Annotated in this window: 39 protein-coding genes and 1 pseudogene (1 of these 40 only partly in view); 15 read left to right on the top strand and 25 right to left on the bottom strand. The window is 65.9% G+C overall.

The window, feature by feature from the left end:
- Positions 1-240: 240 nt before the first annotated feature.
- Entirely contained in the window at positions 241-444 is a 204-nt protein-coding gene (locus WC585_RS15025) for a hypothetical protein (RefSeq protein ID WP_154725303.1), read from the bottom strand.
- A gap of 387 nt (positions 445-831) precedes the next feature.
- Here WC585_RS15025 and WC585_RS15020 point away from each other — a divergent pair, with 387 nt between their 5' ends.
- The 5 genes from WC585_RS15020 to WC585_RS15000 are packed head-to-tail and all read left to right on the top strand — an operon-like array spanning position 832 to position 6,498.
- Complete coding sequence (locus WC585_RS15020) at positions 832-1,362, top strand: TetR/AcrR family transcriptional regulator (protein ID WP_196066300.1); 531 nt, start codon at positions 832-834, stop codon at positions 1,360-1,362.
- A complete protein-coding gene (locus WC585_RS15015; RefSeq protein ID WP_373258737.1) occupies positions 1,359-3,038 on the top strand; it encodes an MFS transporter in 1,680 nt (559 codons plus the stop codon). Before WC585_RS15020 ends, WC585_RS15015 begins: the two co-directional genes overlap by 4 nt.
- 17 nt (positions 3,039-3,055) lie before the next feature.
- Positions 3,056-4,168, top strand: coding sequence for an HlyD family secretion protein (locus WC585_RS15010; RefSeq protein ID WP_373258736.1), 1,113 nt, complete (start codon positions 3,056-3,058; stop codon positions 4,166-4,168).
- Positions 4,168-5,568, top strand: a complete 1,401-nt coding sequence (locus tag WC585_RS15005; RefSeq protein WP_373258735.1) for an efflux transporter outer membrane subunit — start codon at positions 4,168-4,170, stop codon at positions 5,566-5,568. Before WC585_RS15010 ends, WC585_RS15005 begins: the two co-directional genes overlap by 1 nt.
- A gap of 57 nt (positions 5,569-5,625) precedes the next feature.
- A complete protein-coding gene (locus WC585_RS15000) occupies positions 5,626-6,498 on the top strand; it encodes an acyl-CoA thioesterase II (RefSeq protein WP_154725307.1) in 873 nt (290 codons plus the stop codon).
- Between the two features lie 309 nt (positions 6,499-6,807).
- Here the strand turns inward: WC585_RS15000 and WC585_RS14995 are convergent.
- Positions 6,808-7,174 (bottom strand): annotated as a pseudogene (locus WC585_RS14995) (biotin transporter BioY).
- Here WC585_RS14995 and WC585_RS14990 point away from each other — a divergent pair.
- Positions 7,143-7,298, top strand: coding sequence for a hypothetical protein (locus tag WC585_RS14990; protein ID WP_373258743.1), 156 nt, complete (start codon positions 7,143-7,145; stop codon positions 7,296-7,298). The pseudogene WC585_RS14995 and the gene WC585_RS14990 overlap by 32 nt on opposite strands.
- Before the next feature lie 54 nt (positions 7,299-7,352).
- On the opposite strand, the gene WC585_RS14985 is transcribed toward WC585_RS14990, so the two are convergent.
- On the bottom strand, positions 7,353-8,093 hold the full coding sequence (locus tag WC585_RS14985) for an SDR family NAD(P)-dependent oxidoreductase (protein WP_373258733.1): 741 nt from the start codon (positions 8,091-8,093) through the stop codon (positions 7,353-7,355).
- A gap of 408 nt (positions 8,094-8,501) precedes the next feature.
- Between WC585_RS14985 and WC585_RS14980 the strand changes: the two genes are divergently transcribed.
- Positions 8,502-9,293 carry an SDR family oxidoreductase gene (locus WC585_RS14980; RefSeq protein WP_373258731.1) on the top strand — a complete coding sequence of 264 codons (792 nt, stop codon included), beginning with the start codon at positions 8,502-8,504 and terminating at the stop codon, positions 9,291-9,293.
- Positions 9,294-9,364: 71 nt separating this feature from the next.
- On the opposite strand, the gene WC585_RS14975 is transcribed toward WC585_RS14980, so the two are convergent.
- Positions 9,365-9,757 (bottom strand): winged helix-turn-helix transcriptional regulator, encoded by a 393-nt coding sequence (locus WC585_RS14975; RefSeq protein WP_373258730.1) that lies wholly within the window; start codon positions 9,755-9,757, stop codon positions 9,365-9,367.
- Between the two features lie 318 nt (positions 9,758-10,075).
- On the opposite strand from WC585_RS14975, the gene WC585_RS14970 reads away from it, so the two are divergent.
- Both WC585_RS14970 and WC585_RS14965 read left to right on the top strand, forming a co-directional pair.
- Positions 10,076-10,369 (top strand): 4-oxalocrotonate tautomerase family protein, encoded by a 294-nt coding sequence (locus tag WC585_RS14970; RefSeq protein ID WP_373258729.1) that lies wholly within the window; start codon positions 10,076-10,078, stop codon positions 10,367-10,369.
- A 301-nt stretch (positions 10,370-10,670) separates the two neighbouring features.
- Positions 10,671-11,126: a PaaI family thioesterase gene (locus WC585_RS14965; protein ID WP_373258728.1), complete on the top strand. Its 456-nt coding sequence runs from the start codon at positions 10,671-10,673 to the stop codon at positions 11,124-11,126.
- Between the two features lie 64 nt (positions 11,127-11,190).
- Here WC585_RS14965 and WC585_RS14960 read toward each other — a convergent pair whose 3' ends face one another.
- The 11 genes from WC585_RS14960 to WC585_RS14910 all read right to left on the bottom strand — a co-directional run bounded on the left by WC585_RS14960 (position 11,191) and on the right by WC585_RS14910 (position 20,776).
- Entirely contained in the window at positions 11,191-12,828 is a 1,638-nt protein-coding gene (locus WC585_RS14960; RefSeq protein WP_373258726.1) for a long-chain-fatty-acid--CoA ligase, read from the bottom strand.
- Positions 12,829-12,936: 108 nt separating this feature from the next.
- Positions 12,937-13,611, bottom strand: a complete 675-nt coding sequence (locus tag WC585_RS14955) for a nitroreductase (RefSeq protein ID WP_373258724.1) — start codon at positions 13,609-13,611, stop codon at positions 12,937-12,939.
- A 37-nt stretch (positions 13,612-13,648) separates the two neighbouring features.
- On the bottom strand, positions 13,649-14,035 hold the full coding sequence (locus WC585_RS14950; protein ID WP_154725316.1) for an acyl-CoA thioesterase: 387 nt from the start codon (positions 14,033-14,035) through the stop codon (positions 13,649-13,651).
- Positions 14,036-14,143: 108 nt separating this feature from the next.
- Positions 14,144-15,943, bottom strand: a complete 1,800-nt coding sequence (locus WC585_RS14945) for an acyl-CoA dehydrogenase C-terminal domain-containing protein (RefSeq protein ID WP_373258722.1) — start codon at positions 15,941-15,943, stop codon at positions 14,144-14,146.
- A 120-nt stretch (positions 15,944-16,063) separates the two neighbouring features.
- On the bottom strand, positions 16,064-16,849 hold the full coding sequence (locus WC585_RS14940; protein WP_373258720.1) for a crotonase/enoyl-CoA hydratase family protein: 786 nt from the start codon (positions 16,847-16,849) through the stop codon (positions 16,064-16,066).
- On the bottom strand, positions 16,836-17,276 hold the full coding sequence (locus WC585_RS14935; protein WP_196066302.1) for a VOC family protein: 441 nt from the start codon (positions 17,274-17,276) through the stop codon (positions 16,836-16,838). The genes WC585_RS14940 and WC585_RS14935 overlap by 14 nt, the downstream gene beginning before the upstream one ends.
- Entirely contained in the window at positions 17,276-17,719 is a 444-nt protein-coding gene (locus WC585_RS14930; RefSeq protein ID WP_373258719.1) for a hypothetical protein, read from the bottom strand. Before WC585_RS14930 ends, WC585_RS14935 begins: the two co-directional genes overlap by 1 nt.
- A gap of 12 nt (positions 17,720-17,731) precedes the next feature.
- On the bottom strand, positions 17,732-18,214 hold the full coding sequence (locus WC585_RS14925) for a hypothetical protein (RefSeq protein ID WP_373258718.1): 483 nt from the start codon (positions 18,212-18,214) through the stop codon (positions 17,732-17,734).
- Between the two features lie 51 nt (positions 18,215-18,265).
- Positions 18,266-18,751, bottom strand: a complete 486-nt coding sequence (locus tag WC585_RS14920; protein WP_154725322.1) for a helix-turn-helix domain-containing protein — start codon at positions 18,749-18,751, stop codon at positions 18,266-18,268.
- Between the two features lie 50 nt (positions 18,752-18,801).
- Positions 18,802-19,659: a crotonase/enoyl-CoA hydratase family protein gene (locus WC585_RS14915; RefSeq protein WP_154725323.1), complete on the bottom strand. Its 858-nt coding sequence runs from the start codon at positions 19,657-19,659 to the stop codon at positions 18,802-18,804.
- A gap of 4 nt (positions 19,660-19,663) precedes the next feature.
- On the bottom strand, positions 19,664-20,776 hold the full coding sequence (locus tag WC585_RS14910; protein WP_154725324.1) for a CaiB/BaiF CoA-transferase family protein: 1,113 nt from the start codon (positions 20,774-20,776) through the stop codon (positions 19,664-19,666).
- A 35-nt stretch (positions 20,777-20,811) separates the two neighbouring features.
- Between WC585_RS14910 and WC585_RS14905 the strand changes: the two genes are divergently transcribed.
- Positions 20,812-21,651, top strand: a complete 840-nt coding sequence (locus tag WC585_RS14905; RefSeq protein ID WP_373258716.1) for a hypothetical protein — start codon at positions 20,812-20,814, stop codon at positions 21,649-21,651.
- A gap of 34 nt (positions 21,652-21,685) precedes the next feature.
- Here the strand turns inward: WC585_RS14905 and WC585_RS14900 are convergent, their stop codons facing one another.
- The 5 genes from WC585_RS14900 to WC585_RS14880 form a co-directional block, all read right to left on the bottom strand.
- Entirely contained in the window at positions 21,686-23,050 is a 1,365-nt protein-coding gene (locus tag WC585_RS14900; protein ID WP_373258715.1) for a spinster family MFS transporter, read from the bottom strand.
- A gap of 63 nt (positions 23,051-23,113) precedes the next feature.
- Positions 23,114-24,253, bottom strand: a complete 1,140-nt coding sequence (locus WC585_RS14895; protein WP_154725326.1) for an acyl-CoA dehydrogenase family protein — start codon at positions 24,251-24,253, stop codon at positions 23,114-23,116.
- Positions 24,254-24,255: 2 nt separating this feature from the next.
- Positions 24,256-25,443, bottom strand: coding sequence for an acyl-CoA dehydrogenase family protein (locus WC585_RS14890; protein WP_373258714.1), 1,188 nt, complete (start codon positions 25,441-25,443; stop codon positions 24,256-24,258).
- Positions 25,440-27,197 carry a class I adenylate-forming enzyme family protein gene (locus WC585_RS14885; protein WP_373258712.1) on the bottom strand — a complete coding sequence of 586 codons (1,758 nt, stop codon included), beginning with the start codon at positions 27,195-27,197 and terminating at the stop codon, positions 25,440-25,442. Before WC585_RS14885 ends, WC585_RS14890 begins: the two co-directional genes overlap by 4 nt.
- A gap of 211 nt (positions 27,198-27,408) precedes the next feature.
- Entirely contained in the window at positions 27,409-28,656 is a 1,248-nt protein-coding gene (locus WC585_RS14880; RefSeq protein ID WP_373258711.1) for a TetR/AcrR family transcriptional regulator, read from the bottom strand.
- Positions 28,657-28,874: 218 nt separating this feature from the next.
- Between WC585_RS14880 and WC585_RS14875 the strand changes: the two genes are divergently transcribed.
- Both WC585_RS14875 and WC585_RS14870 read left to right on the top strand, forming a co-directional pair.
- Complete coding sequence (locus tag WC585_RS14875) at positions 28,875-30,146, top strand: acyl-CoA dehydrogenase family protein (RefSeq protein ID WP_373258709.1); 1,272 nt, start codon at positions 28,875-28,877, stop codon at positions 30,144-30,146.
- Positions 30,143-31,168 (top strand): phosphotransferase family protein, encoded by a 1,026-nt coding sequence (locus WC585_RS14870; RefSeq protein ID WP_230307503.1) that lies wholly within the window; start codon positions 30,143-30,145, stop codon positions 31,166-31,168. Before WC585_RS14875 ends, WC585_RS14870 begins: the two co-directional genes overlap by 4 nt.
- 203 nt (positions 31,169-31,371) lie before the next feature.
- Here the strand turns inward: WC585_RS14870 and WC585_RS14865 are convergent, their stop codons facing one another.
- The 4 genes from WC585_RS14865 to WC585_RS14850 form a co-directional block, all read right to left on the bottom strand.
- Positions 31,372-33,855: a TonB-dependent receptor gene (locus tag WC585_RS14865; protein WP_154725331.1), complete on the bottom strand. Its 2,484-nt coding sequence runs from the start codon at positions 33,853-33,855 to the stop codon at positions 31,372-31,374.
- 298 nt (positions 33,856-34,153) lie between these two features.
- Positions 34,154-34,954: an SDR family NAD(P)-dependent oxidoreductase gene (locus tag WC585_RS14860; RefSeq protein WP_154725332.1), complete on the bottom strand. Its 801-nt coding sequence runs from the start codon at positions 34,952-34,954 to the stop codon at positions 34,154-34,156.
- A gap of 48 nt (positions 34,955-35,002) precedes the next feature.
- On the bottom strand, positions 35,003-36,175 hold the full coding sequence (locus tag WC585_RS14855) for an acetyl-CoA C-acyltransferase (protein WP_154725333.1): 1,173 nt from the start codon (positions 36,173-36,175) through the stop codon (positions 35,003-35,005).
- A gap of 26 nt (positions 36,176-36,201) precedes the next feature.
- Positions 36,202-36,657 (bottom strand): MaoC family dehydratase, encoded by a 456-nt coding sequence (locus WC585_RS14850; RefSeq protein ID WP_154725334.1) that lies wholly within the window; start codon positions 36,655-36,657, stop codon positions 36,202-36,204.
- Positions 36,658-36,925: 268 nt separating this feature from the next.
- Between WC585_RS14850 and WC585_RS14845 the strand changes: the two genes are divergently transcribed.
- Genes WC585_RS14845 through WC585_RS14835 form a run of 3 tightly spaced genes read left to right on the top strand, consistent with a single transcriptional unit; the run spans position 36,926 to position 41,182 of the window.
- On the top strand, positions 36,926-38,962 hold the full coding sequence (locus WC585_RS14845; protein WP_373258707.1) for a 3-hydroxyacyl-CoA dehydrogenase NAD-binding domain-containing protein: 2,037 nt from the start codon (positions 36,926-36,928) through the stop codon (positions 38,960-38,962).
- A gap of 55 nt (positions 38,963-39,017) precedes the next feature.
- Complete coding sequence (locus WC585_RS14840; protein WP_154725336.1) at positions 39,018-40,151, top strand: zinc-binding dehydrogenase; 1,134 nt, start codon at positions 39,018-39,020, stop codon at positions 40,149-40,151.
- 35 nt (positions 40,152-40,186) lie between these two features.
- Entirely contained in the window at positions 40,187-41,182 is a 996-nt protein-coding gene (locus tag WC585_RS14835; protein ID WP_154725337.1) for an NADPH:quinone oxidoreductase family protein, read from the top strand.
- Positions 41,183-41,301: 119 nt separating this feature from the next.
- On the opposite strand, the gene WC585_RS14830 is transcribed toward WC585_RS14835, so the two are convergent.
- Positions 41,302-41,450, bottom strand: the end of a protein-coding gene (locus tag WC585_RS14830) for a tyrosine-protein phosphatase (RefSeq protein WP_154725338.1). It continues 208 nt past the right edge of the window; the window shows 149 of its 357 coding nt (coding positions 209-357); the start codon falls outside the window, past its right edge; it ends in the stop codon at positions 41,302-41,304.

The following is a 41,450-nucleotide window of genomic DNA, read 5'->3' as shown; positions in this document are numbered from 1 at the left end:
CTTGGCAGCCAATTTTGGGCTGGAGGGATTGGGTCTCATCTGCGTTCCTTACGTCACTGCGACGAGACCCAATCCCTCCATTATCCGCAACCCCAGATCTGTGCCAAAGGCGCTGACGCCGAACAGTGTCAATGCGAGACCTTCCTAGATATGATCCATCAATCTCGTAACATGAGCGCATATAATGATGGATGCCACCAGTCCCCAGTGTCCGCACGGGCCGACGAGTGTGAACGGAAATCAGGCGTTCGTCCTTCCAGTTCCATCTGGGGCGAGGGCGTAGCGCAGGTCGATGAGGACCGGATCAGGATCACGGGTTTCGCGCCCGCACGCCAACTGCTGCGTTGGGAAGGCCTCCGTCAGGCCGGTTTCAAGGCCGCGTTGCTTGAGCGGATCCGCAGCCGCGCGCGTATAGCGGTCCTTTTCCAGGAAGGCGAGATCCATCAGGCCCAACGCATCGCCACCGCCCGCTTCTTCGCACCCCGTGTGGTCGACACTCGATACCGCGCTCTGATGACCACGCTGAGTCTACGAGTTTCGCAACTCCGTCCCGGTCCGCGCGGCTTCAACTTCCAGCGGTTCGGCTTCGTTCCGGACGGCGCCCCACCAGTCGCTCGGACCAGTTCGGCGACAGGGCCTCGAAGAGGCAGTGCCAGACGCCCCGCCAACTCCAGCTGGTTGAACCGAATTAGACCGTTATGAACGGATCCGTACTCGGGCGTACAATCCACTCTGACTTCCACAGATCGTGACCCCACCCCCAATTGCAAAAACGGACGAAATAGTCCATTTGGTGCCCTAATGGGACAACAACGGGCGCAGAGAAGCGACGTGACGCGTCACCGTGAGCAACTGCTCGCGGCGGCCGGGCGGGTGTTCAGCGAGCACGGCGTCCATGTTTCATTGGATCTCGTCGTGCAGGAGGCGGGCCTCGGCAAGGGCTCTCTTTATCGACACTTTCCCGACCGGGCGGCCCTCATCATCGCTCTCTTCCAGCAAGAGACCGAAGCCATGTTCCGGCACGGAGAAACACTCCCGCCCGAGGCCGCCTTGCTGGGAATGCTGCGCTATCTGGTCGATGTCGCGGGTCGAGCGCCCGCTTTGGCCGATGGCTGGCGCATTGTCCCGATGGACCATCCCGACTATGCCGCAGGGCGAGCGCGCCTGATCAAGCGCCTCGGGGCCCCCCTTGAGGCCGCCCAGAAAGCGCGGCTGATCCGCCCGGACATCACCACCTCCGACATCAGCCTGATCATCCGGCTGATCACCATTCCCATGACGGGGCCGGACGGCGAGGCGCGGGGCGAGCGTGTGCTCGACTTATTGCTGTACGGCGCCCTCCTCTCCGGAGCGGCGGCATGAGCAAATCCCGATACGGCGAACTGCTGGAGCCGGTGCCAGACTGGGGTCCAGCCGAGGCGCCGATCTTGCCAGGCTCCCCCTCCACGCCGGATTTCCCGCCCCGAACCCGCATCGCCTACGGCCTGGTCGGGCTGCTGCTGGGGGTGACCGGCGCGCTTGGCAGCTCCCTGATGTCGGTGAACCTGCTCTTCGTCCAAGGCGCGCTTGGCCTCACTCCGACCGAAGCGGCGTGGATCGGCGCCGCCTATGTGATGGGCGGCGTCTCCATGAACCTGCTGCTGATCAAGTACCGGCAACAGTTCGGCCTCGATAGTTTCCTGGCGGTTTTCCTCGGCCTTTTCGCCTTCGCTGCGGTCGCCCAGGCCTTCATCGGCGACCCGCACGGCGTTTTCGCCGTGCGTCTGCTCAGCGGCGTGGCCGGGGCGGCCATGACCACCTTCAGCGTCTTCTATCTGTTGCAGGCGTTCGACGCCAAACGGCGCCTGGTCAGCTTGGTGATCGGCATCGGCCTGCCGCAGCTGGGTTTTCCACTGGCGCGCGTTCTATCGCCCGGCCTGCTGGACATTGGCGACTGGACCCAGCTCTACTGGCTGGAGGCGGGGCTAGCGCTGGCGTGCGTGGCCTGCGTCGTCAGCCTGCCGCTGCCCAGAGGCGTGCGTACTCGCGTGTTCGAGCGCGGCGACCTGCTCAGCTTCAGCCTACTGACGCTCGGCTTCGGCCTACTGACGGCCGTGATCGCGCAGGGGCGCCTGCAATGGTGGCTGGAAGCCCCGTGGATCGGCTGGGCGCTGGCGGCCTCAATCGGCCTTCTAGTGGTTGCGGCGGTGATCGAGCATCAGCGCGAGCACCCGCTGGTGGATACGCGCTGGGTGCTCACCCCCGCCTTTCTGCGCTTCAGCGTGTCGGTGCTGCTGGTGCGCGTGTTGCTGGCGGAACAGACCTTCGGCGTTCCGGGACTGTTGCAGGTGACGGGCGTGGGGCCGGACCAGCTTCGGATGCTGCACCTGGTCATCCTCGCCGCCGCCGTCGCCGGCATCGTGGTCGGCGCGCTGCTCATCGCCCTGTCGCCGAAATTCATCCTGCTGCTGGAGCTGGCGGCGCCCGCCCTGATCGCAGTGGCGGCCCTCATGGACGCGGGTTCCAGCCTCCTGTCGAACCCCCAGTCCTTCTATGTCAGCCAGGCTATCATCGGCTTTGCGGGGCCGATGTTCATGGCCGCAGCCTTCATGCTGGGTTTCCTGATGCTGTTCCAGCGTGGGACAGGTGCCCTGATAACTTTCGTGGTCGCCTTTAGCGTCACGCAGATGCTGGGCGGCCTTTTGGGACCGGCCCTGCTCGGCACTTTCCAGACCCTGCGCGCCAGCCACCACGGCGCCTATCTGGCCGAACAGATCGCGGTTTCCGATCCCCAGACCGCCGCCACGGTGCACGCGCTCAGCCTGGCGCAGTCCGCCGCCATCGTCGATCCGGCCCTGCAACAGGCGGCGGGCGTCACCAATGTGGCCCAGCAGGCCGCGCAGCAGGCCAACATCCTGGCGTTCAATGACGTCTTCCTCGCGATCGGGGTCGTCGCCCTGATCCACCTCATCGTCTCCATCCCCGCCGTCCTGGCCATCGGCGCCAAGCTGAAGACCGCCGCCATCCCCGGCGCGACGCCGGCCGAAGCCGCCGAATGATCGCTGAAAGACAGCCCATGACCCAAGCCGCTCCTTCCGAAACTGGCCCCGAAACCGCAGGAAAGGCGCGCCGTAAGCCCAGCCGGGCGACGCTGATCTCGCTCGCCGTCGGCTTGGTCGCCATCCTGGCGGTGCTTTACGCCTGGCGCCTGCCGCCCTTCGTCTCCGGCCTGGAGCAGACCGAGAACGCCTATGTGCGCGGCGAGGTGACGGTGATCGCGCCCCAGGTCGGCGGCTATGTGACCGAGGTGCTGGTTCGCGACTTCCAGATGGTGGAGGAAGGTCAGCCGCTGTTCCGTATCGACGACCGCATCTATCGCCAGCGGGTGGAGCAGGCACGGGCGGCGCTTGCCGCGCGCGAGGCCGAACTGTCCAACAGCGCCCAGGCTTCGGCGGGGCGTCGGGCCGCCGAAGCCGCGCGCGGCGCCGAGGTCGGCGCGGCCCTGGCCCAGCTTGAGCGAGCGCGCGCCGACCTGGCGCGGATAGCGCCCTTGGCGACGACGGGCGACCTCTCCCAGCGCGAACATGACGCCGCCACCGCCGCTGCGCGCCAGGCTGAGGCGGCCGTGCGCCAAGCCGAGGCCGGACGAGAGGCCGCCCGTCAGGACGTCCGCGCGGTGACCGTGTCGCGCGACAGCCTCGAAGCCGCCGTGGAGGGCGCCCGCGCAGCGCTGCGCCTGGCCGAGATCGACCTCGCCAACACCGCGGTCACCGCGCCGCGGCGCGGTCAACTGGGTCAGGTGGGCGCGCGCCAGGGGCAACTGGTCACGGCCGGAACACAACTGGTCTCCCTCGTCCCACCCGAACGCTGGGTGATCGCAAACTTCAAGGAACGCCAGACGGTGCGGATGCAGCCCGGCCAGCCGGTGCGCGTCACGGTCGACGGGCTGGACGACCGCCGCTTCACCGGGACGGTGCGACATATCTCGCCCGCCGCCGGATCCGAGTTCGCCCTCCTCCCGGCACAGAACGCCACGGGCAATTTCACCAAGGTGGCGCAGCGGATCCCCATCCAGATCGTGCTCGATCCGGGGCAGGATGGGCTGGACCGGCTACGTCCGGGAATGTCGGTGGTAGCGCGGGTTGATACGGACGCGGCGGCCGACCCGTCCGGGCCGGAGGCGCGGTGATGCGCCGTCATCGCTTTCGCGCAGGCCTTCCGGCTGCGGTCGGGCTTGGCCTGACTCTGGCCGCCTGCGCCACGGCCCCGGTGCCGTCGCTTCCAGGCGCGGCCGTCGAGGCGCCCGCGACCTGGCGGGCCGGGATTCCCGAATCGGGCGCGACCGTCGAGGCCGGCTGGTGGAGCGCCTTCGGCGACCCGCGCCTGACCGCCCTGGTCGAACAGGCGCTGGCGACCAACGCTGACCTCGCCATCGCCGAGGCGCGGGTCCGCGAGGCCGGAGCCTCGGCCGCAGGCGCGCGCGCCGCCCTGACGCCGTCGGTAGACATCGGCGCTGGCGTACAGGACCAGCGCCGCCTCACCGACCTTGGGATCGTCACCGAGACCCTGGCCGCCCAGCCTGAGGTCCGCATCGGCTATGAGGTCGATCTTTGGGGGCGGCTGAGGAACGGGGACGCGGCGGCGCGCGCCGGCCTGCAGGCCAGCCGCCATGGCCGCGATGCGGCGGCCCTGTCGGTCGCGGCGGCGACGGCGCGGGCCTATATGACCCTGCTGTCTCTGGACGCTCAGTTGGAATCCGTTAGGGATATACTGGAGAACCGAAGCGACGCTCTGGCGCTGATGCAACGGCGGGTAGATGCGGGCTACGCATCGCAACTGGACCTCGCCCGCGCCCGCGCCGAGCATAGCAATGTCGCCCAGAGGATCCCGGCGCTGGAACTGGCGGTCAGCCGGCAGGAGAACGCTTTGCGCTTGCTAACCGGCGGCCTGCCCGGCCCGGTCGAGCGGTCTCGCCTGCAAGACCTGCGCCTCCCCGTCATCGCGCCAGGCCTGCCGTCGAGCCTGCTGGCGCGGCGCCCGGACATCGCCCAAGCGGAGAGCCAACTCGTCGCCGCCGACGCCGCCTTCGCCTCGGCCCGCGCGGCGCTTCTGCCGCAGGTTCGCCTGACGGCGGCTGCGGGCGGGCTGTTCGTCGAACGCCTTGACCCGATCTCGCTCTGGACCCTTGGCAGCAGCGTGCTGGCGCCTCTGTTCGACGGCGGCCGCCGCGAGGCGCAGGCCGACGCCGCCGACGCCCGCCGCGAACAGGCCGCCTGGGCCTATCGCCGCGCAGTCCTAGGCGCATTTTCGGAAGCCGAGAGCGCCCTGGACGCCTTGGTCCGTCTCGGCGCCCAGCGAGCCCGGCTGAGCGATCAGAGAGATGCCGCCGCCGAGGCCGCCGTACGTGCCGGACGCCTCTATGATGCGGGGTATGTCTCGCACCTGGATCAGTTCGACGCGCAGCGCCACAGCCTCGAAGCAGACCTTGCGCTGATTCAGGTCAAGGAGGCGCGGCTCAACGCCGCTATTGCGGTTTACCAAGCGCTGGGAGGCGGCTGGACGCCCGACGCCGACCAAGGCTCGGCATAGCCTGACAGCGCCAGCGTCACGGATGACGTCTCCCCGCGCCATCTTTAGGAAAATGGAATGAAGAACGAAAGCCACGCCCACCTCCAAGACTTGCTAAACCTGATTCAGATCAAGCCAGTCGGCGAGGATCGGTTCGTCGGACGAAGCAAAAACATCGGCACCAACGCTGTCTTCGGAGGGCAGGTCTTGGGACAGGCGTTGATGGCGGCAAGGCTGACGGTCTCCGAGGATCGGGTGGCGCACTCGCTGCACGCCTATTTCCTGCAACCCGGCGCGCATCAACCGATCGACTACGCCGTTGATCGTCATCGGGACGGCGGTAGCTTTTCTGCTCGCAGTGTTGTCGCTCGGCAGGATGGCAACCCGATCTTCAAGATGACGACGTCGTTCCAGAAACCTGAAACAGGACTGGACCGGCACGATCCGATGCCTGCCATACCCGGCCCCGAGCGGCTCCTCGAGGAAGCCGAACTCTTCGAGGCCGTGCGCGCACGTCTGCCAGAGCAGTTCCGCGACAAGTCACCGGTTCTCAACGGCCTAGACTACCGTCCCGTCATTCCGTTCGACTGGCTGGATCCCAAACCGCGTGAAGCACGCTCCTCGATCTGGATGCGCGCCTCTAGCGCCCTTCCGGACGACCGATTCATTCACCAAGCGCTCTTGGCCTACGCCTCCGACCATGGACCACTGCTGACCGCAACGTTGCCGCACGGGCTCAGCTATGTTCGCGGTCAAGTTAGGCTGGCGAGCATTGACCATTCGATGTGGTTCCATCGCGACTTTCGCATGGACGACTGGCTTCTCTATCATATCGACTCACCCAATGTGCATGGTAGCCGCGCGTTCTGCCGGGGTGCGATTTACACCCGCGCAGGCCTGCTCGTCGCGACAACCATGCAGGAAGGGTTGATGAGAACATGCGAAACGTAACACCAGGCGCGCACGGAGGCCTCCAGCTCTGAGCATGTCTTCGCGATTTGGGACCCAGGCCATCGAGAATAGGCAGCGCCCGCGGGCTTGGCGCAGCCATGGCCCCCGCTCGAGCACTCGACATCTTGAACGACGGACGTAGCCTGGGCGACGGCGAGTTCCGGAACGGATAGGTAGAGGGAGGTCGTGCAGCGGAGCGCCTTCTGCCAACGCTTCTTCCCAACCGGAAACTGGTGCTGGATCAGGGCGTTCGGCGAAAGAGGCTTCAGGAACCGGACGCCCCGACGCGGGTCCTACGACCGATAGAGATCATCTGCGAACCAACCGCGGCCGCGGTGATCTTGAGCAGATCGCCAGCACGAACGGCGCGACGCCGACGGTGAGCAGTTGCTCACGGCGAACATAGGCGGCGAGAACTGCGAGGCCACAGGCATAGATGACGGCGGTCTCAGCCAGCATGGCGGTGGTGCGTCCCAGAACAGCCTTGTTCGACGCCATAACGCCGATCAGCCACGAGGCGGCCAAGCAGCCCAGCAAATCCCACCGTCGGGCCGATCAGATAAGCCAACCCGACGCTGCGTTCAGGTGCCCCCCCCGCAAAGAGAGGCAGACCCGAAAGGCCCGTTATCATGTAGGCGCCGAATATGGCCGTTGCGACCTGCGGCCCCAGCCCCATCGCAAAGGCCGTGACCGCCAAGGTCTGCAAGGTGAGGGGCCCCGGCCAGAACGGGACCGGCGTCTTTGCGGCCCGCGTCATTACGGCCACGCCGCCAACCGAGATGCCATTCGCTCCTGAATAGGTCGACAGCGACGAGAAACATTGCGCCCCTTGAACGCACGACAAGCGCGAGACCCTATGGCGCGGTGTAGCCGCCGTCGACCATCAGCGAGGACCCGGTGATGAAGGACGCCTCATCGCTGGCGAGGAAAAGCACAGCGTTGGCCACCTCTTCCGCTCGGCCGAGGCGGCCCATCGGATGCAGTTTCGCCAACGCCTCCTTCATCTCAGGCGGCGCCTTGGCCAGCAGAGGCGTGTCGATGTAGCCCGGACAGACCGCGTTTACGCGAATCCCCCTGGGCGCCAAGTCGATGGAGAGCGTCTGGGTCAGTAGCTTCACGCCGCCCTTGGCCGCCGCATAGGCCGTCACGCCGGACTTGCCGACATGGCTGTGAATTGAGCCGCAGTTGACGATGACCCCGCCGCCCTGAGCGACCATCCGTTCCGCCGCGTACTTATTGCAAAGGAAGACACCCGTGAGGTTGATGTCGATGGTCCGCCGCCAACTGTCCTCGTCCAGCTGATCGATGGGCGCATCGGCGGCGATGCCAGCATTGGCGAATAGGATATCGATGCGGCTGAACGCCTCCACCGTGCGCGCCATCAGGGTCTTGACCTGCGCGCTGTCGCCCACATCGGTCCGGACAAACAGAGCACTGCCGCCCGCTGCGCCCAGCTCATCTGCCAGAGCGGCGCCGTGCTCCGAATAATCGGCGATGACGACGCGCGCGCCCTCAGCCGAGAACCGCCGCGCCGTGGCCTCGCCAATGCCGCTGGCTCCACCGGTTATGATGACGACCTTGTCCTGAAAATGCACAGTGTGAACTCCTTTGATGCGCGAATGCGACATTATTATCGGTGTTCACTTATGCTACGCGCGGCTGGATTCAATGGCGATCACCTCGCGAACTCTCCCCTGAACTGTGCGCCGGGGCGAGCAGCGATTCGACAAGGGACCGACCGCCACCAATCGCGCACATATGCGAAGGATTTCAGCAATAAGCCTCACGGAGTTGCACGACCGAGTTGCAGATTGCGGAAATGATGTGGGCGGGGTTGCTTTCCCAAGCGGCAGGCAACGCAGATTAGGCCTGATCGCAGAAAATCGACCTCCGCCCCTGGTCGGAGAGTTTCTGACCGCCGCCAAAATTCATCGATCCCATGCGAGCGATCACTGAGATCGACGCCCGCTGCAGCCCGTCTCGCCATGTGAAGGAACCAAACTTTGGACACGAGCAGACTATTCTCACTGGAGGGTCGTACAGCCCTCATCACCGGCGGCTCGCGGGGAATCGGCAAAATGATCGCCGCCGGTTTCGTCGCCCAGGGCGCGCGGGTCTATATTTCGGCGCGCAGGGCGCCGGCCTGCTTCGAAACGGCCGAGGCGCTGGGGCCGAACTGCATCGCCCTGCCGGGCGACGTCTCGACTGTCGAGGGCTGTGAGGCGCTGGCCGCCGCCTATCTGGAGCGCGAGCCGTCCCTGGACATCCTGATCAACAACGCCGGCGCGGCCTGGGGCGCGCCATTTGGCGAGTTCCCGGAAAGTGGCTGGGACAAGGTGATGGCCCTGAACGTCAAGTCGCCCTTCTTCCTGACGCAAACCCTGCACGGCGCGCTAAAGGCGGCGGCCTCTGCTGACCACCCCGCCAAGGTCATCAACATCGGCTCGATCGACGGACTGCGCCTGAATCCCTGGGAGACCTACAGCTACCAGGCGTCCAAGGCAGCGATCCATCAACTGACCAAACGAATGGCGGCGCGCCTGATCGAAGACCACATCAATGTCACCGCCATAGCGCCGGGCGCCTTCCCTTCGGAAATGAACCGCGCCGCGCGCGACCATCCCGACGCGGTCGGCAAGGCCATTCCCTCTGGTCGCATCGGCACGGCCGAGGACATGGCGGGCGCCGCCATCTTCCTGGCCAGCCGGGCCGGAGACTATGTGGCTGGCGACATTCTCGTGGTGGATGGAGGCGTTGTAAACGCTGCTCTTGGAGCCAGCATCGACGCGGAGTGAAATTTGGTGCGGAACATGCACCACCCAATGGCGCATGTTCCGCGCTGAATCCCCCTCTCTCAGCTATCGTCCTAGTCTATCATCCTAGTCTTTTCCTTCCCCCAAGGGGACTGAAACCTCAAATCCTCAATGGATAAGGTTCGACCGTCGGCCGCCAGCACGGCTGGGGGGCGGATACTCGTCCCGTCCCGCATGTCGAGAATGTCGAGTGCTCCATCGCCCTTAAAGACCCATCGATTTCCCCATTGTATGAGGAAAACCATCAGCGGCAACAACGACTTCCTCTTGTCGCTTAGCGCGTAAACATGCCGCTTTGCTCCGGGCCGTGCGCGGACGCGTATGAGAATGCCGTGCTTAACCAAGTGATTAAGCCGCTCGGTCAGGATGTTCCTGGCGATCCCCAAGCTCTCGTGGAGTTGCGTGAAAGTGCAGACAGCATTGAAGGCGTCGCGGACGATGAGCAACGTCCACCAATCGCCGATCTGCTCAAGAGATTAAGCGATCGCACAATCCATTTCGGAAAATCGGGTTCGAGCCATAACTTCGCCTATCAAAATTAGTTGCGTAACGCTACTAAAGGCGCTGGCCAAAACCATTTATCTTACGAAACTGACGTTGGAAGGCCAGCGTCTCCTTACGCAAGAGAAGGATGCCGATGCCGATGATCAACGTCACAGCCCCTGAAGGCGCTCTCGATCAAGCGTCCCGAGACACTCTTCTGAAGCGTGCGACGGAGACCCTGCTGAAGTGGGAGGGAGCGCCGCTCGACAACGCTTTGATCCGTGCTTCAGCGTGGAGCTATTATCGAGGTTCCCGCGCAGAACTTCTATGTCGGCGGCGAGGTCGCCCAGGCGCCGAAGTTCAGGATCGAAATCACGACGCCTGAGGGCGTTCTTGATGACGAGAAGCGCGCAGGCTTGGTGGCTGATATCGGCAAGATTGTTGATGAGGTGTTCGGGAAGGCCGGGGCGGGTTACAATCACTGGGTCCTGCTCAGCGAAATCAAGGATGGTGGCTGGGGTGTGGCGGGCGGCATCACCCGTCTGGCCGATCTGCGAGCGGCGGCGCAGGGTTAGCCCAAAATCAGTTCAGGCGAGGCCATCGTCTCCGAACCCGCCGTGCCCCCCGTCTGCGTAAGCCGGAGGATAGGACGCAGCGGTCTACCGCCAGGGTGTGCGATGACATGTTGTCATTTGGGGTCCTGCATGGCGCCCGCTGGATGGGCCGAGCCCTGCTGACGAAACGAAGCCTGCGAGCGCAGGCGCCGCTGGGCAGTTGACTTCTCCTTTCGCGGGGATGACGAGTTCCCAACATCAAGCGGATTAAGCGGGAATCGCCAGCGCCCCCGCTACCGCACAGGATTTAAGAGATTAGCCCATGACCAACCCTCAACACGCCCCGACCTTGGACACTGTCAGCGGGATGGAGTTTCTGCGCGCCGGTTTCGAGGGGAGGCTTCCCTTGTCGTCCATCTTCGAAACGATGGGAATGTCGATCCTCGAACTCGCCGATGGCCATGTCGTGTTCGGCGCCCGCGCCGACGAGCGCCACCTCAACCCCATGGGCGGCGTACATGGCGGTTTCGCTGCGACGGTTCTGGATTCGGTGACGGGATATGCCGTCCATACAAGGCTGGAGGCGGCGGTTCGCTATGCGACGATCGATCTGGCCGTAAAGATGCTGCGGCCAGTTCCCCAGGATGTGAAGCTCATCGCAGAGGCCCGCGTGACCCACATGTCCCGCTCCCTCGGTGTCGCCGAAGGAACCTTGCGGGATCCGGATGGCAAGCTCTTGGCGAGCGGCTCTGCGACCTGTTTGATCCGCAGACCATGACGTCGGGCTATACAGGCCGCAGCGGGCATTCGCCGGCGGCCTGTGTGAGCCAAGGCGCTATGCGTCAAACGATGGCGGCCGCAGACGGGACGACGTAGTCCTTCATCCGTTCGCGCAGCAGTTTCTTGTCGATCTTGCCGGTGGCCCCCAGCGGGATATCATCCACGAAGACGACGTCGTCGGGCATCCACCATTTGGCGATCTTGCCGTGCAGGAACTCGAGATGCTCCTGCTTGTCCTCGCCTTCGCCCGGCTTGAGCTTGACGATCAGCACCGGCCGCTCGTCCCACTTGGGATGGGCCGCGCCGATCACGGCGGCCAGATCGACCTTGGGGTGACTCACGGCGATGTTCTCGATCTCGATCGAGCTGATCCACTCGCCCCCGGACTTGATCACATCCTTGGCCCGGTCGGTGATCTGCATGAAGCCGTGCGCGTCGAAGGTGGCCACGTCGCCGGTGTCGAAAAAGCCCTCGCCATCCAGGATTTCGCCGCCCTCCTCCTTGAAATAGGCCCCCGCGACCGTCCCCCCCCGGACCATCAGCCGGCCGAAGGTCTTGCCGTCGTGGGGCAGTTCCCGTCCGGCGTCGTCCTTGAGTTTCATTTCCAAGCCCATCAGCGGCAGGCCCTGCTTGATCCGCCACTTCATGCCCTCGTCATAGGGCAGTTTTTCAAGTTCGGGGGTCAGGCGCGCCAGAGCGCCGACCGGAGACGTTTCGGTCATACCCCAGCCCTGCACCACCTCGATGCCGAACTCGTAAAAGCCGCGGATCAGGCTTTCGGGCACGGCCGAGCCGCCAATCAGCACGCTATGCAGAGTGGACAACCGCTTTCCACTCTCGTGCAGATAGGCCAGCAAGCCCTGGAAGACGGTCGGCACGGCGGACGAGAAGGTGACGCCCTCACCCTCGATCAACTCATAGATGGATTCACCGTCCATCTTGGCGCCCGGCATGACCAGCTTGGCTCCCGAGGCCGGCCCCGAAAAGGCCAGTCCCCAGGCGTTAGCGTGGAACATCGGCACGATCGGCAGGATGGTTTCCTTTGGCGAAGCCGCCATGACGGTGGCCTGCATGGTCATCAGGGTGTGCAGATAGTTGGACCGGTGCGAGTAGAGCACCCCCTTGGGATTGCCGGTCGTACCCGAGGTGTAGCAAAGGCCGCAAGCGGTGTTCTCGTCGAACCCACCCCACGCCGCACCCTCCGAGGCCTGGGCAAGGATCGTCTCATAGCATTCGACACGCGGCAGCCTAGCGGCGGGCATCGACCGTTCGTCCGTCATGATCACCACCCGCTCGACCGTTGGGCAGTGAGGCAGAATGGCTTCCAAAAGCGGGGTAAAAGTCAGGTCGGTGAAGACGATCCGATCTTCGGCGTGATTGATAATGTAGATGAGTTGCTCGGGGAACAGGCGGGGGTTCAGTGTGTGGCACACTGCGCCAATGCCCATGATCCCGTACCAGGTCTCCATGTGATTACCCGTGTTCCAGGCCAAGGTAGCAATGCGGTCGCCCGGCTGGATGCCCCATTCCGTGAGGATGCAGGATATCCGCTTGGCGCGATTTCGGATCTCTGCATAGGTGGTGCGAACGATCGCCCCTTCGACCGCCCGCGTGACCACCTCGCGCTGACCGTGCCAGCGGGCCGCATGGTCGATGATCTTATCAACGGTCAGTGGCCAGTTCTGCATCAAACCAAGCATCCTTATTCCTCCTGAATGCGCCGTTGGGTCGGCGACGTTGGGATATATTATCAATGATAATGTTCGGGGTGCAGAAGCGGAGCGTCAATACCGCCGGGCCTAAAACCCCTAAAGACCGCGAAACTCCACGACCTCTTCGAGCGGCGCGCGCGCACTTCTGAGCTGATTAAGCGGCTCGGCCGGATCGGCGTAGCCGATGGACATGCCGGTAAAGAGCATGCGTTCACGCGGGAGATCCAGGACATGGTCGATTGTCTGGGGATAGAGCGCCCAGCATTCCTGCGCACAGCTATCGATCCCCTGGCCGCGCAGCAGCAGCATCAGCGTTTGCAGGACCATGCCCAGATCGGACCATTGCGGCTTGCCCATGCTGCGATCCACCGTGCACAGCAACAGGATCGGCGCGCCGAAACACTCGAAATTGCGCATGAACCAGCGCTGGCGTCCGGCCTTGTCCTCGCGCGGAATGCCGATTTGGGCATACATCGCCTCACCCAGTTCGAAGCGCCGGTCACGGTAGGGCGAGGCCAGTTTCGGGGGATAGATGTCGTACTCGATCTCCTCGGCGAAGACGCCCGACATAGCCTGCATCCGGACGGCGTCCTGAAGGCGGCGAAGGTCCTCGCCGGCGACCACATGCAGCCACCAGGGTTGGAGATTGCCGCCCGAGGGCGCGCGCAGGGCGTGCCGCAGCGCCTCCTCCAGCACGCCCCGATCGACCGGACGATCGAGGAACCGCCGCACCGAGCGCCGTGTTTCGACCGCTTCCACAATGTCCATCATTCTATCCTCCAAGACCGGGCCGGATGGCACCGTCAGATCAAGCTGGTGCAGGCGGCAAAAATGGAGCGGCCATTTCAGGGGTGACGCGGACCAGTCGACCGTTCCGATCGATGAGCCCCCATTGCGAGACGGCGGAGACCAGTAGCTTTCCCCGCTCGTCCTCGAAGCGGACACAGCGCGTGTAGCGGGCGCCTCGCGGCAGGCCCTGGATCCAGGTCTGCGCCTTCACCCGGGCGCCCAGGCCGACATTCCCGCGATAGGTGATGTCATGGTGCAACACGACGGCGCCATGCTGATCGCGGTGATCGGGATGGGCTGCGGCGTACCAGTGGGCGACCGAGACATCCTGCAGCCAGACGACCCAGACGGCGTTGTTAACATGGTCCAATTCGTCGATGTCGTCCTCGGTCACCGCAAAGGCCATATTAAAACGGCGTCCAGCATCGATGACGCCCAGCAGCGGGCTTCCATCCGCTGCGCACCCGATCCGACGGCGTCTTGGTCGTTCCACTGAAGCGTCCTGCTTGAAAGGTCAGAAGGCGAACGCCGCCTCGTCCATCTGCTGGATCACCTCCCGGCCGCCCTTGATGATCTCGATATGGGCCTGAGCGCGAGGCAGAACCCTTCGATAGTAGAACTGCGCGGTTTGGATCTTGGCCTGATAGAAGGCGGCGTCGCCCTCCGCCGTCTGCAGTTTCTGCAACCCCGTCCGGGCCGTCCAGGCCCAGATGTAGGCCAGGGTCACATAACCGGAATAGTAGAGATAATCGACGGCGGCCGCGCCGATCTCGTCCCGGTTCATGATGGCCTTCATGCCGATGCTGATCGAGATGTCGCCCCACGCCTTGTTGAGGGCGGCCAACGGTTCGACGAACTCGGCCATGGCGGGGTCTTCGGCGTTCGCCTGGCAGAACTTGTGGATGATCTTCGTGAAAGCCTTCAGCAGTTCGCCCTGGCTCTGCAGCACCTTGCGACCCAGAAGGTCCAGCGCCTGGATTTCCGTCGTGCCCTCATACAGCGTCGAGATGCGGGCGTCGCGAACGACCTGCTCCATGCCCCATTCGCGGATAAAGCCGTGTCCTCCGTAGATCTGGACGCCGTGCTTGGCCGCCTCGCAACCCATCTCGGTCAGGAAGGCCTTGGCGATGGGCGTAAGCAGGCTCATCAGGTCGTCGGCCTGCTTGCGAACGTCGGGTGTTCCGGCCGCCTCGGCGATATCGATCTGAGTCGCCAGCCAGTAGACCAAGACCCGGCCGCCCTCGGCGAACGCCTTCTGGGTCAGCAGCATGCTGCGGACGGCAGGGTGGACGATGATCGGATCCGCTTCCTCTTCCGGCGCCTTCGGACCTGACAGCGACCGCATCGCCAGCCGGTCTCGCGCGTAGCGAAGAGCGCCTTGGAAGGCACCCTCGGCAGTGCACACGCCCTGGACGGCGGTCCCCACCCGCGCCGCGTTCATGAAGGTGAACATGCTCTGAAGGCCGCGGTTCGGCGGCCCGATCAGATAGCCGGTCGCGCCTTCGAAATTCATCGAGCAAGTGGCCGAGGCCCTGATCCCCATCTTGTGTTCGATGCCGACGCAGTGAACCGCGTTGCGCTCGCCGACGCCGCCGTCGGCGCCCGCCAGATATTTGGGAACGACGAAGAGCGAGATTCCCTTGGTGCCCTTCGGCGCATCGGGCAGGCGCGCCAGCACGATGTGGACGATGTTCTCGGCCAGGTCATGCTCGCCGGCCGAGATGAACACCTTCGACCCGGTGATCGCATAGGCGCCGTCAGGGCGCGGTTCGGCCTTTGTGCGGATGAGGCCCAGGTCAGAGCCGGCGTGGGCTTCGGTGAGGCACATGGTGCCCGTCCACCGCCCCGTCGTCATCGGCGGTAGATAGGCCTGCTTCTGCGCCTCGGTGCCGTGCGCTTTGATCGTTTCGATGGCGCCGTTAGACAGCCCCGGATACATGCCCCAAGACCAGTTGGCGGTCCCGTTCATTTCTCCGACCACGATGCCGAGAGAAGGCGGCAGGCCCTGACCGCCATATTCCACAGGGGCCGAAAGCGCGCCGAAGCCCAATTCGAGGAACTTTGCGTAGGCGTCTTTGAAGCCCGGCGGGGTCGTGACGACGCCGTCGTTGAACTGGCATCCCTCCTCATCCCCGATGCGGTTGAGCGGCGCCAGATCGTTTTCGGCGAAGCGGGCGGCGGCCTCGATCACGCTGTCCGCCACGTCAGCCGATACCTCCGCAAACGCCGGAATCGAAGCATAGTGGCTTTCGATGTCCAGCATATCGTGGAGGACGAAGCGGATGTCGCGCAGCGGCGCTGAATAACTGGTCATGGTTCTCTCCTGGTCATGCGACACGACTGCGCGTCCGCGCCCGGGTTACAGGCTCCGGCGCGATCGGTCGTTCCGACCCTCCTGAGCGACAGTGCTCCGGAAGGTCGCAAGAGCGTGCGATCAGCGTCCTTTGAAGACGGCCTGACGCCGTTGCATGAAGGACATGACACCCTCCTGGGCGTCCTCGGTCGCCATCAGCCTGCGGATTTCCGGGACCAGTTGGGCGAAGGCGGCCTTGTCGCCTTGCTCGACGCCCAGGCGGGCCGAGCGCAGGGTGGCTTCGACGCCGAGGGGGGCCTGAGCGGCGACGGTCTCGGCGATCTCGATCGCCTTGGCCAGGATCTGGTCGGCCGGCAAAAGCTCCTGCGCCATGCCCAGGCGGTAGGCTGTCGCCCCGTCCAGTTCGTCGCCGGTCAGCAAATAACGCATGGCGTTCCCCCAGCCCGAAGCGGCCACCCAGCGTTGGCTGGCGCCGCCGAAGGGGAAGATGCCGCGCTTGATCTCGATCTGGGCCAGGCGGGCGTTGTCGGCGACGACGGTGATGTCGGCGGCCAGCATGAACTCGATCCCCACCGTCAGGCACAGGCCCTGGACGGCGGCGATCAGGGGCTTGGTCCGCGCCTTGCCGTGCACGCCGAGCGGATCATAGGCGCCCTCGGCCAGGATGCCTTCGCCGCCGGCCATGGCCGGGGCGACGTCCATCAGATCGAGGCCGGCAGTGAAATCCGGGCCGTGGGCGAACAGGACGGCGGCGCGCAGTTCCGGATCGGCTTCGTACTCGCCGACGGCGTCCGACAGTTCGCGCAGCATCTTCAAAGTGAAGGCGTTCTTCTTCTCGGGCCGGTTCAGGCCGATCAGGAAGACATGACCGCGCTTCTCGAGTGTGAGGGTTTCAGGCGTCGACATGGCGTTTCTCTCCAGGGTCAGGGTTTGAGGTTTCGGGATCGACGAAGAAGCGCCGGGTGTCCGGCGCGTTCGCCTCGAACAGTTCGATCTTCATTCCGTGCGGCCCGGTCGCGATGGCGAAGCCGCCGCCCGGAACGCGGGTGATGGGGGTGACGGGGACGCCGTCGCCCTTCAACCGCTCGACCAGGGCCGACAGGTTTTCCGCCATCATGCCGAGATGGTGGAAGGCGTTGCGACCATCGGGCGGGGCGTCGCGCGTCTCGAACAGATGGATGCGTCCAGAGCCGATTTTCAGGAAGACGTTGCGATCGCCGTCGATCGGGGCGTCGAAGACGATCTCGGCGTCGAAATTGCGGATGAAGAATTCACAGAACCCGTCCACGTCATGGGTGACCATGTGGACATGGTGAAGGGAGACGCCGGCCATCAGGTCGAGACCCGCCCGACCCCGGACAGGGTATGGATGCGCCCGTCGGCCCATGCCGCCGCCATCGCCACGAAGGCGGCGACCGTCACCAGCAGCGTCAGGATGCCCCAGCTCAGCGCGTCCGCGCCCAGGTCGAGGAAGCTGCGGTTCCAGACGCCCCAGACCTGGAAGAAGGGCTTCCAGAGATGTACCTTGGCGAACAGGGTCGAGATCAGCAGCGCGCCGAACGCCGTCGCGAACGGGGCCCAGCGCGCGCGCTTCACGGACGCGACCAGGGCGAAGATGCCGGGGATGTAGACGAGACCGTTTATGACCCAGAGAAGGGCCGTGATCGTATAGCACCAGCCCCTAGCCTGCCGGATATGATCCAGGTCGTGAAGGGTGATCGCGGCGATCATCGCCACATTGGCGATGATGAGAACCTTGCGGGATAATGCGTCCATCACACGCTCGCCTCAGGCTGCATCGCGCGACGCCATGGCCACGCGGATTTCCGAGGCGCGCTCCGGCGTGAAGACGCCGCTGTCCAGCAGGTCGAGAATCGACAGCGGCCCGCCGCACGATCCCCACGACCCTTCCTCGATCATCCTGAAATTGACCCACCAGGCGGGTGACGGCGTGGCGGTTTCAAGCGCCTCGGCCAGGGCTTCGTAGACATTGGCGATCACCTGCGCTCTCACCATCATCGGCCAGGCGGCCTGCATCACGGCGATATCGATCAGGATGATGTCCGCCGGATGATCGGCGGCCAGCACACCGCCGATGGCGACCCGGTGAGCGGCGCGTTCTACGAAATGGACCTGGAACCCGGCCCGCGCGGCCAGCGCGACCTGTCCGACCTCCGGAACCAGCACGGCGTCGGTCAGTGTGCGTGCCAGCAGGCGGCGCTGATCGAGGGACAGGCGATCCTCAATAGTCATCACCGTGATCGCCGTCATCCAGACCTCCAGTTCGTTCGGAGGCCTAGTGAGTATCAATTATGTACTAAGTCAAGCCGTCTTCCGGCGCTCCCTGCGCGGCACGCTGTGGTATCCAGGTCCGGCCCGCACCTCGACCGTCTCCGGCGTCAGCGGCGCCGCGCATTCGGAGCAGATCGAGACGGCGTGGAAATCGTGGCCGCATCCGCTGTGCTGCAGCACCAGCGGCGGCCCCGCCTCGCCTGCATAGTGGCGGTCGCCCCAGTGGAACATGGCCAGCAGCACCGGGTGCAGTTCCCGGCCCTTGTCGGTCAGCCGATATTCGAAGCGCGGCGGGCGGTCCTGATAGGCGATCCGCTCCAGCACGCCTTCGCCGGTCAGCAGCGCCAGCCGGTCTGTGACGATGGTTCGCGAAATACCGAGCGCGGCCTGAAAATCGTCGAACCGCCGCGCGCCGGTGAAGGCCTCCCGCAGGATCAGCACGGTCCAACGGTCTCCGATCACTGCGCTGGTGCGAGCGACCGAACACGGCTCCTCTGACAAAGTCTCCCACTTCATGACGCAAGGGATGGGGTATCCCGGGACCCCGCGCAACCGCCCGAACGGATTCAGCCCCGTTTGGAAACCTGGGTGGCGATGGGGTCGCCGCTGTCGCGCTCGACCACGGCCTGTTTGAAACCGACCTCCTGGGCGCGTTCGCGGAACCAGATTCCTTCCGGCGAATGGCGTGACACCCCGTCGAAGAAGGTCGCCATCATCTGGGTCGAGTTCAGCCCCATGTTCTCGTAGGCCTGATTGACCACCATCTTGGTCATCATCAGCTGATTGCGCGGCACGCCCTGGAGGCGGCCGACCAATTTGCCGATCTCGCCTTCGAAAGCATCCTCGGGCGGAGCCGACAGGGCCAAACCCATGGCCTGGGCCTCACGGCCGGTGATGACATCGCCCGTCATCATCATCCGCTTGGCCGCCTGGGCGCCCAGCCGATAGACCCACATGGACGGGGTCGGCACGCCCCAGACGCGGGCGGGCGGATAGCCGATGCGGGCGTCCTCGGTCATGATCAGGAAGTCGCAGCACAGGGCGATGTCTGAGCCGCCCGCGATCGCCGCGCCGTGCACACAGGCGATGGTCGGTTTTCTCGCCCGCCACAGGCTCATGAAGTCCTGGGTGTTCTTCCACATCATGGCGAAGTCGAGGGTGGGATCCCATGGCATGTCCTGGCTGCCGGAGACCGCGCCCTTGGCCTCGGCGTAATCGACCAGATCGTAGCCGCCGCAGAACCCTGGTCCCGCTCCGCGCACGAGGATGACGTGGACGTCGGGATCTGCGTCGGCCTTGGCGACCGCCCGGGCGATCTCGCCGGGCATATGGTCGTCGATGGCGTTGAAGCGATCCGGTCGGTTCAGGGTGATGGTGGCGATACGGCCATCCGTAGCGTAGGCGATGGACTGGAAATCGGACATGGCGTCAGACCTTGCGGTGAAGAGCGGTGTGTTGGCCCAGCGTTGGAGCCGGCGAGAGATCAAGCCGCTCGCCATCGAAGCGCGCCACCGGTGAGGGCAGACGCAGGCGCCCGGCGACGGGATGGTCCTGCTCGCGCCAGAAGCCGGTGGCGGCCAGTTGCGGATGCTCGCGCAGGGCCTCGCCATCGTTGACCCGACCGCAGGGCACGCCCTCGCGGCGCAAGGCGTCGATCAGCGCGTCGCTGGCGATCGCCTCGACCGCCGGCCCCGCCGCGGCACGCAGCGCCTCCCAGTGGGCGAAGCGGGACGGCATGTCGGCGAACCGTGCGTCGTCCAGGAGATCCGGTAAGTCCAGCGCCCGGCTGAAGGCGGCGAACTCGGCGTTGGTCAGCATGATGACGACCGCCCAGCCATCCGCCGTGCGCCACGGCCGATATATGGCCGCCACGTTCGGCATCGGCGAGGCGGGCTCAAGGAAGGCGAGGCCCGAATGGATATCGATGGCCATGAAGGCCGCCGCCGTCTCCAGCATGGAGACGTCGACCTCTCGCGCGCGGCGGTCCATGGCCCGTCCCGCGAGCGCCGCCGTCACAGCCTGGGCCGCATAGAGTCCGGTCACCTTGTCGCACAGATACTGGAGGGCGAGGCGCGGCTCCCCCTCGTCGTTACGCCCCGCCATGCCGCCTTCGGCCTGGATGACCGGATCGTAGGCCCGGTCGCCCGCCATGGGTCCGCTATCGCCGAAGCCCGAGATTCGCGCGACGATGATGTCGGGGCGCCGGGCGCGTAGTGCATCCGACGTCACGCCTAGCTTCTCCATCACCCCGGGACGATAGTTGTGCATCAGCACGTCGGCCTGTTCCGCCAGGTCGAACAGGGCCGCCAGCCCGGTCGGCCCAGCTAGGTCCAGCACCACCGACTTCTTGCCCGCGTTCAGCATAAGGAACGAGCCGCTCAGACGCTGGCGCTGCGGCCCCAACGTCCTAGCTGTGTCGCCGGACGCTGGCTCGACCTTGATGACCCGCGCTCCCTGCTGAGCAAGAAGGCTGGTGGCGAGCGGCCCGGCCACCACAGTGGTCAGGTCCAGGACGGTGATCGTCGATAGCGGAGCGGACATGGCTGTCCTCCTTGCTCTAGGGTTCCTCCGTCGCGGTGGACCGCGATCATGATTTGTGGCGAATACTGACCCATATGGACAACAACGGCAATATTCTTCTCGCACCGGATGCTCGCTCCCTGATCCTCGACCTGTTCGTGGCGCATGGCGGCCCGCACTTCACCTCGGCGGAACTGATCCGCGCCGGAGCCCTGTTCGACCATTCCGGCACGGCGATGCGCACGGCGCTCACGCGGCTGCGCAGGGAGGGGCGCGTGGAAGCGCTCGGGCGCGGGGTTTATGGACCGGGCCGGATCGACGATCCTTGGCGGCGACGGATCGACCACTGGCGGAGCGCGCCGTCCCGGCGAACCGCCTGGACCGGCGCCTGGCTGATGGCGACCGCCAAACCTTCGAGTGTCTCGCGCACCGCCTGGCGGGCCACTCTGCGCGCATTGGACGTCGAGGGCTTCCGCCAGATTCCGCAGGGCTTGTTTGTGCGGCCCGATACGCTTCAAGGCGGTATTCAGGGCTGCCGACTGCGGCTCATGTCCTATGGAGCCTCGGGGGAACTGCTGACCGGACGCTTCGAGGAACTCGATCCGGCATCGACCAACGTGGCGCGATCTCTTTGGGACGTTCCCGGCCTGGCGGCTCGCAGACAAAATCTGCTTGACCTGCTCATGGCCAGCCAGGTCCGGCTGCCGCGCCTGTCGAACTCCGACGCCGCCCGCGAGGCTCTGACGATCGGGCGCGCCGCCGTGCGCGCCATCGTGCGCGACCCGCTCCTGCCCCGTGAATGGGAAGCCGGGCCGTCACTCGACGATCTGGTCGGAGCCATGGCCCCCTATAATGCGCTGGGGCGTGAGGTCTGGATGACCAGCCTCGGACGGTGACCCACTTCGGTCATCGGACATCGACCCCAGGCGCTCAGTCGACCCAGTCCCGCGTCAGGGTGCGCGAGGCGCCGATCAGCAGGGCGGACGCCAGCAGGTAGAAGCCCATGCCGGTATAGATCGACCAGCGCAGGGACTCCTCGCCGAAAGCCGGACGCAGCAGATCGCTCATCCAGCCGAAATAGAAGATGCCGACGGCGATCCCCAGCAGGTTGTTGATCAGGAGGAACAGCGCCGAGGCCGTGGTGCGCATGGTGGGCGGGACCAGATGCTGGACCGAGGCCGTGAGCGGCCCGAGCCAGGTCAGGTTCAGCCCCGTCGGGATCAGGAAGATCAGGAAGGCCAGTGTCAGGGCCTGCCAGGAGTTGTTCGAGGTCTCGGGCAGGAGGAAGGAGACGATGCTCTGGGCGTTCATCGCCAGCAGGAAACAGGGCACCGAGATCAGGAAGGCGATGGCCGGAACCAGCGGATAGCCGCCCTTGGACTTGCGGCCCAGACGGTCGGCCAGTTGTCCTCCGAACCAGATTCCGGTGAGGCCCCCGACCAGGGCGATGCCCGAATAATACCAGGCGGTGTCGGCCAGGGTCAGGCCGAAGCTGCGCATGAAGAAGCTGGGCATCCAGGCGGCGACGCCGTAACCGCAGACCGAAGCCGAGGCCGCGCCGAGCGCCAGCAGCCAGAAGCTGGGCTTGGGCAACAGCAGTTTCAGCACCGCGCCGAACGAGGGCGCGGGTTCCGGGACGAAAGCGACGGGCGCGGCGTCGGCGACGGGCGCCGGCCGGTCCATGCCGCCGCGCTGCGGATCTCGGACGGTCAGACGCAGGATCGGCGCGACGAGCACGCCGAGCAGCCCCACGGTGATGAAGGCCGCGCGCCAGCCATAGGTCGCCGCGACGAGACCCCCGACCAGGGTCCCGGCCGCCGTCCCGAACGGGATGCCGAACGCATAGACCGCCAGGGCGCGGGCGCGCTGCGCCTTGGGGAAGTAGTCGGAGATCAGGGAATAGGAGGGCGCCACGCCCCCGGCTTCGCCGATGCCGACCCCCATGCGGCACAGGAACAACTGGCCGAATCCGCCGACTACGCCGCACAGGGCAGTGAAGCCGGACCACAGGGTCAGGGCGGCCGTCATGATCCACACCCGGCTGAACCGATCGGCCAGCCAGGCGATGGGAATGGCCAGGGTCGTGTACAGAAGGGCGAAGGCCAGACCGCCCAGAAGGCCGAACTGACTGTCGCTGAGGCCGAACTCCGCCTTCAGCGGCGCCGCCAGGATGCCGATGATCTGCCGATCAATGAAGTTCAGCATATAGACGAGGGTCAGTATCGCCAGGACGTAGTAGCGATAGCCTGGGCGTTCGATCCGGCCTGTCGGCGCGGTGATGTCGGTCTGGCTCACGGCGGACTTCTCCCTGTCTCTGTTCTTGTTGGCCGCGATCCGGCTCTGGCCAATCGCGGCCGTTCAGCCGCGCAGGGCGATGAAGCGCCGCAGGTGGACTTCGGGTCCGCCCAGTTGCTGTTCGATCACGCTGGCGCGCTTGAAATAGTGGCTGAGCGCAAGTTCATCGGTCATGCCGATGCCCCCGTGGGTCTGAATCGCCGCCTGGCCGACAAAGCGCAAGGCCCGCGACACCCCCACCTTGGCCGCCGAAACGGCGCGGGCGCGTTCCCGCTCGGGCGCGTCCAGCTTCAGCGTCGCCATATAGGTCAGGGACGCCGCCTGTTCGACGGCGGCGAAGGTGTCGGCCAGACGATGCTGGATGACCTGGAACTCGCCGATGGGACGCCCGAACTGGCGGCGCTGTCGCACATAGTCCAGCGTCTGCTCGTGCAGTTCGCGCAGGACCCCGACCGCCTCGGCGCACTGGGCGGCGACTGCCTCGTCCAGGGCCGGGGCGATGACCGCCCACCCCTGACCCTCTGCGCCCAGAAGGGCGTCCTCGGGCACGACCAGACCGTCCAGTTCGACCTCGGCGGCGCGGCGTCCGTCGACGGTCGGATAGGACCGAAGCGACAAGCCGCTTCCCGCCTTGGCGACCTCGACCAGGAACAGCCCGAGCCCGACCTCGTCGCCCGCCTCGCCCGACACGCGAGCACTGACGATCAGGTGGGTGGCCCAGGGGGCGGCCGCGACCACCGCCTTGGCGCCGTCCAGCCGCCAGCCCTCGGCGACCTTGCGGGCCGTCGTCAGGACCGACAGTCCGGCGTGGCGGCCTTGGGGCTCGTCATGGGCGAAGGCGATCACGGCCTCTCCCGAGGCGATGGCAGGCAGGAGCGCCGCCGCCGCCAGTCCACCCGCGCGCCGCAGCAGGCCGACGCCGAGCACGGCGGTTTCCAGATAGGGTTCCAGCGCCAGAGAGCGCCCGACGGCCTCCATCACGATCATCGTCTCGACCGGACCCCCATCCAGCCCGCCGGCCTCCTCGGGAATGGTCGCGCCCAGCACCCCGATATCCTCGGCCAGCGCCTTCCACACCTCGGGCCGCCAGCCGGCCTCGGAGCGCACGGCCTTGTTGCGGCTGTCGAGGTCATAGACGCTCTTCAGATAGCCGGAGACCGCGTCGTTCAGCAGGGTCTGTTCTTCGGAAAAGCTGAAATCCATCGTCAGAGCCCCAGAACCATCTTGGCGATGATGTTGCGCTGAATCTCGTTGGACCCGCCGTAGATCGAGGTCTTGCGCACGTTGAAATAGGTCGGGGCCGCGCGCCCCGCATAATCGGGCCCGATGGGGCCCAGATTGCCGTCGCGAAGGGCTCGCGCATCCGGCAGGGCGTAGGCGCCGGCGGCGTCCAGCGCCAGTTCGGTCAGGCGTTGCTGGATCTCCGTGCCCTTGATCTTCAGCAGCGAGGATTCCGGCCCCGGCCCCTTGCCCGCACTCTCGCGCGCCAGGGTGCGAAGTTCGGTGTATTCGAGCGCCAGAAGGTCGATCTCAAGCTCCGCCAGCCTGCGCTCGAACACGGGGTCGTCGGCCAGACCCTCGGCCTCGGCGATTGCCTGGACCTTTTCCAGTTCGCGCTTGGAGCGGGCGACCCCGGCGATGCCGCTGCGCTCGTGCGCCAGCAGGAATTTCGCGCAGGTCCAGCCCTTGTTCTCCTCGTGGATGCGATTGCCGACGGGAACACGCACGTCCTCAAGCCAGACCTCGTTGACCTCGTGGGCGCCGTCCAGGGTGATGATCGGGCGAACCGTGACGCCCGGCGACTTCATGTCGATCAGCAGGAAGCTGATCCCCTCCTGGGCCTTGGCGTCGGGATCGGTCCGCACCAGGAAGAAGCCCCAGTCGGCGTACTGAGCCAGGGTGGTCCAGGTCTTCTGGCCGTTGACGACATAGTGGTCCCCATCGGCGTCCGCGCCGCGCACGGCGCGGGTCTTGAGGCTGGCGAGATCGGACCCCGCGCCCGGCTCGGAATAGCCCTGGCACCACCAGATGTCGCCCGCCAGGGTCGGCGGCAGGAAACGCGCCTTCTGCTCGGGCGTGCCGAAGGTGTAGATCACCGGCGAGACCATGTTGATGCCGAACGGCAGGATCGGCACGGCGTCGGCGGCGGCCATCTCCTCGCCGAACAGGTAGCGCTGGGTCGAGGTGAAACCGGGACCGCCGTATTCGACGGGCCAGCCGGGCGCGATCCAGCCCTTGCGGGCCAGGACCCGGTGCCAGGACAGGAAGTCCTCCTTGCCCAGTTCCTCGCCCCGATCCTGTTTCGCTCTCAGGTCGGCGGGATATTCGGCGGCGATGAAGGCGCGCACGGACTCGCGAAAGGCGATGTCCTCAGGTGAGAAGTCGAGGTTCACGCGGCGGTCTCCGCTGCAAGAAGGGCCTTGAGGTCCGGCTTGACGATCTTGCCCGCCGCATTGCGAGGCAGGCGTTGGGCCAGACTTCGTATCTCGGCGGGCACTTTGAAACCCGCCAGACGGGCGGCCACGAAGGCGCGGAGTTCCTCGGCGGTCGCCGCCTCGCCTGCGATCAGGGTGACGAAGGCGACGGCCTCCTCGCCCAGGACCGGGTGGGCGCGCGCGACCAGGGCCGCCTCCTCCACCGCCGGATGTTCATAGAGGATGTCCTCAACCTCCTGGCAGTAGATGTTCTCTCCGCCCCGGATGATGATGTCCTTCTTGCGATCGACGATGAAGACGAACCCTTCCTCGTCGATACAGGCGATGTCCCCGGTGCGGACCCAGCCGTCGACGAAGGTCTCGGCGGTCTCCTTGGGGCGGTTCCAGTAGCCTTTCACGATATTGGGGCCATAGGCCATCAGTTCTCCCGCCTCGCCAGTCGGCAGGGTGTTTCCGGCCTCGTCCACCACCTTGACCTCGCCGACCGGCAGGGCCGGACCGCAGCTGTTTGGGCGATGGATATAGTCCTCGGCCACGTGATGGGTGTGGGTCGCGCTGGTCTCGGTCATTCCCCAGCCGGATCCGGGCGCAGCGACCGTGCCCGAGACGATCCGCCGGACCAGTTCGGTGGGCGCGGCGGCCCCGCCGTAGCTGACCAGCTGCAGCGACGACAGGTCGTATTTGTCCCTGTTCGGATGGGTCATCAGGGTGATGGCGATGGCGGGAACCCCGCCGACGGAGGTGATCTGTTCGCGTTCGATCAGGGCCAGGGCCTCCTCGGCGTCGAACCGGCGTTGGCACACCAGCTTCTGTCCCGTCGCGAGAGCCACCAGCAGAAAGGCGTTGCAGCCGGTGGTATGGAAGAAGGGGATGGACACCAGCCCGGCGCCCTGGGGCGCGTCCGGATCGGGCGAGGGCGGCGGATCGCCGCGCCGAAGGACGCTGCGGACGACCGAGAACTGGCTCGCCACCAGCCCGCACCCCGAGTTGCGATGCGTCCCGAGCGCGCCCTTGGGCTGGCCGCTGGTGCCCGAGGTGTAGAACAGGACTGCGGGCGTTTCCGGCGTCAGCTCGACATCGGGAAGCCGGCCTTCGGGCAGCGCGGCCCAGTCGCCCGGCCGGCCGATGACGCTCTCCAGAGAAACGATCCTGTCGTCCGCCGCAGGTCCCGACTGACGACAGGCATAGACGCGCCTGAGCGCCGGCATCTGGTCCAGCAGCGGCGCGAGCAGTTTCAGCCGCTCGTCATCGACGACGGCGATGACAGCCCCGCAATCCTTCAGCCCATAGACCAGCTCGGCCCCGCTCCACCAGGCATTGAGCGGCGCGACGATGGCGCCCGTCAGGACCCCGGCAAAGAAGGTCACGGGCCATTCCGGCAGATTGCGCATCACGACCGCGACCCGGTCGCCCGGCTTGACCCCCTGCTCGATGAACACCTCCGCGAGGGCGAGGCTCGCCCTCATGAAGGCGTCGTAGGTGACGCGATCCTCCTCGTAGACCAGGAAGGTCCTGGCCGCATGGAGGCGGGCGATCAGGAAGGTGTCCCGCAGCGTTCTCGGCCCATTCTTCCACCATTTCACGGGGCGCCCGTCGATCTGGACCGTCTCGATCTCGAAGGGAGAACCGGGCGCCGTCAACAGAGCGTTCGCCTGCCCCAGGCTCATTACTGGCCAGCCGGGAATTTCAGGCGCGGACAGGTCGCTGGTCATCGTCGTCTCCTCGGTGTCGGCCGGGTTGATCCAGGCTCGTTCGTATTTTCGAGATGCCGGACTGACATCGAAACGCAGCGAACCTACAGCTTACTGCAGAGATGCTCGCTACAGTTTCGAACTTGCGGTATGAGCGGGGAGCAAGTCAAGCCGAGACGTCCACCGCCGTGACGGGGACGAAAGCTCGAAGACCCTGCCGCCATTCTCGGGGTCAGCGGCGAGGTTCGAAAACGCCCGAAAGCAGGATGGAGGCGTAGATATCGATCGCCTCCTCAAGCGACGGTTGGCGATCCGCCCAGGCGCGCTGCTCATAGGCGCCGTTGATCGCCGCCATCAGCATCTGGCTGGCGATCAGCGGATCGACGGGACGCATAGCCCCTTCGCCGATGGCGTCGATCATCATGTCCGCGAAACGCGCCGCGACCCGGTTGGATCGATCAACCATCCGCTCGCGCAATTCGGGCGGCAGGGCCTGGAGCGCCGTCGTCCGCAACAGCGGCCCCTCGTCCGAAAACTGGAACTCCAGGAGCCGCGCTATACAGGAGGCGAGGTTCTGAAGATGGTCGCCGCCCAGGCCGTCAGATCGAAGCTGGGCCTGAAAGATCGTCTGGAGGCTGCGTTGAAAGCAGGCCAGGACAAGATCGTCCTTGGCGTCGAGGTGGTGGTAGAAACTGCCCTTGGTGACATTGAGCTCCGACGCGATCCGCTCCACCGAGGCGCCGCGATAGCCACGCTCATTGATCAGTCGCGTCGCCGCCATCAGGAAATCCTGGCGTGACGCGCCCGCTGTTATCGCCGCGCCTGGCTCGTCGGGGAGCGACAGCATCATGGCCTGCGGGGCCCAGCGCCATCCTTTCGGAGCCAGGCCGACCTCGAGAATTTCGATGAATCGGCGCCGCACGCGGGGATGATCTTCCGGCGCATACCGGCCGATCCAGCCGTCCAGCCAGAACAGCATCTCCAGAAGCGTATTGGCGCGCGCCGTCCTGATCTCGCGGGAGGCGTCGCCGGAGCCGTCGTCCAGCATGGCGCGAACGCGGCGAACGATGACGCGGTATCGTTCCAGCGTCTCCTCTCGCAGGGGATCGTCCAGCGCCCGGATCTCCGACAGTCGCGCCACGGCGGCCTGCCGTCCCTGATGCGCCGCCGTCGTGGCCTCGAAATAGAGCTGGACCAGCCGCGCGGTCCGCTCGCGCGGTCCCGGCTCCGCTTCGGCCAGAGCGACGAATTCCTCCAGCCGCGCCAAGGCGAGCCCGAAACAGGCCGCCGCGAGCTGTTCCTTCTTGCGGAAATAATAGGTGACGCTGGTGGTGCTCAGCCCGACCCGCTCGGCCACGTCGGCCAGGGCCATGCCCCGCATGCCCGACTCGTTGATGAGGTCGGAGGCCGCCCTCAAGATCAGGTCCCGCTTGCGTTCGAAACGCTTGGTCGAGGCCGCGGGAAGTGTCGTCACAGTCATTTCACAATCCTAGCAAACGCCTGCGGGGCCGTCACTGCCACGCCGTTTGGCCAATCCTGCCGACAGGGCCGCCGACAAGGCCGCCGACAAGGCCGCCGAAACGGTATGGATAGGGCTTCGATAATTTTCATGGCTTGCTTGGCGAGAATCCTGTCGATAACAGATTATTGAAATATCGGTATGCCCTCTTTGCGAGGGCTTCATTTCAGGAGGTCGCAATGGATTTTCGGCTCAGCGAACAAGAGGACCTGTTCCGCAACCGCGTGCGGACCTTCATCGACACTCGGATTCGCCCGCTTCATCCCGACTTCCTGGCCCAGAGGGATGAGGGCGAACGCTGGAAGGTGCTTCCGGTCATCGAGGAGATGAAGGCCCAGGCCAAGGCCGAAGGACTGTGGAACCTGTTCATGCCGCCGAGCAGCGGCGCCGCCCCAGTCGACGACACGTTCGTGTTCGAGGGAACCCAGCTTTCCAATCTGGAGTACGCACTCTGCGCCGAAGAGATGGGCAAGGTCGAATGGGCCTCGGAGGTGTTCAACTGTTCGGCCCCCGACACCGGCAACATGGAGGTGCTGAACCGCTACGGCACGCGCGAGCAGAAGGAACGCTGGCTGCGTCCGTTGATGAAAGGCGAGATCCGGTCGGCCTTCCTGATGACGGAGCCCGAGGTGGCCTCGTCCGACGCCACCAACATCCGCACCAGCATCGTGCGCGACGGTGACCACTATGTCGTCAACGGGCGCAAATGGTGGTCGTCCGGCGTCGGCGACCCGCGCTGCAAGGTGGCCATCGTCATGGGCCGCACCGATCCCGACGCGGCGCGTCACGAACAGCAGTCCCAGATCCTGGTCGACATGGACGCGCCGGGCGTCCGGGTCGAGCGTATCCTGTCGGTCTACGGCTATGACCACGCGCCCCACGGCCACGGCGAGGTGGTGCTGGAGAATGTCCGCGTCCCGGTCGAGAACCTGATCCTGGGCGAAGGGCGGGGCTTCGAGATCGCCCAGGGCCGGCTCGGGCCGGGCCGCATCCACCACTGCATGCGCACCATCGGCACGGCCGAAGTGGCGCTCGAAGCGATGTGCCGCCGGCTGGTCAGCCGTGTGGCCTTCGGCAAGCGCATCGGCGATCACAGCGTCTGGGAAGAGCGCATCGCCCGCGCCCGCATCGACATCGAATCCAGTCGCCTGCTGTGCCTCAAGGCCGCCGACATGATGGACCGCGCCGGCAACAAGTCCGCCAAGCTGGAGATCGCCCTGATCAAGGTCCAGGGACCGACCATGGCCCTGAAGATCCTGGACGACGCGGTCCAGGCGCACGGCGGCGCGGGCGTGTCGGGCGACTTCGAACTGGCCGCCGCCTGGGCGAACATCCGCACCCTTCGCTTCGCCGACGGCCCCGACGAGGTCCACAACCGCGCCATCGCCCGCGCGGAACTGGCCAAGTACGCCGACGTCGCGGCCCCGCGGCCCGAACGCGCTTCCGCATGATGTCCGATATCGACCAGGTCAGGCTGAGCGATTGGCTGGGCGAACATCTGGAGGGCTTTCGCGGCCCTGCGACCCTGACGCGACTGTCGGGCGGCCAGTCCAATCCGACCTATCGGGTGGACACGGCCGGAGGGAGTTACGCCCTGCGGCGCAAGCCCTTCGGCGCGATCCTGCCGTCCGCCCACGCCGTGGAGCGGGAATACCAGGTCATCGCGGCCCTGCATCCGACCGGATATCCGGCGCCTCGCCCGGCGATCCTGTGCGAGGACCCGACGATCATCGGTTCGGTCTTCTACCTGATGGAGTTCAAGGCCGGGCGCAGCTTCATGAACGGCCAGTTGCCAGACCAGACGCCCACCGAACGTCGCGCCATCTATGAGACCATGGTCGACACCCTGGCCCGGCTGCACAGCATCGACCCGGCGTCCGTCGGCCTCGGCGACTATGGGAAGCCGGGCAATTATTTCGAGCGTCAGGTCGCGCGCTGGACCCGCCAGTACCGCGCCAGTCAAACCGACGACCTCGCAGTCGTCGAGAAACTGATGGACTTCCTCGGGCGAACCGCGCCGCCGCAGACGCGGACCTCGATCATCCACGGCGACTACCGGATCGACAATCTGATCTATGCGCCGGACCGTCCGGAAATCATCGCCGTCATCGACTGGGAACTGTCGACCCTCGGCGATCCCCTGGCCGACTTCGCCTATCTGGCCATGAACTGGACCATGCCTCGAGGAGACCGGGCAGGGCTGGCGGGCGTGGACTTCGCCGCGACCGGCGTTCCGACTCTGGCGGAGATCACCGCCCGGTACTGCGAGAAGACCGGACGCGACGGCGTTCCCGATCTGGAATGGTATTTCGCCTACAACCTGTTCCGGCTGATGAGCATCGTGCAGGGCATCAAGAAGCGGATGATCGACGGCAACGCCGCCGGCGCCGACGCCCAGGCCACCATCGACCGCCTGATCCCGCTCGCCGACGCTGCCTGGACCCATGCCCGCGCCGCCGGCGCCGACGCCTGAGCGGCAGCGCCGCGGCCGCAGAACCGTGGTCGATCCACAGCGCGCGCGGTCAATTCGAGCCGCAATCAGGAAGCCTGAGAAAACCATGGCTTCTGAGATCAACGCCTCTCACGGCGCCAGGTGTGGAGCGTCAACATGCCGTCGCTGTAGGGAAGAAAAGGCCGCCCCGACCTCTTGGTCGGGGCGGCCCAGTGGGCTTGGGATCAGTAGGAGAGCCGTAGTGTGAGCCCGTATGTGCGGGGCTGTCCGAGGAAGGCGTTGTAGACGCTGACGGAATCGTTGAACTCATCGACCTGGAACGGGCCGTTGAAGCCGACCTGAAGGTAATCCTCGTCGAACAGGTTCTGCGCCCAGGCCTCCAGCGTCCAGGCCCCGCTTTCCGCCCCCAGGCCGATCCGGGCGTTGACCAGGGTGTAGGCGTCCTGAGCCTTGGCCGGGTGCAGGTCGGAGCCGGTGTTGAACTCCGACATGTATTTCGCCGACACGTTCCCGCGCAGCAGGAGGCCGCCGCCGGCCCGACGTTCATAGCTGACGGCGAGAGACGCCGAGGTCTTGGGCGCGAACGACAGTTGCGCGCCCGGCAGGCGGCTCAACTGCGGAAACCGGTTCGGATCGATCAGGTCGGCCGCGGTGAAGTCGCTGATCGTCGTTTCGGCATAGGTCAGCCCGCCCTGGAGGCTCAGACCGTCGATCGGCGTCGCATAGGCGAAGTCGGCGTCCACGCCCTTGGAAATGACCTCGGGCAAGGTCTCGACGACGAAGGCCGTACCCACGAAGGTGTTAAGCTGGAAGTCCGTGTAGGTCTGGTGGAAGGCGGCTGCGTTCAACGTCAGCGCGCCCGACAGCAGGCGCAGCTTGCTCCCGATTTCGAAGGAATCCACATACTCGCCGGCGAAATCCGTGTTCGGATCCGCCGTGAAGTTCGGGCCCGTCGGTGTGATCACGATGGCCTGTTCGCGATCGAGATTATAGCCCCCGGATTTGAATCCGCGCGAATAGGAGGCATAGGTCATCGCATTGTCGCTGAAGTCGTACTTCAGCTTCAGCGTACCGGTCGTGGCCTCTTCCGACCGATCCTGCGTCACGGGGCCCAATGCGTCGAAATCGTCGTTCTCATGGTTGACGCAAAGACCGCCGACGATGGTGCCCGCCGTAGCGGCTCCGACCAGTCCCGCCAGCGTCCGGTAAGTCGCCTCGGCTTGATCGCACGAGGCGCCGGTGGTCGAATAGACCGATGTCAGGGTCTTGTCGTCCCGCGTCCAGCGAAGGCCCAGATTGAAGGCCAACCGATCGGTCATGTTGACGGTGGTGTCGGCGAAAATGGCGAAGGTTTCGCCGGACTGGTCGTAGCTGTCGCGCTGGCCGTTTCCGGGCTGATAGATTCGCGCCGCCGTCATGCCCAGAAGACCCGGAACGCCGCCCAGCACGCCGTTGGCGAAATAGGGATAATAGTCGGCGCCGTAGAGCAGGACCGAACCGGAGGTCAGGTCTTCCTTGGCGTAGAAGGCGCCGAACAGCCAGTCGACCGGACCGTCCGTCCCCGTCAGGCGCAGTTCCTGGGAAAACTGCTTGATCTCGTTGAAGTTCGAACCGTCGCTGGGACGATAGGCGATGTCGGCCGCGGTGAAGTCGCTGTCCTGACCGTTTTCGCTGCGCCACTTTCGGGCCGCCGTGATCGAGGTCAGGGTCATATCCGGCGTGACGTCGAAATTGAATTCGGCAGAGACGCCCTGATCCTCGATCGTCTGGCCCGTATCGCTGTTGGCGCTGGCGATGCGGTCGAAGGGCGTCGCGGTCGTGTCGATCGAACCGGGTCTGACCGCATTAATCAAGGCCGCGCGCGAGTTCGCCGCGCCTCCGACGAACAACTGAACCCCCAGACAGCAGTTCTCGTCACGGCTGGTGTAGTCGGCGATGAACCGCCCCGAGAGCCGGTCGGCCGGCTGCCACAGCAACTGGCCCCTCACCGTGTAGAAGTTCTGATCGACGTCTTCCGTCAGCGTCCGCGGCCCTGGTCCCGTGACCACATCCAGGAAACCGTCCCGTTGGCGATCGGCGAAATACAGGCTGCCGGCGAGCGTGTCCGCGATCAGCGGGCCGGTCACCAGGATCGAGCCCCCCACCTGACCATAGTTTCCGGCGGTGACTTCCGCCTCCACGCCGAAGTTGAAACGGGGGGCTTCGGTGAAGATGTTGATGACGCCTGCCGACGCGTTCTTTCCGAACAGGGTGCCCTGCGGTCCTTTCAGGACCTCGATCCTCTCCAGGACGCCGAGGTCGCCGAAGCCGACGCCGTTCCTGGGCCTGTAGACGCCGTCAATGGTCACCAGGACCGATGATTCCAGCCCGGCGTTGTCGCCGACCGTCCCGACGCCCCGCACGCGCGCCGTCGTGATCGTCTCGTTGGAGGTCGAGGTCACCGTCAATCCCGGCGTCAGGATCTGAAGGTCCTTGATGTCCCGGACGCCCGCGTCTTCGAGGAGTTGCTCGCCGAGCGCCGTGACGACGATCGGAACATCCTGAAGGTTCTGTTCGCGCCTCTGCGCCGTGACGACGATCTCGTCCAGAACGTTGACGGTCGGCTCCGCCTCCTGCGCCGTCGCGGCGCCGCCTGTGGCCCAGAGGCCCAGCCCGATCGCGACCGCCATAAGCGAGGCGCGACTCTTCATACGGTCTTGCAATCTCATGACATCCTCCCTGGCCCGCTCGTTCGTGAGCGGTGCGTCCTTGTGGCCATTATTTGACCTTAAGAGGAACTATATCGAATAACTGGTATGGCGCAATAAGCCGAAACCCAAGCCTGTCTCCGACCGGCCATCCGACCCCGTCTAGACTTCGGCCCTGGAAATTCAGCGCCGCGTGGCCCGATAAGGCTCAACCAATCCCCTCGCCGTAACCGTGGCCTGCGCACCTTGGACGCTGAAATTCCATATTGGAATATGAGGTTTGCAGGGGCGGCATGCAGGCCGGTCGTCCGAAGACACCTCAGAGTGCGGGCTTTCCGTAACCCTGACGCGAGAAGGGATGAGACGACGACAGACCGCCGTCGACGACCAGGGCGTGACCGTTGACATAGCTCGCCTCGTCCGAGGCCAGGAACAGGACGGCGCCGGCGATCTCGTCCGGCTCGCCGCCCCGGCGTAAGGGGTTGAGCTGGCCGATCCGGTCCGCCTTTCCGGCCGCCCTGGCGCCATCGTAGATCGACTGGGTCATGCCGGTCTCGATCAGTCCGGGGCAGACGGCGTTGACTCGGATTCGCGCGCCCGTTAGTTGCTGGGCGGCCGTCTGGACCAGGTTGATGACGCCGGCCTTCGACGCCGAATAGGCCGCTCCGCCGGCGCCGGACCTGAGACCGGCGACACTGGCGGTGCAGACGATCGCCCCGCCTCCGCGCTCGGCCATGAGCGGCGCCGCCGCCTGAATGACGAGAAAGGGTCCGATCAGATTGACCCTCAGTATCTCCATCCAGTCCTCTGCGGTCTGGTCGAACAGTCCCGCCCAGCCGCCGCTGATCCCGGCGTTGGCGTGAACGACATCCAGCCTCCCGAACCGATCCAGGGCCGCCTGCATCAGGCCTCTCACCTGGACTGTGTCGCCTGCGTCGATCCTCAAGGCCTCGACCTCGGCGCCCGCCTCGCGGATCATCGCGGCGGTGTCATCGACGGCGTCCGACAGGTCGGCGACGACTACGCGCGCCCCCTCTTCGGCGAACCTGAGAGCGGTCGCCCGCCCTATGCCGGAGCCCGCCCCCGTGACGACGGCGACCTTGTCGTTGAAACGTCCCATCGGGAAACCTCGGCGATTGCGGTGAAGGAGATCAGCGGGATCGACGGATCATAGGACCTCGAACAGGCCGGCTGCGCCCATGCCGCCACCGATGCACATGGTCACGACCACATAGCGGTCGCCCCGGCGCTTGCCCTCGATCAGGGCGTGACCGACCATCCGCGCGCCGGACATGCCGTAGGGGTGGCCGATGGAGATGGCGCCGCCATTCACGTTGAAGCGGTCGTCGGGGATCCCGAGCCGCTCCTGACAATACAGCACCTGAACCGCGAAGGCCTCGTTCAGCTCCCACAGGCCGATGTCGTCGACCGTCAGGCCGAAGCGGCCCAACAGCCTGGGCACGGCGAAGACCGGGCCGATGCCCATTTCGTCCGGGTCGGTCCCGGCGACGGCCATGCCGACATAGCGGCCGAGCGGCGCCAGACCCCGCGCCTCGGCCAGAGTCCGCTCCATGACCACCACGGCAGAGGCGCCGTCCGACAACTGGCTGGCGTTGCCGGCGGTGACGACGCCGCCCTCGACCACAGGCTTCAGGCCCGCCAGGCTCTCGATGGAGGTTTCTGGGCGATTGCCCTCGTCCTTCGTCAGGGTCACGCTCTGGAGCGAGGTCTGGCCCGTCGCCTTTTCGGTGACCGACATGGACGCCGTCACCGGAACGATCTCGTCGTCGAAGGCGCCGCGGGCCTGGGCCGCCGCCGTCCTCTGCTGCGAGCGCAGGGCATAGGCGTCCTGGCGCTCGCGGCTGACGCCATAGCGGGCGGCGACGATCTCGGCGGTCTGCAGCATCGGCATGTGCACGTCGGGCGACAGGGCGACCAGTTCGGGGTCCTGATCGACCCGCATCGCCTGGGTCTGAACCAGGGAGATGGACTCGACGCCGCCCGCGACCACCACATCCATCCGGTCGACGATGACCTGTTTGGCCGCCGTGGAGATCGCCATCAGGCCGGAGGCGCACTGTCGGTCCATCGACAGGCCCGAGACGCTGGTCGGCAGGCCTGCGCGCAGGGCGGCGAGCCGGCCGATCGTGGTCTGATAGCCCTGCTGGAGCGCCGCGCCGATGACCACGTCGTCGATCTCGGCCGGATCGACGCCCGAGCGTTCGACCGCCGCGCGGATCGCATGGGCGGCCAGGGTCGGCGACGGCGTGGCGTTGAAGGCGCCGCGATAGGCCCTGCCGATGGGTGTGCGGGCCGTAGAGACGATGACAGCATCGCGCATGGGAAGACTCCTGAGATATCCGGGATTCAGATGAAGAATTGCGCGAGGAGCACGGCGACCATCGCGGGCTTTTCCGCCCCGTCGACCTCGATGGCCACTTCCATCGACTGCTGGTGCTGGCCGGGTCGCTTCTCCTCAACCGACAGCAGAGTCGACAGGCAGCGGACGCGACTGCCGGATCGCACCGGGCTGAGGAAGCGGACCCGATCCAGGCCGTAGTTCACCGCCATCTTGAGCCCTTCGACCGGCGGGCGCGGCGTCAGCTCCAGCATGCGGGGGACCAGTGACAGGATCAGGAATCCGTGCGTGATCGTGCCGCCGAACGGCGTCTGGATCGCCCGCTCGGGATCGATATGGATGAAGTGATGGTCTTCGGTCACGTCGGCGAAGCCGTCGATCCGCGCCTGATCCACCACGACCCAGTCCGAAACACGCGCCTGTCCGATCTCATCGCGCAGCGCGGCGATTCCCGCATTTCCCATGGCTGCTCGCTCCCGCCCTTGAAGCCTGAGCCTAACGAGGGTGGAGCCTTCCAAGCAAGCCTGCGGGCAGCCTATTTTTTCTGTTTTCTATTTTTATCCATTGATACAAGGACTGAGTTCCATACCGATTATGCGATTTTTCTTGCCGCCCAGTCGCAAATCGGTCATCCCTGCCCGAAACGACAGTCGGCTGCGGCCAAGGGAAACGCTGACCACCCCATGTCGGCGCCGACCCTCGCAAGCCGGGAGACAAGCCAAGGAGGCCCATATGACCACCCCGATCCGCTCAGAACGCGAGGGCGACGTGCTCGTCGTCGTTTCCGACAACCCGCCGGTAAACGCCCTCGGCGCGGCGGTGCGTCAGGGCCTTCTGGATCAGATGACGGCGGGTCTCGCCGATCCCGAAGTCAAGGCCATCGTCCTCCGCTGCAACGGGCGCACCTTCTTCGCCGGCGCGGACATTTCCGAATTCGGCAAGCCCTTCGTCGGCCCCGATCTGCTCGAGGTGATCGAACGGATCGAATCCGGCGACAAGCCGGTCGTCGCCGCGATCCACGGCACGGCGCTGGGCGGCGGCTGCGAGGTCGCCCTGGGCTGCCATTACCGTATCGCCACGGCGTCGGCCCGGCTGGGCACGCCAGAGGTCAAGCTGGGTCTGTTGCCCGGCGCGGGCGGCACCCAGCGCATCCCCCGGATCGCCGGCGTGGCCCTGGCGCTGGAAATGACCGCCCTCGGCGCGCCGATCACCGCGCTGAAGGCCTTGGCCGTCGGCCTTGTCGACCGGGTCGTCGAAAGCGAGGACTCGCTCGTCACCGAAGCCGTCGCCTTTGCGCGAGAGGTCGCCGACCGGCGCCCCCTACCCCGCGCCAGCGAGAAGACGGCCGCCCCCGACCCCGAGGCGGTCGCCGCCTTCCGCAAGGCCAACGCCCGCCGCTTTCGCGGGTTCGAGGCTCCGGAGACCAACATCGCCTGTGTCGAGGCCGCGACCGATCGCCCCTTCAACGAAGGCGCCGCGTTCGAACGCCAGTCCTTCATGACGCTGATGAACGGCGTCCAGTCCGCCGCCCAGCGTCACATCTTCTTCGCCGAGCGTCAGGCCGCCCGGATCGACGACGTGCCAGCCGATACCCCGCGACGCGCGACCGGCAGGGTCGGGATCATCGGCGCCGGGACCATGGGCGGCGGCATCGCCATGAATTTCCTGTCGATCGGCATCCCCGTGACCCTCCTCGACATGCAGCAGGGCGCGCTGGACCGTGGCGTCGGCGTGGTCCGCAAGAACTATGAGGCGACCGCTTCCAAGGGACGCCTGACCACGGCCCAGGTCGAGGCGGCGATGGGCATCCTGACGCCCACGCTTGATTTCGCCGCCCTGGCCGACTGCGATCTGGTCATCGAGGCCGTCTACGAGGAGATGTCGATCAAGAAGGACATCTTCGCCCGGCTGGACGCCGTCGCCCGGCCAGGGGCCATCCTGGCCTCCAACACCAGCTACCTGAATATCGACGAAATCGCCTCCGCGACGGCCCGGCCCCAGGACGTCGTCGGCCTGCACTTCTTCTCTCCGGCCAACGCCATGAAGCTGCTGGAGGTCGTGCGCGGCGCGGCGACCGCCAGGGACGTGCTGGCGACGGCGATGGCCCTGGCCAAGACCATTGGCAAGGTCGCCGTGGTTTCGGGCGTCTGCTATGGCTTTATCGGCAACAGGATGCTGGCGCCGCGCCACATCAATGCGATGAAGCTGGTGCTGGAGGGCGCGACCCCCGACCAGATCGACCGCGCCCACGTCGCCTTCGGCATGCCTATGGGGCCTTTCCAGATGGAGGACCTCGCGGGCGTCGACATCGGCTGGCACCGCGATCCGACCCGCATCGAAAGCGTCCGTGACGCCCTGAACGCCGAGGGACGCTGGGGACAGAAGAAGCAGGCGGGCTTCTACGACTACGACGACCGTCGCAACCCGACGCCCAGCCCCCGCGTTGCCGAGATCATCGCCGACTTCCGCAAGGCCTCGGGGCTGGCCGAACCCCGCACCGACATCACCGACCAGGAGATCATCGAACGCACACTCTATCCCTTGGTCAACGAGGGCGCCCTGATCCTTGAGGAAGGCATGGCCCAGCGTCCATCGGACATCGATGTGGTGTGGATCTATGGCTACGGCTGGCCGGTCTATCGCGGCGGCCCTATGTTCTGGGCCGACACCGTGGGGCTGGACAAGATCGTCGCCTCGCTCGACCGCAACGGCTTCGAGGTCGCGTCGTCGCTCAGGGCCAGGGCAGAGTCCGGTCAGGGCTTCAGCTGATCTCCCCTTCCCCCAATGCTCCAGGCCGAGGCCTGGACTTCAGGATTTCCCGACCATGACCGACACCCTTTCCAGTCTTGAACTTCGCACCCGCGTCACCTCGGGCGGCCTGCTCGAACTGTCGCTGGAGCCCGTACAGATCGCACCTCCGGCGGCGGACCAGGTCGTGATCCGCGTCGAGGCGGCGCCGATCAATCCGTCGGACCTCGCCTTGCTGCTGGGGCCAGCAGACCTGGCGACGATGCGTCTTTCCGGCCCGGCCGATCGTCCCGTCCTGACCGCCGACATTCCCGAGCGACGCATGGGCGCCATGGCGGCGCGGCTGGACCAGTCGATGCCGGTCGGCAACGAGGGCGCGGGCGTGGTGGTCCAGGCGGGTGCGGACGCCCGACACCTCCTGGGCCGGGTCGTGGCGGTGGCGGGCGGTTCGATGTTCGCCCAGCACCGCACCCTGAGGGCCGCCGACTGTCTGGTCCTGCCCGAGGGCGCGACATCGATCCAGGGCGCCTCGGCCTTCGTCAATCCGATGACGGCCCTGGCCATGACCGAGGTCATGCGACGCGAGGGGCACAAGGCGCTGGTGCATACGGCGGCGGCGTCGAACCTCGGGCAGATGCTGAACCGTATCTGCATCGCCGACGGCATCGGTCTGGTGAATATCGTCCGCAGCCCCGAACAGGCGGCCATCCTGCGCGATATCGGCGCCGTCCACGTCTGCGACAGCTCGACCGAGAGCTTCGTTACGGACCTGACCGAGGCCCTGGTCGCCACTGGGGCCACCCTGGCCTTCGACGCCATCGGCGGCGGCAAGCTGGCGGGTCAGATCCTCAACGCCATGGAAGCGGCCGCCAGCCGCTCGGGCGGCGCCTACAGCCGCTACGGCTCCTCGACGCACAAGCAGGTCTATATCTATGGCGGTCTCGACATGCGGCCGACCGAGCTGAACCGTGCGTTCGGCATGGCCTGGGGCGTGGGCGGCTGGCTTCTGACCACCTTCTTCGGCGTCGTCGGCCGCGAGACGGTGCAGGCGATGAAGGCCCGGGTCATGGCGGAACTGACCACCACCTTCGCCAGCCATTACACCGCCAGCGTCTCCCTGGCCGAGGCTCTCCATCCCGATGTCGTCAACGCCTACAACCGGCGCGCGACGGGCGAGAAGTACCTGATCCTGCCCCACAAGGACGTCTGACCCGCCCTATCGCCCTCCCACAAGGAAGACACCCCATGCGCGCAGTCCTGTCCAAGGCCGTCGGCGGTCCCGGGACCCTGGTTCTCGAAGAGATCGCGGACCCGACCCCCGGCAAGGGCGAGGTGGTCATCGATGTCCGGGCCGTGGGGATCAACTTCCCCGACACCCTGATCATCGAGGACCGATACCAGTTCAGGCCCCAGCGCCCCTTCGCGCCCGGCGGGGAGGTCGCCGGCGTGATCGATGCGATCGGCGAAGGCGTCGTCGGGGTGGCGCGGGGCGATCGGGTCATCGCCGTTCCCGGCTGGGGCGGCCTGGTCGAGCGGCTGGCCGTGCCCGCCGCCTCCCTGGTGAAGATCCCCGACGCCATGTCATTCGAGCAAGCCGCCGCCCTGATCATGACCTATGGCACCAGCTATTATGCGCTCAAGGACCGGGCCGCGCTGAAATCCGGCGAGACCCTGCTGGTTCTGGGCGCCGCCGGGGGCGTAGGGGCCGCCGCCATCGAACTGGGCAAGGCCTTGGGCGCGCGCGTCGTCGCCGCAGCCTCCAGCGACGACAAGGTCCAGTTCGCGCTCGACCTCGGCGCCGACAATGGCCTGGTCTATCCGTCCGGCCCGATGGACAAGGCCGCGCAGAAGACCCTGGCCGGAGAGTTCAAGCTGGCCGCCGGGCGCGACGGCGCCGATGTCGTCTACGACGCCGTCGGCGGGGACTACGCCGAGCCGGCGCTTCGGGCCATGGACTGGTACGGCCGGTATCTGGTGGTGGGCTTCCCGGCGGGCATCCCGTCGCTTCCGCTCAACCTGACTCTCCTGAAGTCCGTGTCGGTGGTCGGGGTCTTCTGGGGCGCGGCCGTGATGCGCGACCCGGCCGCCCACGCCGCCAACATGGCCGACCTGATGCGCCTCTACGCCGAGGGCCGGATCAGACCGCGGATCAGCCGCACTTTCCCACTGGAGCGCGCGGGAGAGGCCATCCAGGCGCTGGGCGACCGCTCCGCCATGGGCAAGATCGTCGTGGCACTATAGATTTCGCCAGACCGACTCTGGATTGTCACCCGTCATCGCCTTGGCAGAGCGCCACGCTCCAGCATCGGGCGACACCGCTCGATGGACTGGATCGAGTTCGGCGTGCCGACTCGTCACCTTCACTCCAGATAGAGACTCCGCAGGCGCGCCACGTTATCGGCATCGATATCGAGTTCCGCCGCCAGATAGGCCTCGACGGAACCGTACTGCGCTTCGATGTCCGCAAAGGTCGCTTGAAGATACCGGCCATCCACAGAGGCGAAGACCG

This window comes from Brevundimonas sp. (assembly GCF_041648055.1).
Lineage (GTDB): Bacteria > Pseudomonadota > Alphaproteobacteria > Caulobacterales > Caulobacteraceae > Brevundimonas.
This window is presented reverse-complemented; position numbering and strand designations above follow the sequence as displayed.

Bases quoted from the DNA above. Each gene is read 5' to 3' on its own strand.
- WC585_RS14935 (WP_196066302.1), bottom strand. From the start codon at position 17,276: ATGGCCGGCGTCTCCCTTCACCATGTCCACATGGTCACCCATGACGTG.
- WC585_RS14880 (WP_373258711.1), bottom strand. From the start codon at position 28,656: ATGACTGTGACGACACTTCCCGCGGCCTCGACCAAGCGTTTCGAACGC.
- WC585_RS14940 (WP_373258720.1), bottom strand. From the start codon at position 16,849: ATGTCGACGCCTGAAACCCTCACACTCGAGAAGCGCGGTCATGTCTTC.
- WC585_RS14965 (WP_373258728.1), top strand. From the start codon at position 10,671: ATGACCAACCCTCAACACGCCCCGACCTTGGACACTGTCAGCGGGATG.
- WC585_RS14840 (WP_154725336.1), top strand. From the start codon at position 39,018: ATGACCGACACCCTTTCCAGTCTTGAACTTCGCACCCGCGTCACCTCG.
- WC585_RS14950 (WP_154725316.1), bottom strand. From the start codon at position 14,035: ATGGCCTTTGCGGTGACCGAGGACGACATCGACGAATTGGACCATGTT.
- WC585_RS15000 (WP_154725307.1), top strand. From the start codon at position 5,626: ATGAAGAACGAAAGCCACGCCCACCTCCAAGACTTGCTAAACCTGATT.
- WC585_RS15010 (WP_373258736.1), top strand. From the start codon at position 3,056: ATGACCCAAGCCGCTCCTTCCGAAACTGGCCCCGAAACCGCAGGAAAG.
- WC585_RS14990 (WP_373258743.1), top strand. From the start codon at position 7,143: ATGGCCGTTGCGACCTGCGGCCCCAGCCCCATCGCAAAGGCCGTGACC.
- WC585_RS14920 (WP_154725322.1), bottom strand. From the start codon at position 18,751: ATGAAGTGGGAGACTTTGTCAGAGGAGCCGTGTTCGGTCGCTCGCACC.
- WC585_RS14835 (WP_154725337.1), top strand. From the start codon at position 40,187: ATGCGCGCAGTCCTGTCCAAGGCCGTCGGCGGTCCCGGGACCCTGGTT.
- WC585_RS14960 (WP_373258726.1), bottom strand. From the start codon at position 12,828: ATGCTTGGTTTGATGCAGAACTGGCCACTGACCGTTGATAAGATCATC.
- WC585_RS14895 (WP_154725326.1), bottom strand. From the start codon at position 24,253: ATGGATTTCAGCTTTTCCGAAGAACAGACCCTGCTGAACGACGCGGTC.
- WC585_RS15025 (WP_154725303.1), bottom strand. From the start codon at position 444: ATGGATCTCGCCTTCCTGGAAAAGGACCGCTATACGCGCGCGGCTGCG.
- WC585_RS14850 (WP_154725334.1), bottom strand. From the start codon at position 36,657: ATGGGAAATGCGGGAATCGCCGCGCTGCGCGATGAGATCGGACAGGCG.
- WC585_RS14870 (WP_230307503.1), top strand. From the start codon at position 30,143: ATGATGTCCGATATCGACCAGGTCAGGCTGAGCGATTGGCTGGGCGAA.
- WC585_RS14875 (WP_373258709.1), top strand. From the start codon at position 28,875: ATGGATTTTCGGCTCAGCGAACAAGAGGACCTGTTCCGCAACCGCGTG.
- WC585_RS15015 (WP_373258737.1), top strand. From the start codon at position 1,359: ATGAGCAAATCCCGATACGGCGAACTGCTGGAGCCGGTGCCAGACTGG.
- WC585_RS14865 (WP_154725331.1), bottom strand. From the start codon at position 33,855: ATGAGATTGCAAGACCGTATGAAGAGTCGCGCCTCGCTTATGGCGGTC.
- WC585_RS14945 (WP_373258722.1), bottom strand. From the start codon at position 15,943: ATGACCAGTTATTCAGCGCCGCTGCGCGACATCCGCTTCGTCCTCCAC.
- WC585_RS14915 (WP_154725323.1), bottom strand. From the start codon at position 19,659: ATGTCCGATTTCCAGTCCATCGCCTACGCTACGGATGGCCGTATCGCC.
- WC585_RS15005 (WP_373258735.1), top strand. From the start codon at position 4,168: ATGCGCCGTCATCGCTTTCGCGCAGGCCTTCCGGCTGCGGTCGGGCTT.
- WC585_RS14845 (WP_373258707.1), top strand. From the start codon at position 36,926: ATGACCACCCCGATCCGCTCAGAACGCGAGGGCGACGTGCTCGTCGTC.
- WC585_RS14930 (WP_373258719.1), bottom strand. From the start codon at position 17,719: ATGGACGCATTATCCCGCAAGGTTCTCATCATCGCCAATGTGGCGATG.
- WC585_RS14910 (WP_154725324.1), bottom strand. From the start codon at position 20,776: ATGTCCGCTCCGCTATCGACGATCACCGTCCTGGACCTGACCACTGTG.
- WC585_RS14955 (WP_373258724.1), bottom strand. From the start codon at position 13,611: ATGATGGACATTGTGGAAGCGGTCGAAACACGGCGCTCGGTGCGGCGG.
- WC585_RS14885 (WP_373258712.1), bottom strand. From the start codon at position 27,197: ATGACCAGCGACCTGTCCGCGCCTGAAATTCCCGGCTGGCCAGTAATG.
- WC585_RS14860 (WP_154725332.1), bottom strand. From the start codon at position 34,954: ATGGGACGTTTCAACGACAAGGTCGCCGTCGTCACGGGGGCGGGCTCC.
- WC585_RS14855 (WP_154725333.1), bottom strand. From the start codon at position 36,175: ATGCGCGATGCTGTCATCGTCTCTACGGCCCGCACACCCATCGGCAGG.
- WC585_RS14925 (WP_373258718.1), bottom strand. From the start codon at position 18,214: ATGACGGCGATCACGGTGATGACTATTGAGGATCGCCTGTCCCTCGAT.